Raw genomic sequence first — 54624 nt, forward strand, 5'->3', positions numbered from 1 at the left:
ACCGCGTCGACCTGGGCGATGCGCTCGTCGCGCAATGGGTCGGCGGCGTCGATCACGTGCAGCAGCAGATCGGCATCGCGCGCCTCCGACAGCGTCGAACGGAACGCGGCGACCAGCTCGTGCGGCAGATCGCGCACGAAACCCACCGTGTCGGACAGCACCAGCGGCCCGCAGTCCAGCCCCTCGACCCGGCGCACGGTCGGGTCGAGGGTGGCGAACAGCTGGTCGGCGGCATAGACGCCGGCACCGGTCAGGGCGTTGAACAGGGTCGACTTGCCGGCGTTGGTGTAGCCGACCAAGGCCACCCGCGGCACCTCGTTGCGCAACCGCGCACGGCGCATCTGGGCGCGTTGCACCTCGACCTTGTCGAGCTGGCGCTGCAGCGACTCCACACGCCGCTGCAACAGGCGGCGATCCATTTCGAGCTGGGTCTCGCCCGGGCCGCGCAGGCCGATGGCGCCGCCGCGCTGGCGCTCCAGGTGGGTCCAGCCGCGCACCAGCCGGGTCGCCAGGTGCTTGAGCTGGGCCAGCTCGACCTGCAGCTTGCCTTCGTGCGAGCGCGCGCGCAGGGCGAAGATGTCGAGGATCAGGCCGGTACGGTCGATCACGCGCCGTTGCAGGGCGCGCTCGAGATTGCGCACCTGCACCGGGCTCAGTTGATGATTGACCAGCACCAGGTCGGCGCCGGTCGTGTCGCAGAGCATCCTGGCTTCCTCGACCTTGCCGCTGCCGAGGTAGTAACCGGGATTGGGCCGGTCGATGCGCGCGGTGAGCGTGGCGGCGATGGTGGCGCCCGCCGAGCGGGCCAGCTCGGCGAACTCCTCCAGCGGATCATCGTCCGGCGACCCGCCCCCGCGCGCGGGCGGCAGGGGCTGGATCAGCAGGGCGTGCTCGCCCCGTTTGGATCGCTCGAACACCGGGGCGTCACGCCTCCGCGCCGTCGCCTTCGTCGGCGCTGCCGGACGGTGCCGATCCGCCGCCCGGACCGAGGCGGACGTTGCGCGCCGGCACCACGGTGGAAATCGCGTGCTTGTAGACCATCTGGCTCACCGTGTTGCGCAGCAGGACCACGAACTGGTCGAAGCTCTCGATGGTGCCCTGCAGCTTGATGCCGTTGACCAGGTAGATCGAGACCGGCACGCGCTCACGACGCAGGGCGTTGAGAAAAGGATCCTGCAGGGACTGTCCCTTGGACATGGTGGACTCCGGTTGTTGTTGTGGCGCGCCAGACCGGCGCGTTCCCCGGCCAATGGGTCCTGGCCGGCAAGCGGGGGCGTGCGCCCCCGCCCCGCATGGTACACCCGGCCGGCGGTCAGCGGCCGAGGAAGCGCCGCCGGGCGACGTCGAGTTCGGCGCGGTCGGCCAGCGGATCCAGCCAGCGCGCGTCCAGCTCGCCGCGCAGCCAGGTGAGCTGGCGCTTGGCGAGCTGGCGGGTGGCGGCGATGGCCCGGGCGCGGAAGGTGGCGGCATCGGTTTCGCCGGCCAGATGCGCCCAGGCCTGACGGTAGCCGACCGCCCGCAACGCCGGCAGGTCCGGGTGCAGACGCGGATCGGCGCGCAGCCGGCGCACCTCGTCGAGGAAGCCCGCCGCCAGCATCGCATCGAAGCGCTCGGCGATGCGGGCATGCAGCACGGCCCGCTCGCGTGGGGCGAGCACCAGTCTGAGCACGCGGAACGGGAACGGCCGCCGCTGCGTGGCCCGCTGCCAGTCGCTGATCGGCCGGCCGCTGAGCCGCCACACTTCCAGCGCACGCATGATCCGCTGCGGATCGGTGGCGTGGATGCGCGCGGCGGCCTCCGGGTCGACCTTCGCCAGCTCGGCATGCAGCGCCGGCCAGCCGCGTTCGGCGGCCTCGGCGGCGATCGCTTCGCGCACCGCCGGATCGGCTTCCGGCATCTCCGACAGCCCGTGCAGCAGGGCATGGAAGTACAGCCCGGTGCCGCCAACCAGCAGCGGCACCCGGCCCTGCGCGGCGAGCTCGCGCATCGCCGCCAGTGCGTCGCGGGCGAACTCGGCCGCCGAGTAGCTCTGGTGCGGCTCGCGGATGTCGATCAGGCGGTGCGGCGCGCGCGCCAGCAACGCGGCGTCGGGCTTGGCGGTACCGATGTCCATGCCGCGGTACACCAGCGCCGAATCGACGCTGACGATTTCCGTGCCGAGCAACTCGGTCCAGTCCGCCGCCAGCGCGGTCTTGCCCGAGGCGGTCGGCCCCATCAGGGCAATGGCCAGCGGGCGGCGGTCCGCGCGGGAATCGGTCACGGCCGGATCAACCGCGCGCGGCCTGCAGCTCGGCCTGCACCTGGTCGAAGGTGGCCTGGATGGTCGCCGAGGGCGCGCGGTCGGCGCGGCTGACCAGCCAGATCGCCAGCGAAGCGAGCAGCACGCCAGGCACCATCTCGTACAGTCCGAACCAGCCGAACTGCTTCCACACGATCACCGTCGCCGCACCGACCAGCATGCCGGCCAGCGCGCCGTTGCGGGTCATGCGCTTCCACATGAGCGAGATCACCACCACCGGGCCGAAGGCGGCGCCGAAGCCGGCCCAGGCATAGCTGACCAGCCCGAGCACGCGGCTGTCCGGGTCGGCGGCCAGGCCGATCGCCAGCAGCGCCACGCCGAGCACGGTCAAGCGCCCCACCCACACCAGCTCGCGCTGGCTGGCGCGCGGGCGGATGAAGGGCTTGTAGAAATCCTCGGTCAGCGCGCTGGAGCACACCAGCAGCTGGGCGCTGAGCGTGCTCATGATCGCGGCCAGGATGGCCGAGAGCAGGATGCCGGCCAGCCACGGATTGAACAGCACGCCGACCAGCGCGATGAACACGCGCTCGGGGTTGGCCAGCACCGCGTCGGCCTGCGCCGGGTGCCCCAGGAACCAGGCAATGCCGAACAGGCCCACGCCCATCGCGCCGAGCAGGCACAGGATCATCCAGGTCATGGCGATCCGCCGCGCGGCCGGGATCGCCCGCACCGACTCGGCCGCCATGAAGCGCGCCAGGATGTGCGGCTGGCCGAAGTAGCCCAGCCCCCAGGCCATCAGCGAGACGATCCCGACCAGCGAAGTGCCGCGGAAGAAATCGAGATAGGCCGGATCGGCCGCCTCGATCGCCGCCAGGCTGGTGGTGAGGCCGCCGCCGGCATGGATCACCGCGATCGGCGTGACGATCAGCGCCAGGAACATCAGGCTGGCCTGCACGGTGTCGGTCCAGCTCACCGCCAGGAAGCCGCCGACGAAGGTGTAGGTCACCGTCGCCGCCGCGCCGACCCACAGGGCGGTCGCGTAGGGCACGCCGAACACGCTCTCGAACAGGCGCGCGCCGGCGACGATGCCGGACGAGGCGTAGACCGCGAAGAACACCAGGATCACCACGGCCGACAGCACGCGCAGGACTCGGCTGTCGTCCTCGAAACGGTAGGTGAAGTAGTCCGGCAGCGTCAGCGAATTGTGGGTGCGCTCGGTATACACCCGCAGCCGGCCGGCGACCAGCGTCCAGTTCAGCCAGGCGCCGAGGGTCAGTCCGATGGCGATCCAGCTCTCGGCCAGTCCGCTGGCGAACAGCGCGCCGGGCAACCCGAGCAGCAGCCAGCCGCTCATGTCCGAGGCGCCGGCGGCCAGCGCGGTGACGAAGCTGCCCAGGCGACGGCCGCCGAGGATGTAGTCGTCGAAGCTGCGGGTGAAACGGTAGGCGACGAAGCCGATGCCGATCATCACCACGATGTAGACGGCGAAGGTGATGTACAGCGGCGAGAAGGCGGTCATGCGCGGGGTCCCCGTTGGCGGCGCGGCGCGGCGCAGCGGCCAAGCTTAACCGGCCCGCTTGCGCCGGCCTACTGCCGGAGTACGCTGGTGCGCATCCCGCTCCGGAGGTTGCCCGATGCCGCGCTGGAAGTCGCTGGGTTTCCTGCTGGTTTTCGTCGTGCCGGCACTGATGCCGGCCGCGGCCTGGCTGGGCGTGGCCACGGGCGCGCCGGACGCCGCCGCCTGGTTCCCGCTGCTGTTCCTGTTCGTGCTGCTGCCGCTGGCCGACTACGCCATCGGTCACGACCCGCGCAATCCCGACGCCGCGCAGATGGCGGCATTGGAGAATTCCCTCTGGTTTCGCGCCCTGCCCCTGCTCGCGCTGCCGGTGCAGGCATGGCTGCTCGCCTGGTCGGGCCGGCACTTCGTCGAGGCCGATTACGGGCCGATCGGCGCCGCCGGCTGGCTGCTGTCGCAGGGCGTGGTCGGCGGCGTGCTGCTCACCACCGTCGGCTACCACGGCTTCAAGATCGAGCACGTGCGCGGCCACCATGTCCATGTCGCGACGCCCGCGGACGCGTCCAGCGCCCGGCTCGGCCAGAGCCTGTGGCATTTCCTGCCGCGCGCGCTCTGGCGCAACACCGTCAACGCCTGGCGGCTGGAGGCCGCGCGCCTGCGTCGTCGCGGCCTGCCGTGGTGGCACTGGCGCAACGAACTGATCGGCTGGACGGCACTGTGGCTGGCGCTGACTGGCACGTTCGCGTGGTCGCTCGGCGGCGCGGGCCTGCTGTTCTTCCTTGCTCAGGGCCTCTTCGCCGCCTGCTCGCTGGAGGTCATCAACTACGTCGAGCACTACGGACTGGAGCGGCGACGTCTGCCGGACGGCCGCTACGAGCGGCCCACCCGCCTGCACAGCTGGAATTCGGACTACGCGCTCAGCAACCTGCTGCTGTTCCAGCTGCAGCGCCACTCCGACCACCACGAGACGCCGCGCCGGCGCTACCCGGCGCTGCTGCACCACCCCGAGAGCCCGCAGTTGCCCGGCGGCTATGCGGCGATGTTCGTGCTGGCGCTGCTGCCGCCGCTGTGGTTCCGGGTGATCGACCCGCGCGTGCGCACATTCCGCGACACGCCGGCCTCCGTGTAGGGACGACGCTGTCGTCCACCGCCGGCGGCGATGGGGGTCGCAGCCGGAACGCGAAGAAGACACCGTGACCGCGGCTTGCGTCGCGCTCGCGGGCAAGGGCCAACCGAACCGCCGGACGTGCGGCTCATGCCGCCCCGGCACACCTGGCGTTTTCCACAGCCGATGTGGACAAGCGCCGGGGAAAGCCTGTGGACAGTCCGCGCAACCGCTTTGGCGGCGGGCACTTGCATCACACTGACGATTCCGTGACCAGCACAGGAGTGTCCGCTCAGTCGTCGTCCGGCCAGCGCGGCATCGCCGGCGCGGCGGGTCGGGCTTTCGGCACCGGCTGCGCGGCCACGGCATTCCACACCTTGAGCGCATCGACCGTCGGCGCGACGTCGTGCACGCGCACCAGCCGCGCGCCGCGCTGTACGGCGATCAGCGCAGCGGCCACCGAACCGGCGACGCGGTCGTCCACCTCGCGGCCGGTCAGCGCGCCGATCATCCGCTTGCGCGACAGGCCGGCCAGCACGGTGCAGCCCAGTTCGGCGAAACGCCCGAGCTGCGCCAGCAGCGCCAGGTTGTGCTCCAGCGTCTTGCCGAAACCGAAGCCGGGGTCGAGGACGAGGCGATTCTTCGGAATGCCCGCCATCTCGCAGGCGAACACGCGCTGGGCGAGGAAGCCGTGCACCTCGGCGACGACGTCCTCGTAGTGCGGCGCATCCTGCATGCCACGCGGCTCGCCCTGCATGTGCATCAGCACCACCGGCACCCCGAGTCCGGCCGCGGCGTCGAGCGCGCCGTCGCGGCGCAGCGCACGGACGTCGTTGATCATGCCGGCGCCGGCGGCGATCGCGGCGCGCATCACTTCCGGCTTGGAGGTGTCGACCGAGATCGGCACGGCGGTCTGCTTCGCCAGCCGCTCGATCACGGGAATCACCCGCCGCAGCTCTTCCGCCACCGGCACCTCGTCCGCGCCCGGGCGTGTGGATTCGCCGCCGACGTCGAGCAGGTCCGCGCCCTCCTCCACCAGCCGCAGGCCGTGAGCGACAGCGGCCTCCACGCTGGCGTGCGCGCCGCCGTCGGAAAACGAATCGGGGGTGACATTGACGATGCCCATCACGCGCGGCAGGTCGAGCTTCAGCACGCGGCCGGCACAGTCGAGGACGGGGAGACCGGGATCGTCGAACATGATCGGGACTCGGGACTCGGGACTCGGGACTCGGGACTCGGGACTCGGGCAAGCCTGACGGCATCGTCATTCCCGCGCAAGCGGGAATCCCGTGCCGTTTCGTGTCTGCAAGCAAGCGTGTGTCCGTGGCCGCACCTGACACTCCTCGCCTTTGCCTTTCCCGATCCCCGCCCCACAACGCGCGAGCCCCTCCGGAGAGGGGCTCGTCTGTCGTGGGCTCACGCCTGCGGCGCCGGCCCACCGATGGCGTCGGGGGCGGGCGTGTCGTCGCCCGGCGGCGCACGACCGGTCTTGCCCCAGTCGGCCGGCGGCGGCGGGCGGCGGCCTTCCATGATGGCGTCGATCTGCTGCGCGTCGATGGTCTCGTAGGTCAGCAGGGCCTCGGCCATGAGGTGGAGCTTGTCGATGTTCTCGGTGAGGATCTGCTTGGTCCGCGCGTAGGCCTTGTCGAGGATGCTGCGGACGACCTCGTCGATCTTGCGCGCGGTCTCGTCCGAGACGTTCTTGTGCTGCGTCACCGAGCGGCCGAGGAAGACCTCGTCCTCCTGCTCGCCGTAGGCCACCGGCCCCATCTCGTCGGACAGGCCCCACTTGGTGACCATGTTGCGGGCCAGCTTGGTGGCACGCTCGATGTCGTTGGAGGCACCGGTGGTGACCTTGTGCTCGCCGAAGATCAGCTCCTCGGCCACGCGGCCGCCATACAGCGAGCACAGCTGCGATTCGATCGCGGTCTTGTTCAAGCTGTACTTGTCGCCCTCGGGCAGGTACATGGTCACGCCAAGGGCACGGCCGCGCGGGATGATGGTGACCTTGTAGACCGGGTCGTGCTCCGGCACCAGGCGGCCGACGATGGCATGACCGGCCTCGTGGTAGGCGGTGAGCTTCTTCTCCTCCTCGCTCATCGCCATCGAGCGCCGCTCGGCGCCCATCAGGATCTTGTCGCGGGCGCGGTCGAAGTGCTCCATGCGCACTTCCTTGGCGTTCTCGCGGGCGGCGAACAGCGCCGCCTCGTTGACCAGATTGGCCAGGTCGGCGCCGGAGAAGCCCGGGGTGCCGCGGGCGATCACCATCGGATCGACGTCCTCGGCCAGCGGCACGCGGCGCATGTGCACCTTCAGGATCTGCTCGCGGCCCTTGACGTCGGGCAGACCGACCACGACCTGGCGGTCGAAGCGGCCCGGACGCAGCAGGGCCGGGTCGAGCACGTCGGGGCGGTTGGTGGCGGCGATGACGATCACGCCCTCGGTGCCCTCGAAGCCGTCCATCTCGACCAGCAACTGGTTGAGGGTCTGCTCGCGCTCGTCGTGGCCGCCGCCCAGGCCCGCGCCGCGGTGGCGGCCGACCGCGTCGATCTCGTCGATGAAGATGATGCAGGGCGCGTGCTTCTTGGCCTGCTCGAACATGTCGCGGACGCGGCTGGCGCCGACACCGACGAACATCTCGACGAAGTCCGAGCCGGAGATGCTGAAGAACGGCACCTTGGCCTCGCCGGCGATGGCGCGGGCCAGCAGGGTCTTGCCGGTGCCGGGCGGGCCGACCATCAGCACGCCGCGCGGGATCTTGCCGCCCAGCCGCTGGAACTTGCCCGGATCGCGCAGGAATTCGACCAGCTCGCCGACCTCCTCCTTGGCCTCGTCGCAACCGGCCACGTCGGAGAAATTGACCTTGACCTGGTCCTCGCTCTGCATCTTGGCGCGCGAACGGCCGAAGCTCATCGCCCCCTTGCCGCCGCCGCCGGACTGCAGCTGCCGCATGAAGAAGATGAAGATGCCGATGAAGATCAGGTACGGCAGCAGGTTGATCAGGATGTAGGTCAGCGAGGGGCCGCTCGGCGGCGGCGCCTGCTCGATCGCCACGCGGTGCTCGAGCAGGTCGTTGACCAGATCCTTGTCACCCGGGTTGTAGGTGATGAAGCGGGTACCGTCCTTGCGCTCGCCGCGGATGGTCACCCGGTCCTCGTCGATGTGGACCTTGGCCACGGAATTGCTGCGGACCAGATGGATGAACTGATCGTAGGCCAGGGCCTGCGTACCGGCACCACGCGGCGAAAAGCTCTGGAACACCGCCATCAGCACGACGGCGACGATCACCCAGAGCAGCAGATTCTTGGCCAGATCGTTCATTCGTATCCCTTGCAGTTGCGTGCCGGCCACGCCGGCACCTTCACCCTACCGCGCGCGCTTGCCGGTCGCCAGCGCGTAGACCTCGGGCGAGCGGCTGCGCGAAGCCTTGGGCTTGCGGATCGCCACCTTGTCGTAGCGCTTGCGCAGCTCGCGGACGTAGTCGTCGAAGCCCGCGCCCATGAAAAGTTTGACCAGAAAGGCCCCGCCCGGTTTCAGGTGGGCATCGGCGAAATCCCGGGCCAGTTCGACCAGATACATCGAGGCGGGCTGATCGACCGCGCTCACCCCGGTCATATTGGGGGCCATGTCGGAGAGCACAAGGTCCACCGGCTCGCCAGCCAGGGCGGCCTCCAGCCGCGACAGTGCCTCGGCCTCCCTGAAGTCGCCGTGAAGGAACTCCACCCCGGCGATCGGCGGCATGTCCAGGATGTCCAGCGCGATCACCCGGCCGCGGTCGCCCAGCGCCCGGCGCACCATCTGCGACCAACCGCCCGGGGCGGCGCCCAGGTCCACCACCACCATGCCCGGCCGGAGCAGGCGGTCGCGCTCCAGCAGCTCCTCCAGCTTGAAGGCCGCGCGCGAGCGCAGGCCCTCGGCCTGGGCCTTCTTCACGTACGGGTCGCTGAAATGCTCGCGGAGCCAGCGGTGGCTGCTCTTGCTGCGGGCCATGGGCACGGGGTCGGGATCGGGCGCCCATGATACCCTTTGCGGCCCGCTCCCCGCTCCCCCGGACGTCATGGCCATTGCCCTCTCCGCCGCCCAGAAGCGCTACCTGCGCGGCCTCGCCCACCCGCTCAAGCCGGTCATCCTGGTCGGCGCCAAGGGCATCACCGACGGGCTGCTGGCCGAACTGGACGGCGCGCTGGAACACCACGAGCTGCTGAAGGTGAAGTTCGCCGCCGAGGACCGCGAAACCCGTGACGCCTGGATCGCCGAGCTCGCCGACCGCGCCGGCGCCGCGCTGGTGCAGCGGATCGGCAACACCGCCGTGCTCTATCGCCGCAGCAAGGACAAGCCGCAGGTCGTCCTGCCGCGCTGAACCCGCACCCATGCAGCTCAGCCAGGAACTGCCCGACTTCCGCTACGTGCCGCGCGCCGTGCGCGCGGACCATGTGCTGGTCAACGACCGCGAGCTGCGCCGCAGCTTCATCCTGACCCCACACAGGCTGGTCGAGGAGTGGGCGCACGCCGGCGAACTGCAGGCCGCCGACATGGACGCCATCCTGGCGCTGGACCCGGAAGTGGTGCTGCTCGGCACCGGCGGACGCCAGCGCTTCCCGGCTCCGGCCGTGATGGCCGCCTGCCTGACCCGCGGCATCGGCATCGAGGTGATGGACAGCGCCGCCGCCGCCCGCACTTTCAACGTGCTGGCCGCCGAGGGGCGGCGCGTGGTAGCGGCGTTCGTGCTGCCTGGTTGAGCCCGCGCGCCTCAGCGCGGCGGCAGCAGCGTCAGTGGATCGACCGGGCGGCCGTTGCGGCGGATCTCGAAATGCAGCATGTCGCGACTGGCGCCGGTGCGGCCCATCTCGGCGATCTGCTGGCCGGCGCGCACCGCCTGGCCCTCCTCGACCAGCCGGCGGCGGTTGTGGCCGTAGGCCGACAACCACTCGTCGGTGTGCTTGACGATGATCAGCTCGCCATAGCCGACCAGACCGGCGCCGGAATACACCACCACACCGTCCGCGGCCGCCAGCACCGGCTGTCCGCCGTTGCCGGCGATGTCGATGCCCTGCCTGGTCGGATCGCCGGCGACGAAGCGGCCGACGATTTGCCCCTGCGCCGGCCACTGCCAGCGCACCGGGCCGCCGGCGACCGGCGGTGCAGACGTGGGCGCCGGTGTTTGTGACGGCGACGGCGCGACGGCCGGTGCCGGTTGCTGCGGCGGAGGCGCTGCCGGTCGCGCCGGCTCGCTGGCGGGCGGCCTTGCGGGCGCCGGCCGCGCGGCCGGCGGCGGTGTGGCGGCGATGCGGCCGGCGGGCGCGAGACGGATGCGCTGGCCGGGATAGATCGTGTAGGGCGGGCCGATACCGTTCCAGGCGGCGACGTCGCGGTAGTCCAGACCATGGCGGAACGCGATGCCGTACAGGGTGTCGCCGCGCACGACCACGTACTCGTGCGCGCCGGTCACCGGGCGCGCCGGGGTCGCATGGCGCGGCGGCTCGTACACGCGCTCGCGCCGGACCACGGTGGAACGCCCGCAGGCCGCGAGCAGTGTCACCAGCACCAGCAGCCAGAGCACGTGACCGGACTTCATCCGCGCAGCTCCCACCAGATCAGGCCGGCGATGACGAGCACCGCCACCGCCCAGCCCAGCCATTCGACATAGCGGCGGATCAGCCGCTCCAGCGGCTCGCCGCCGAACGCGACCAGCCCGGCGACCAGAAAGAAGCGGCCGCCGCGACCGATCAGCGAACCCAGCACGAACGGCAGCAGGCCCATGCCGGCGGCGCCGGAGGCGAGGGTGAACACCTTGTACGGGATCGGCGTGAAACCGGCGACGAACACGATCCAGAAACCGTAGCGCTCGAACAGCGCCTGCACCTGGAAGAAGCGCTGGCTCCAGCTGAGCCGCTCGATCCACGGCCAGACCGCGTCCAGCGCGTAGCTGCCCAGCGCGTAGCCGAGCAGGCCGCCGACCACCGAGGCGATCGTGCAGATGAGCGCCAGACGCCACCAGCGCTTCGGCTGCGCCAGCGTCATCGGCGCCAGCATCACGTCCGGCGGCACCGGGAACACCACCGACTCGGCGGCGCTCATCGCCGCCAGATAACCCGGCGCACGGTGGTGCGCGGCCCAGCGCAGACAGCGGTCGTAGATCGGCCCGAAGATCCGCATCAGCCGACGCCCGGCACCAACGGCACGAACGACACCGCGCCGAGGCTTTCCTGCTCGACGCCCTCGGCGGTCTTGCGCAGGCGGATCAGTTGCTGCCCGGAGGAGCCGCCGACCGGGGCGACCAGCACGCCGCCCACCGCGAGCTGCTCGACCAGCGCCGGGTCGATCAGGGTACCGGCGGCGGTGACGATGATGGCGTCGAACGGCGCCGCATCCGGCCAGCCGCTGCGGCCGTCGTCGTGGCGGGTGCGCAGGTTCTCGAAGCCGAGCTTGCGGAAGCGCCGTCGCGCCTGGCGCAGCAGCTCGTCGATGCGCTCGACGCTGTACACCTCCGGCACCAGCACGGCCAGCACCGCGGCCTGGTAGCCGGAGCCGGTGCCGACCTCGAGCACGCGCCGGGGGATGCCGTCCTCCAGCAGGGCTTCGGTCATCCGCGCCACCACCCACGGCTGCGAGATGGTCTGGCCACAACCGATCGGCAGCGCGGTGTCCTCGTAGGCACGCGAAGCCAGCGCCTCGTCGATGAACAGATGTCGCGGCACGGTGCGCATCGCGGTCAGCACGCGCTCGTCGCGGATGCCGCCCTCGCTGCGCAGGCGCTCGACCATGCGGTCACGCGCGCGCTGCGAGGTCATGCCCAGGCCGCTGGCCTCAGGGCGGGTGCGGAACCTTGGAGTCATGCGTCGCTTGCCAGAGCCTGGGTGAGCCCGCCGACCCAGCTCGCGACCTTCTCCAGCGCCTGGTAGCGCGTCAGATCGACATGGATCGGGGTGATCGAGATGTGCCCCGTGCGCACGGCGTGGAAGTCGGTGCCGGGACCGGCATCCTGCTCGGCGCCGGCCGGGCCGATCCAGTACACCGGCCGGCCGCGCGGATCGGTCATCGGCACGCAGGCTTCCGAGCGGTGGCGGTTGCCCAGACGGGTGACCTCGAAGCCGCGCAGCGTATCCCACGGCCGGTCGGGCACGTTGACGTTGAGGATGGTGTCGGCCGGCAGCGGATCGACCAGCAGCCGCGCCATGATCTCGCGCGCGGCGCGCGCGGCGGTGTCGAAATGCCGGCCGTTGTGGTCGTCGGTGGCCAGCGACATGGCGATGGCCGGCAGCCCGAGGAAGCGCCCCTCCATCGCCGCCGCGACCGTGCCCGAATAGATCACGTCGTCGCCCATGTTGGCGAAGTTGTTGATGCCCGACACCACGATGTCCGGCTCGCGGTCGAGCAGACCGGTGAGGGCGAGATGGACGCAGTCGGTCGGCGTGCCGGCCACGCTCCAGACATTGTCGCCGACCTGCTTGACGCGGATCGGCCGGTCGAGCGTGAGCGAGTTGCTGGCGCCGGAACGGTCGCGGTCGGGGGCGACCACCAGCACTTCGTGCCCGGCGGCGCGCAGCCCCTCGGCCAGCACCCGGATGCCCGGGGCATCGACGCCGTCGTCGTTGCTTACGAGTACGCGCATGGATCCTTCCGTCGATCGGGCATCGAATGATACCGGATGGTGCCGACGCCCGCCGCGTCCCGGAACGGCGCTGACAGCCGGTCGAGAAACGCGCTCCCTGCGCGTTTTTCGTGGCGCACGCCCAGCGCATGTCCGGACTCGCTTGCGACAGATCAATCACTTGCCGTGATCGATCTGCGCGGCGAGCCATCCCTGGCTCGCCTGGCAGGCTGTTTTCCAACGGCCTGCTAAGCTGGCCGCATGCGACGCAAGCCAACCCGGGTCGATGCGGACGATGCCGCGCTGTTCCGCGACGCGGTGGGTCCGGTGCGGCGCATCGAAATCGCCGAAGGATCCGCCGCCAGCCGGCGCAAACCCGAGGCCACGCCTCGCCAGCGCGAGTCGGACGAGATCCAGGCGCTGCGTGCCTCGCGACAGGCGCCTTTCGAGGGGCTGGACGCGAACCTGGCCGAACCACTGGCCTACCGCCGGCCGGAAGTGCCCGAGCGCGTGCTCAAGCGGCTCAAGCGCGGCCTGTACGCCGTGCAGGACGAGATCGACCTGCACCGGATGAACGCGGCGCTGGCGGAAACGGTGTTGCGCGAATTCCTGCGCGAGTCGCGCGCGCGCGGCCGTCACTGCGTGCGGGTGGTGCACGGCAAGGGCCTGCACTCCAAGGCCGACGGACCGGTGCTCAAGGGGCTGGTCGACCGGCTACTGTCGCAACGCGCCGACGTGCTGGCCTACGCCTCGGCGCCACCGGCGCAGGGCGGCACCGGCGCGGTGCTGGTGCTGCTGGCCCGTTACCGCCCGGGTGAGCGCGGCGGCCGATTCAGTAAGGCCGATCTTCATCCGAGCGACGCTGAGGCGGATTGACCCAGTACACCTGCACGCCCCGGCGCCGCGCGATCCGCTCGACCGCGGCGATGTACTCCGCATCCTGGCGGAGGCTGGCCGTCTGCTGCTCGGTCGCCCTGAGCTCGCCACGGCCGGCACAGGCCGCCAGTGATGCGAGTGCAGCCACCATCAGCAAGTTGCGCATGACACATCCTCCCCGGGCCCCACGGGCCCGGCTGACGTCCGGCGCCGGCCGCCCGGCCGGTACCGGGCACCAGTGCCAGTGTACGCCTCTCCGCGCCCGCAGGATGGCCCGCCCGCAGCGTCGACGCACACGGCCGCGCAGGCTGCGCTGCCTGCCGGCTGCCGAGACCCCGTGCTCCGGCAGGCCGGGACTGGCTCGCCTCGCGGGCCGGTCGCCGCTGGCCATGGATTTCGCCGCAGCCGGGTGAAGCCCGGGCGCGGTCGAGTGCGGCCCGGCGCCGCCGGGCCCCTCTGCCCCGGACCTGCCGGCGAGCCGTCAGGCGAGGTCCGGCACGGCCGAGGCGACCTCGCCCAGCTGTGCCAACACCGCGGTCGCGTATGCACCCGCCGGGAGGACGAAACGCAGGCGCAGCATGTCTTCCGCCGGCCATTCCCAGGCGAACCCGGCCGGGCGCAGGCGCAGCGCGCGACGCTCCTGGCGCAGCCCGGCCGCCTCCAGCCCGGCCCGGAGGTCGGCGAACGGCGCCAACGCGGCCTCCTCGACGGCGCGCGCCGCGCCCCGGCTGCGCAGCTCGCCACGCCCCCACAGCGGCCCGCTGGGGTGGATGTCGAAGTCGCGCAGCCGTGCCGCCAGCGTCTCGTCCATCGGCTCGGGACCGAACACGCTGCGGCTGCCGTCGAGCATCCACACCTCGCCGTCGAGCCCGGTGCGCCAGGAGCCGTCGTTCACGCGGGCGTCGAGCACGGCGTTGAACAGCGCCGCGCGTGCGGCCGAGAGCAGCAGCGCGCGCTGCTCGCGCTTGACCCGACGACCGGCGAACATGCGCCGCGCGTTCTCGACGTTGTCGCCGTCGCGGCCGAACCGTTGCTCGCCGAAATGATTGGGCACACCCTCGGCGGCGATCCGCGTCAGCCGCGCCTCGATCGCATCGCGCTCGCCGCGCACCTCGCGCAGCACCAGCACGAAACGGTTGCCCGCCAGCGCGCCGCGCGGCAGCTTGCGGTGGTGCCAGTCGGCGCGGAGCACGCGCAGGTCGTCCGACTGCAGCCCCGCCAGGTCCGGCGCGACGCGCCTGGGCAGATGCACGCTGAACCGCTGCACGGTCACCGCGTGGCGATCCTTCAGGCCGGCGTAGCCGATGCCCATTTCCGGAACACCCGCCCAGGCGGCGATGCGTTTGGCGGCAAAGGCGGTGTTCATGCCGCGCTTCTCGACCGTCAGCAGCAGATGCTCACCCTCCCCGGCCGGCGCGAAGCCGTCGAGCTCCTCGACGCGGAAATCCTCCGGCACGGTCCGGATCCGCGCCGCCAGCACCGGCGGACCGAACGCTTCGCCGCTCACGCGCGCACCAGCAGGGCCACGGCGAGCGCGGCGATGCCCTCGCCGCGACCGGTGAAGCCGAGCGTCTCGCTGGTGGTGGCCTTGATGCTGATCTGGCCGACGCCGACGCCGAGGTCGGCGGCGAGATGCACGCGCATTTCCTCGGCATGCGGAGCGACCTTGGGCCGCTCGCAGATCACCGTGATGTCGGCATTGCCGAGCGCGTAGCCGTGTTCGTGCATCAGCCGCGCACACTGGCGCAGGAAGCAGCGGCTGTCGGCATCCTTCCAGCGCGGATCGGAGGGTGGGAAATGCTTGCCGATGTCGCCCAGCGCCAGCGCGCCCAGGATCGCGTCGCACAGCGCATGGATCGCCACATCGCCGTCGGAATGCGCCAGCACCCCGCGCGTGTGCGGGATCCGCACGCCGCCCAGCATCACGTGATCGCCGTCGCCGAAGGCGTGGACGTCGAAGCCTTGGCCGATGCGGATGGGTTGGGTCATGGGGGAAGTTTAGTCGGGAACCGGGAAGAACGTTCCGGAACCATCCCTCCGGCGCAAGCGAAAGCCGCCGGACGCCTGTGTTTTTCCGGCTACCGGCTACTGGTTGGCGGGCACCGGTTACCGACTCCCTACCCCCGCGACAGCACGAACTCCGCCAGCGCCAGATCGGCCGGGGTGGTCACCTTGATATTGTCCTCGCTGCCTTCGACCAGCAGCGGACGCAGGCCGAGCCGCTCCATCGCCATCGACTCGTCGGTGACGGCGACGCCGGCCGACAGCGCGGCTTCCAGCGCGCGGGTGAGGCCGCCACGGCGGAACATCTGCGGGGTCAGCGCCCGCCAGAGGCCGTCGCGCGGCTCGGTGCCGAGCACGGCCAGCTCGTCGTCGCCGCGCTTCAAGGTGTCCCGCACCGGTGCCGCCAGCAGCGCCCCGACCGGATGCCGCTGGCCCTGTTCGATCAGCGCCTCCAGGTCGGCGGCGCGCAGGCAGGGACGGGCGGCGTCGTGCACCAGCACGAACTCGTCGTCGCTCACCGAGGACGGCAGCGCGCGCAGGCCGGCCAGCACCGAGTCGGCGCGCTCGGCGCCGCCGACACAGGTCAGCACCGGCTTGCCGCAGCGCTCGCGCCAACCCGGCCAGTGCGGATCCTGCGCGGCCAGCACCACCACGATGCCGTCGATGGCCGGATGGCCGGCCAGCCGGTCGAGCGTGTGTCCGATCAGCGGCTGCCCATCGAGCAGCAGGTACTGTTTGGGAAAGGCGCCGCCGAAACGGCGCCCCGAACCGGCGGCAGGCACGACGACCCAGCTCATCGCTTCTCCCTCCCCTTGTCCAGCACGTCGGCGGACGGCTCCACGACACGGTAGAACACCTCGCCCGGCCTGATCATCCCCAGCTCCGAGCGGGCCCGCTCCTCGACCGCATCCTCGCCTTCCTTGAGATCCTCGACCTCGGCGGCGAGGGCATCGTTACGCCGCCTGAGCTGCTCGTTCTCGGCCTGCTGCGCCTGTACCGCCTGTTCCAGCCGCCGAACCTCGTGCCTGCCTCCGTGGCCGCCCCAGAGCTTGACCTGCAGGAACACGAGCAGGCCAAGCAGGGCGAGGGCCAGCAGTCTGAGCACGTGGGTGGTGCCTCGTGGGCGGTGGTGTCAGCGTTTGAGGTTGGGGAAGGCGTCGCGGCCAGCATAGCGCGCCCGCGCGCCCAGCGCTTCCTCGATGCGGAGCAGCTGGTTGTACTTGGCGACGCGGTCGGTACGGCACAGCGAGCCGGTCTTGATCTGGGTGGCGGTGGTGGCCACGGCGATGTCGGCGATGGTGGTGTCCTCGGTTTCGCCGCTGCGATGCGAGATCACCGCGGCATAGCGCGCGGCGTCGGCCATGGCGATGGCCTCCAGGGTTTCGGTCAGGGTGCCGATCTGGTTGACCTTGATCAGGATGGCGTTGCCGATCCCCTTGTCGATGCCCTCGCGGAAGATCTTCGGGTTGGTGACGAACAGGTCGTCGCCGACCAGCTGCACGGTCTTGCCGAGCCTGTCGGTGAGCTGCTTCCAGCCGTCCCAGTCGTGTTCGGCCATGCCGTCCTCGACGGTGAGGATCGGGTACTTGCCGCACCAGTCGGCGAGGAAGTCGACGAACTGCTCGCTGGACAGGCGCTTGCCCTCGCCGACCAGGTTGTACTTGCCGTTGTCGTAGAACTCCGAGCTGGCCACGTCCAGACCCAGCAGCATGTCCTCGCCGGCGGTGTAGCCGGCCTTGCCGATGGCCTCCAGGATGGTCTCGACCGCCTCCTCGTTGGAGCGCAGGTCGGGCGCGAAGCCACCCTCGTCGCCCACGGCCGTGCTCAGGCCGCGCGACTTGAGCACCGCCTTGAGCGCGTGGAACACCTCGGTGCCGGCGCGCAGTGCCTCGGAGAAGCTGTCGAAGCCGACCGGCAGCACCATGAACTCCTGCATGTCGACGTTGTTGTCGGCATGCGCGCCGCCGTTGACGATGTTCATCATCGGCACCGGCAGCGACACCTCGCGCCCCTGGGCCAGGTGCGCCCACAGCGGCAGGCCGCGGGCCGCGGCCACCGCATGCGCGCTGGCCAGCGACACGCCGAGCAGCGCGTTGGCGCCGAGGCGGCCCTTGTTGTCGGTGCCGTCGAGCGCGATCAGCTTCGCGTCCAGTCCGGCCTGGTCGGCGGCGTCGAAGCCGGCCAGCGCCGCGGCGATCGTTTCGTTGACGTTGGCGACCGCGCGACGCACGCCCTTGCCGAGGTAGCGGGTCTTGTCGCCGTCGCGCAGCTCCACCGCCTCCTTGGTGCCGGTGGATGCGCCGGACGGCACCGCCGCGCGGCCCATGTGGCCGCTGCTCAGCGTGACTTCGGCTTCGAGGGTGGGATTGCCGCGCGAGTCGAGGATTTCGCGGGCGTGGACACTTTTAATTGTTGCAACATTCATTGGTCGGCTCCTCGACTTATTACCTTAGAAACTGTTTTCAATACACAATCGTGAAGCGCATCAAGCTGCGCCTGCGAGAACACTGCATCAGCACTCAATTCATCCCGTGCAACGACCGCAGATTCAATCAATTTCCGATACACATCCACCAGTCTGCCTCGCCTTTGCTCAAGCGTAGAAACGCTCTCTTGGAAAAGCTCATCGGCAGCTCTTTTACCGACTGAGGCTAGTGGTTCTCCGGATTCAAAACGAGCCTGCTCGTCGGCAGTAAGCCGATGAAAAAGGCGCACCCTGTCCATGACGCCGAGGTTATCAAGATTAGCAAGCTGCTGTTCAATCGGCCAAAGAGGCGATTCCAACCAAGTACCGACGCTGACGATTGCAGACAAGTAATCTCCAACCGCGCGAAGGTATATGACAGACGCTGCCACATGCTCAGCATTCCTATCCATAGCCATATCCTGGATAGAGATAACTGAGGCATCAATGCTGGCAACCACCTTCGCGGACCTCTTAGTGGCCGCCAAATAGCCTCCAGCCTCACACCACCCTAGGAGTGCCTGTTCCGCATAAACTACTTGAGATCTCACAGCCCGCGATATTTCAGCGCGCTCTTGAGACACCTTGCGATGGGATATCGTTGCCACACCGACCAGTATCAATGCCAGCGCTGCAAGGAAAATAGCGACAGCCTTGGAAATACGCATCACTGCATCTCAATGAATGCGCCGGCTTTCACCACGCGGTCGAGCTCGACCAGCGTCTCCAGCAGCGCCGCCATCCTGCCCAGCGGCCAGGCGTTGGGGCCGTCGGAGAGGGCCTTGTCGGGGGCGGGGTGGGTCTCGGCGAACAGGCCGGCGATGCCGGCGGCGACCGCGGCGCGCGCCAGCACCGGCACGAACTCGCGCTGGCCGCCGGAGCTGGCGCCCTGCCCGCCCGGCAACTGCACCGAGTGGGTGGCGTCGAACACCACCGGGCAGCCGGTCTCGCGCATCACCGCCAACGAGCGCATGTCGGAGACGAGGTTGTTGTAGCCGAAACTGACGCCGCGCTCGCAGACCATGATCCGTTCGTTGCCGACGGCCCTGGCCTTGGCGACGACATGCTTCATGTCCCACGGCGCGAGGAACTGGCCCTTCTTGATGTTCACCGGCAGGCCGGCGCGGGCCACGTTCTGGATGAAGTCGGTCTGCCGGCACAGGAAGGCCGGGGTCTGCAGCACGTCGACCACGGCGGCGACCTCGTGCATCGGCGTGTACTCGTGCACGTCGGTGAGCACCGGCACGCCGATCTGGCGCTTGACCTCGGCCAGCACCTTCAGCCCCTCCTCCAGCCCCGGGCCGCGGAAGCTGTCGCCCGAGCTGCGGTTGGCCTTGTCGAAGCTCGACTTGAAGATGAACGGGATGCCGAGCTTGCCGGTGATCTCCTTGAGCGCGCCGGCGGTGTCGAGTTGCAACTGCATCGACTCGACCACGCAGGGGCCGGCGATCAGGAAGAATGGCTGGTCGAGGCCGACCTCGAAACCACAAAGCTTCATGGGGCGAATTCCGATTGGGGCACGGGTCCACGCGGATGGACGCGGATGAGTTCCGCATCGCGCTCTCGATCCGCGCCGATCCGCATTGACCCGCGGTGGGCCATGCTGCCCGTCATGCCTGGGCCTCTTTCAGCAGCCGCCCGCCGGCCTTGTGCTCGCGTGCGGCGCGGATGAAGCCGATGAACAGCGGATGGCCGTCGCGCGGTGTGGACAGGAACTCCGGGTGCGCCTGGCAGGCGACGAACCACGGGTGATCCGGCAGTTCGATCATCTCCACCAGCAGGTCGTCCATCGACTTGGCCGAGATCACCAGCCCGGCCTCTTCCAGCTGCGAGCGGTAGCGGTTGTTGAACTCGTAACGGTGCCGATGGCGCTCGGCGACGACGTCCTTGCCGTACATCTCGCGGGCCTTGGTGCCGGCCTTGAGGCGGCACTCCTGCAGGCCGAGGCGCATGGTGCCGCCGAGGTCGGAATCCTCGCTGCGGCGCTCGATCTCGCCGGTGGCGGTGCGCCACTCGGTCACCAGGCCGATCACCGGGTGCGCGGCATGGCGGTCGTTCTCGGTGCTGTTGGCGCCTTCCAGCCCGGCCACGTGGCGGGCGAAATCGACCACCGCGGCCTGCATGCCGTAGCAGATGCCGAAATAGGGGATGCGGTTCTCGCGCGCGTACTTCGCCGTGAGCACCTTGCCCTCGAAACCGCGATCGCCGAAGCCGCCGGGGACGAGGATGGCATCGACGCCATCGAGGATGCCGGTGCCCTGCTTCTCGACCTGCTCGGACTCGACCCAGCGCAGATTGACCCGGGTCCGCTGGCGCAGGCCGCCGTGCTTGAGCGCCTCGGTCAGCGACTTGTAGGCATCGGCATGGTCGACGTACTTGCCGACCACCGCCACGGTCACCTCGTCGACCGAGTGCTCCATGGCATCGACCACCGCCTGCCACTCGGACAGGTCGGCCGGATTGGCCTGCAGCCGCAGCCGCTCGACCACGATCTCGTCCAGCCCCTGCGCGTGCAGCCAGAGCGGGATCTTGTAGATGTTGTCCAGGTCCACCGCCGAGACCACGGCCTTCTCCGGCACGTTGGTGAACAGCGCGATCTTGCGCCGCTCGCTGGCCGGCAGCGGCTGCTCGGAGCGGCAGATGAGGATGTCGGGCTGGATGCCGATCGAGCGCAGCTCCTTCACCGAATGCTGGGTCGGCTTGGTCTTGAGCTCGCCGGCGGCGGCGATGTACGGCACCAGCGTCAGGTGCATGAAGATGGCCCGGTCCGGCCCGCGCTCGATGCGGATCTGGCGGATCGCCTCCAGGAACGGCAGCGACTCGATGTCGCCCACGGTACCGCCGATCTCCACCAGCGCCACGTCGAAGCCGGCGGTGGCCTCGTCGATGCAGCGCTTGATCTCGTCGGTGATGTGGGGGATCACCTGCACGGTGGCGCCGAGGTAGTCGCCGCGGCGCTCCTTGCGGATCACGTTCTCGTAGATCCGGCCGGTGGTGATGGAGTTCTTGCGGGTCAGCCGGGTGCGGACGAAGCGCTCGTAGTGGCCCAGGTCCAGATCGGTCTCGGCGCCGTCGTCGGTGACATACACCTCGCCGTGCTGGAAGGGGCTCATCGTGCCCGGATCCACGTTGATGTAGGGATCCAGCTTCATCATGGTGACCTTGAGGCCGCGCGCCTCGAGGATGGCCGCCAGCGAGGCCGCCGCGATGCCCTTGCCGAGCGAGGACACCACGCCGCCGGTAACGAAGATCAGGGGAGTCATGGGATCTGGGGTTCCGGAAAACCCCATTCTACCGGCTCCCCCCGATCACGGCGAAGCCACGGCGGCGGCGCGGCCGCTGTCGCGGCCGGCGCGCCGCCGGCCGGTCCCGATTCAGTCGCCGCCTTCGGACTTCTTGTGCTTGGTGCGGAGACTGAGTCCGGGGTCGTTCTCGCCCTTGGGCGCGCGGTTGACGCCGGGTTCGTTCACACCGATCGGGGCCGCGGCCGCCTGCGCCGCTGCGCTCCCGTCCGTCGCCACCGATCCGCCGTCGCCTTCCGACTCCCCGTTGCCCGGGCCGCCGCCGCGCAGGCGCGCCACACCGCCCTTGCCGACCACGTAACCGCGATTGTTGCCTTGGGCCTTGGCAGCCACCTCGTCCTGCCCCGCCCCGCCCTGGTCCGCCGGGTCCGGGCCGCCATCACGCAGGCGCGCCACGCCACCCTTGCCGACCACGTAACCGCGATTGTTGCCTTGGGCCTTCGGGGCCGATTCCTGCTCCGGCTGCGGCCTGGCTTCCGTCCCGGCGGCAGCAGCGGTAGCCGGCACCTGCCGGGGAACCTCGCTGGCGCCGGCCGTCATGACCGCCAGCAGGGCGGCGACGGCGATCATCCGGGAAACCTGCGAACGCTTCATGGCTCCTCCTCCCGCCCATGGCGGCTCGATGTCGCGCCTGCATACCCTGGCCCGGGCGAATCCCGCCTGAACCGTGCGCGACCGCCCATGCCCACCGGAACGGCGGCGAGCCGCGGCCGGATAGCGGCGCGCTTGCCTGCCGCCCCCCCGAGCCGCCATCCTGCCCGCCTTCGCCGCCCCGCCTGGGGCCAGCTTGACCCGAGGTTCCGCAAGTGAGTTCCCGCTACAACGCCGCCGACATCGAAGTCCTCTCCGGCCTGGATCCGGTCAAGCGCCGGCCCGGCATGTACACCGACACCACCCGCCCCAACCACCTGGCGCAGGAGGTGATCGACAACGCGGTGGACGAGGCGCTGGCCGGGCACGCCAAGACCATCGAGGTCACGCTGTACGCCGACGGCAGTTGCGAGGTGAACGATGACGGCCGCGGCATGCCGGTGGACATCCACCCCGAGGAGGGTATCCCCGGCGTCGAGCTGATCCTGACCCGGCTGCACGCGGGCGGAAAGTTCAGCAACAAGAACTACACCTTCTCCGGCGGCCTGCACGGCGTCGGCGTGAGCGTGGTCAACGCGCTGTCCAAGCGGGTCGATGTGTACATCCGGCGCGACGGCAGCGAGTACCACATGGCCTTCCGCGACGGCTACACCGACTCGGCGCTGAAGACCGTCGGCAGCGTCGGCAAGCGCAACACCGGCACCCGCGTGCGCTTCTGGCCGGACCCGAAGTACTTCGACACCCCGAAATTCGCGCTGCGCCCGCTCAAGCACCTGCTGCGCGCCAAGGCGGTGCTCTGCCCGGGGCTCACGGTGAAGCTGTTCGACGAGGCCTCGGGCGAGCGCAGCGAGTGGTTCTACGAGGACGGCCTGCGCGACTACCTGCGCACCCAGCTGGCCGACCGCGACTACCTGCCGCCCGAGCTGTTCGTGGGTGCGCTGAGCAAGGACACCGAGACCGCCGACTGGGCCATGTGCTGGCTGCCGGAGGGCGAGCTGGTGCAGGAGAGCTACGTCAACCTGATCCCGACCGCGCAGGGCGGCACCCACGTCAACGGGCTGCGCTCGGGCGTGACCGACGCACTGCGGGAATTCTGCGACTTCCGCAACCTGCTGCCGCGCGGCGTCAAGCTGGCGCCGGAGGACGTCTGGGACCGCGTGTCCTACATCCTCAGCGTGAAGATGACCGACCCGCAGTTCAGCGGCCAGACCAAGGAGCGCCTGAGCTCGCGCCAGGCCGCGGCCTTCGTCGAGGGCGCCGTGCACGATGCCTTCTCGCTGTGGCTCAACCAGCACGTCGAGCTGGGCGAGAGGATCGCCCAGCTCGCCATCGAGCGCGCCAGCGCCCGCCTGAAGAGCGAGAAGCAGGTCGTCCGCAAGAAGATCACCCAGGGGCCGGCCCTGCCCGGCAAGCTCGCCGACTGCATCTCGCAGGATCTCTCGCGCACCGAGCTGTTCCTGGTCGAGGGCGACTCCGCCGGCGGCAGCGCCAAGCAGGCGCGCGACAAGGACTTCCAGGCGATCCTGCCGCTGCGCGGCAAGATCCTGAACACCTGGGAGGTCGAATCCGGCGCGGTGCTGGCCTCGCAGGAGGTCCACGACCTGGCCGTCGCCATCGGCTGCGACCCGGGCAGGGACGACCTGTCCGGCCTGCGCTACGGCAAGATCATCATCCTGGCCGACGCCGACTCCGACGGCCTGCACATCGCCACCCTGCTGTCGGCGCTGTTCCTCAGGCACTTCCCGGCGCTGGTGCGCGCCGGCCATGTGTTCGTGGCCATGCCGCCGCTGTTCCGCATCGATGTCGGCAAGCAGGTGTTCTACGCCCTGGACGAGGAGGAAAAGCGCCTGCTGCTGGAGAAGATCGAGCGCGAGAAGATCCGTGGCGCGGTCAGCGTCACCCGCTTCAAGGGCCTGGGCGAGATGAACCCGCAGCAATTGCGCGAATCGGCGATCCATCCCGACACCCGCCGGCTGGTCCAGCTCACCGTCGATGACGACGTCCAGACGAACGCGCTGATGGACATGCTGCTGTCGAAAAAGCGCGCCTCCGACCGCAAGGCCTGGCTGGAAACCAAGGGCGACCTGGCCACGCTCGATGTCTGACGCTGGCTGTCCGAGCGCCGGCACCGGACGGCGCGTGCCGCAGCCTCGGCGGCGATCTCCGCCGAGGCCAGGCCCTCATCGGCCAGCCGCAGCACCTGCCGTGCGCGGTCGGTGAGCGGGTCGTCCCCGCCCCAGGCCGCCACCGCCCGCGCCGCGAAACGGTCGCCCGCACCGGCCCAAAGGCCTGCGGTGTGGCGGCGGAGCGGGATGCGGTGACGGGATTCATGGGCACCTCCTGGGTGCCGCTTACTGTGGTCCTCCCGCCCCGCCGGCGGCAGTGGCCGCCGTCAGTCCTGTCGGCTGACAGATGTCAGGACGGGGGTTCTGCCCCCCCGGGCTCGCGTGCTAAGATCGACGCAAGTGATTGATTTTCAATCCACTTGGACCTGCGCGGGCAAATCCGCGCCTTTTTGTTTCCGGGGCGGGAGGACGCGATGACCCTGATCGACAAGCTCAACGAACTGCGCGACTACGGCGGCGCCCGCCGCACCGTCGGCCTGGACGACGCCACCGTCGAACGCTTCGCGGCGACGCATGCCGACCTGCGCGAGGCCATCGACGCGGCCCATGCGCAGTTCCAGGCGCTCAAGGGCGGCGAGTTCGAGGACCTCCTGCGCGCCGACGAGGCCGAGCAGATCCGTGCCGTGCAGGCCGGCTACGTCAACTTCTACCCGGACGACGCGGTGAACCCCTACGTGGCGCTGACCGCGCGCGGGCCGTGGATCGTCACCCTCAAGGGCGCGGTGATCCACGACAGCGGCGGCTACGGCATGCTCGGCGGCGGCCATACGCCGGCCGCCGTGCTGGAGGCGATGAGCCGGCCACAGGCGATGGCCAACATCATGACCCCGAATCTCGCCCAGCTGCGGCTGGAGCGCGCGCTGCGCCGGGAGATCGGCCACACCCGCGGCGGATGCCCGTACGCGAAGTTCCTGTGCCTGAACTCCGGCTCGGAGTCGGTCACCCTGGCCGCGCGCATCGCCGACGTCAACGCCAAGCTGATGACCGACGCCGGCGGGCGCCATGCCGGCCGCACCATCAAGCGCATCGCGGTCAAGGGCGCCTTCCACGGCCGCACCGAGCGGCCGGCGCTGTACTCCGACTCCAGCCGCAAGACCTACCTGCAGCACCTGGCCAGCTTCCGCGGCGAGGACAGCCTGATCGCCATCGAGCCCTACAGCGTCGAGCAGCTCCGGCAGACCTTCGCCGAGGCCGAAACCAAGGGCTGGTTCATCGAGGCGGTGTTCCTGGAGCCGGTGATGGGCGAAGGCGACCCCGGCCGCGCGCTGCCGCCGGCCTTCTACGCCGCCGCCCGCGAACTCACCGCCGCCCACGGCAGCCTGCTGCTGGTGGACTCGATCCAGGCCGGCCTGCGCGCGCACGGCGTGCTGTCGATCGTCGACTACCCGGGCTTCGAGGGTCAGACCGCGCCGGACATGGAAACCTACTCCAAGGCACTCAACGCCGGCCAGTACCCGCTGAGCGTGCTGGCGGTGAACGAGCGCGCCGCCGGCCTCTACCGCAAGGGCGTGTACGGCAACACCATGACCACCAACCCGCGCGCGATGGAGGTCGCCGTGGCCGTGCTGGAAAGCCTCACCCCCGACCTGCGCGCCAACATCCGTGCCAAGGGCCGGCTGTTCCTCGACCGCCTGGAGGCGCTCAGGGCAGAGCTCGGCGGCCTGATCACCAAGGTGCAGGGCACCGGCCTGCTGTTCTCCTGCGAGCTGTCGCCGGCCTTCAAGTGCTACGGCGCCGGCTCCACCGAGGAGTACCTGCGCGAACGCGGCATCGGCGTGATCCACGGCGGCACCAACTCGCTGCGCTTCACCCCGCACTTCGGCATCGGCGAGGACGAGGTCGAGCTGGTGATCGCCCACGTCCGCCAGGCTCTGCTCGAGGGTCCGCGCAAGGCGCGGGCGGAGGCCGCCTGAAGGGCGGCTCCGCCGGTGGCGCCGGCGGAGCCCTGCCCCGCAGCACACCGCACGACCGGCGGACGCGCGGGCCTGTGGCCGGCCCACGCCACGGCCCACGTTTGCGGAAGGGATCGACTGACTCTGCCCGATCTCCGGGCCGCAGATGCATCCGCCTTCCTCCCGCGCCCCGCTCGCCGCCCTGCTGCTCGTATTCACCGCCGCCCCGCTGCCGGCAGGCACCAGCGCCGAGACCCCGCCCGCCGCGCCGCCGCTACCCGAACGGCTGGCCGACACCGGCCTGTACGTCCCCGGTTCGCTGAGCCGGATCCATCCCGACAACCAGCCGTTCACGCCGCAGTACCCGCTGTGGACCGACGGCGCGGGCAAGCGGCGCTGGCTGTACCTGCCGCCCGGCACGCATATCGATGCCTCCGATCCGGACGCCTGGGACTTCCCGCCCGGCACCCGGCTGTGGAAGGAGTTCTCGCACGGCCGCCCGATCGAGACGCGCCTGATCGAACGCCTGCCCGATGGCGCTTGGCGCTTCGCCACCTACGTGTGGAATGAAGACGGCAGCGAGGCCGTGCTCGCCCCCGAGCGCGGCATCGCCGCCCTGCCGGCGCCCGAGGCGCCGGGCGGCCGCTACCGCATTCCCTCGCGCGACGACTGCCGTGCCTGCCACGAGGGCGGCAAGGTGCCGGTGCTGGGCTTCAGCGCCCTGCAGCTCTCGCCCGACCGCGACCCGCTGGCGCCCAATGCCGAACCGCTGCGTCCGGGCGACGCCGATCTGCCCGGCCTGGTCGCGCGCGGCCAGCTGGTCAACCTGCCGCCGCAGCTGCTCGCCGAGCCGCCGCGGATCCGGGCCGGCTCGCCCAGCGAGCGCGCCACGCTCGGCTACCTGCACGCCAACTGCGGCCACTGCCACAACCGCGCCAGCGCCGATGATCCGGCGGTGCCGGTCGATCTGTCGCTGTCGCGCCAGGTCGGCGCCGACCGCGACGATGCGCAGGCGCTGAAGGCCCTGATCGAGACCCGCCTGCGCTACCGCGGGCATGGTTCGTCCGCCGACCTGCCGCTGATCGCGCCGGGCGATGCGGAAGCCAGCGTGCTGTTGCAGCGCATGCGCACCCGCAACCCGATGGCCCGCATGCCGCCATTGGGCACGCGCATCCCCGACCCCGAGGCGCTCGAGCTGATCGGGCGCTGGATCGGGCACGACCTGCACCCCAGCCCAGGAGCCACACGATGAAACCCGCCGTTTTCCTCCTCCGCGCCACCGCCCTGCTGCTGTCGCTGGGCTGCGCCCTGCCGGCCCTCGCCGAGGACGCCCGCGTCGAGCGCGGCAAATACCTGGTCAACGTCGGCGCCTGCCACGACTGCCACACGCCGTGGAAGGATGGCCCGAACGGCCCCGAGCCCGACATGAGCCGCATGCTTTCCGGCCATCCCGAATCGCTGACGCTGCCGCCACCACCGAAGCTGCCCGAGGGCCCCTGGATCGCGGCCTGGGCCACCAGCAATACCGCCATCGCCGGTCCCTGGGGCATCAGCTACACCGCCAACCTCACGCCCGATGCGGACACCGGCCTGGGCAAGTGGACGGTGGAGAACTTCAAGGACACCATCCGCAACGGCCGCCGCATGGGCCGTGGCCGCGAACTGCTGCCGCCGATGCCCTGGCCGGCCTTTCGCAACATGACCGACGAGGACCTGGAGGCGATCTTCGCCTACCTGCAGAGCATTCCGGCGATCCGCAACCAGGTGCCCGAGCCGGTACCGCCGGCGGGCGCCGGGCAGTAATTCCGTCAAGACCGCGCGGCGCGCCCCACAACACGGGCGCGCCGCTTTCCGCGCACGTACACTTGGCCCGCCTCCCACCGGTCGCGTGCCCATGTCCCTGCGCCGCAAGCTCGCCGAGCACGGCTTCGAATCCAACGACGATTACGAACACGCGCTGCGCTGCCTGTTCGCGCAGGACGACGGTGGTCTGCGCGTGCTGCACGTCGACGGCGAGGCCGGCCGCCGCAAGACCGCCTTCGCGCATGCGCTGGGCCGCGCACTCGACTACCCGCACGTGCTCTACCACGACTTCAGCGATGCCGAGCCGGCGCCCATCGCGCTGCCGGTCGTGCTGGAAGACGGCACCCCCGGTCCGGCCGAGCCGCCGCTGTCGGCCTTCGAGCGCACGATGACCGAGGCCTGCGCCTATTCGGAAGCCGAGCCGGTGATGCTGATCCTCGACCAGTTGCAGGCCGCGCCCTTCGCCGAACACGTGCGGCTGTACCGCTTCGCCTGCGAGCGCGAGTGGCGCAACGCCGCCGGCGCGGTGATGGCCAATCCGCGCCATTTCCTGCTGGTGCTGATCTCCGAGCAGCCGCTGTACCACTCGCTGGCCAAGCGCGCCTTCCGCGTCTGGACCGACGCCCTGCGCGCCTGGCAGGACTACCGTCCGGAGGACTACGGTCTCGGCCGCCAGGCGCAGCCGCTGTTCGACGCGCTCGGCCGCGCGTTTCAAGCACTGGGCGCCGCGCCCACGCCGAGCGAATTCGGCCGTCTCCTCGACGACCTGCTGCACCGTGTCGGCAGCGAGGAGCAGCTGCGGCAGTCGCTGTTCGGACGGATGGAATCGATCGACCGCGCCCGCCTGTACGGCCCCGAGCTGCTGGCCCCGCTGCGCGCGGTGCTGGCCGAGAGCGAGCGCCTGCTCGGCGCCGAGCACGTCGAGCTGCGCGGCGAGGGCTGACCGCCGCGGCCGTGTCAGGCGGCGAAGCGCACCAGCAGCAGCACCGCCATCGCCATCATCACGCCCCAGGTGCCGACGATGCCGAGCAGTCGCCCGACCGACTTGCCGTAGTGGCGCGACAGGCCCCAGGCATGCAGCAGGCGCGACACGATCAGCGCCGCGCCACACAGGTGGACGATCCATCCGGCATGGCCGGTGAGCTCCAGCAGGGCCAACTGCAGCAGGGCCAGCGGCAGGTACTCGACCGCGTTGCCATGCACGCGCATGCGCTGTTCCAGCATGCGGTCCCCGCCGGCGCCCAGCGCGATCTGTCGCGCCAGCCGCACCACGGCGACGCGGTAGCCGAGAAAGACCACGAGCAGGGCCGCGAGCGCGGCGTAGAGTCCGGTGATGACTGGCATGGGGCGATCCCTCGATTCGGCCGGGTCAGATCAGCCCCTGCTTCCACGGACCGGTGATGGCCACACTGAAACCGGGGCGGTAGACGTTCGCGAACAGCCACTTGCCGTCCGGCGAGAAGCAGCAGCCGGCCCATTCCTGGCCGCGGTAGTCGCCGCTGAAGCCCATCGCACCATCGAGCACCACGTCGTTGCGCGCGAAGACGAACAGTTCGCCGCCGGCGGTCAGGCCGTACAGATGCTGGCGCGGGCCCTTGGAATCCTGGCAGATCACCAGCCCGCCGCGCGGGCTGAGCACGATGTTGTCCGGGTAGTCGAGCACGGCCGGATCGGACGGTTCGAAGATCAGCACCAGTTCGGCGCGTTCCGGGTAATAGGCCCAGACCTGGCCGCAGGCGGCATCGCCACCATTGGTGGAGACGAAGTACACGACCTCGTCGCCGGCAATGCAGCCCTCCAGCCGCGAGAACTTCGACGCGCCGCCGGCATAGCCCTGCGCCTGCAGGCCGATCGGCCGGCCATCGCTGTCGAAGCCACGGTCGGGATCCTCGATCTCCACCCACTCGACCTTCAGCCGGCGGCCGACGAGCTGGCCGGTGCGCAGGTCGGGCTCACCGACCGCCTTGAGCATCTGCAGCCGGCCACCACGCAGGAAGTCGTCGCGCACTTTCGGAATGAAGCGGTAGAACCCGGAAGCGCCGCCGGACTCCTGATCCTCGGTGAGATAGACCTCGCCGGTGCGCGGATACACCGTCGCCGCCTCGTGGCGCATGCGGCCCATGCCGACGATCGGCTCGGCGCGCGACAGGCCCTCGGCCGGCACCTCGAAGACATAGCCGTGGGCGCGCGCGAGGGTATGCTCGCCACCGCCGAGCCGCACCGGCCCCGGATCGGAAACGAACTCCTCGCAGCTCAGCCAGCTGCCCCAGGGCGTGACGCCGCCGGCGCAGTTCTGCAATGTGCCAGACAGCGACGGACGCATGTCGAGCAGACGGCCGGCGCCGGCATCGAAGCGCAGCGTGACGGTGCCGCCGGCGCAGCGCGTGTCGTAAGTCGCCGAGGCCGGTGCGAAGCTGCCGGCGCCGGTGACGATTTCGTGGTTGCGCACCAGGGTGAGGACCTCACCCTCGGCACGCACCAGACCCATGCCGTCGTGGGCATCCGGACAGACCGCGCCGCCCGCCATCTCCTCGCCGGCCCAGCCGAAGCTGAGGTAGCTGAAGCCTTCCGGCAACCGCAGCAAGGGCAGGCCGGTGGTCAGGTCGCGCACCGGCCGCAGGCGGCCATAGCCGGGATGGCTCGGCCCGCTGTGCGGCCCACCTGCCTTCGCCAGCAGTTGCCCCAGCGGCGACAACGCCAGCGCGGTGGCGGCGCCGGCCTTCAGGAAGCGCCGGCGCGCACGGGTGAGTTCGTGGTCGGTCAGGCTCATCGCAGTCAGGGCGGTCAATGAAAATCAGCGTCTGCGGCGCAACAGCTGCGCCAGCAGCACCAGCAGCACCAGCACGAGGATGCCGGCCGCCCACGGCAGCCAGCCCGATCCCATCCGTGGCGGCAGATCCAGTCCGGGCAGCTCCTCGCCCACGGCGTCATCGCCCACGCCTCGCAGCAGCGCACTGCCCTCGCCTGCGGCGACCCAGCGCCCATCGCGCTCGACCGCCTGGCCATGCACCGGGCCTTCCGGCAGCACCGACCAGCGCAGCCGCAGATCACCGATCTCCGGCGCGGCCGGCACGGCGCTGCTGGTCAGGCCCGCGCCGTCGGGCTGGAACACCACGGCGAGATTCGGCGGCAAGGCCGCGGCATCCACCGCCAGCGGCTGCCAGCCGTCCAGCGCGGCGAACAGCGCCGGATCGACGGCGCGACCGGCGAGCACCGCGTGCTCGCTCAGCCAGCGCTCGCTGCGGAATGCCGGCCAGGGCGGGTTGGCGTGCGCTGGGTCATGTCCGGCGCCGTCGACCGGGCCATCGATCCAGTCCGCGGCATAACCGCCCTCGGGCCGTCGCCGCCACTGCAACATCTCGACCTTGCGCTCCAGCCCCAGTGCCCGCGCCCGCACCCCGAACAGCGGATCGACCAGCTCGGCACCGGCACGCAGTTCGCCGGCCACCGGCGCAGGCGCCGCCTGCGCCAAGGCCGCACAGGCGAACAGGGCCGACAGCAGGAACGGCAGGCCGCGACGCATGGCGCTCAGTCGAGCAGCGCGATCACGTCGGCGACGATCTGGAATTCGCGCCTCGGCACCGGCTCGGACCCGCCGGCATCCTCGGCCAGGTGCCTGGCCATCTCCGGCTCCAGCTCGACCTCGGCCAGCACGCCGTACACCACCGCGCGACCCTGCGCGTCCTTGGGCACGAAGTAGGCATGGTCCTTGGTCTTGACCCGGGCATGGCGGCCGTCGTCCTCCAGGATCAGCCAGCAGCCCTTGTTCTGGCAGACCTGCACGATGCGGCCGACGAACTTGCCCGGCTGACCGGCCAGCGCGTCGATCTCGGCCAGGGCCGCGCCGATCGGGCGCGCCTCGCCTTCCGGCATGGCCCCGCCGTAGAGGCGCGGCGCGGCGGCAACGGCCGGGGCGATGACCAGAGCGAGCAACAGGGCGAAGGTCTTGCGCATGGTATGGGCCTCGAAGTCGATGTCGGTCGTGGGCGAATCAGGCTGCGGCAAAGCATCACATCTGCGTCATCCCGGCGGTAGCCGGGATCACGGGCCATGGACGCGCCTTCCGCGTCCCGGATCCCGAGCCCCGGCCCTCAGGCATGCAGGGCCCGCGCATGCAGCTCGGCCACCTCGTGGTCGGTACCGTAGCGCCCCTTGTCGTCGCGCACCACCCGCGCCAGCGCGCACTCCGGATCGTGGGTGAAATACAGGCGCACGCCGCGGGCCAGCTTGTCGTCGAGGAATCTGCGCTTCTCGTCGATCAGCAGCTCGGGATAACGGTCGTATCCCATCGTGACAGGCAGATGAACCCAGGGCCGGCCGGGAATCAGGTCGGCGCAGAACACCAGCCCGCCGTGGCCGACGCCGGCCGGATCCTCGTGGCCGACGATCTCGGCCAGCATCAGGCCCGGCGTATGGCCGTCGCTGTAGTGGAAGCGCACCGCCTCGCCCAGCGTTTCGCAGTGCTCGCCGCGCACCAGCTCCAGCCGGCCGCTTTGCTCCAGCAGCGGCACCAGCTCGGGAATGAAACTGGCGCGGTCGCGCGGATGCGGGTGCTTGGCCCGCTCCCAGGCGGCCGCGCTGACGATGAACCTCGCCTTCGGGAACAGCAGCCGCGGCGGCTGCCCTTCCTGCCACGGCGCCAGCAGGCCGCCGGCGTGGTCGAAGTGCAGGTGGCTGAGCACCACCGCGTCGATGTCCTCGTGCGAGAAGCCGGCAGCGGCCAGCGAATCGAGCAGCACGTGGCGGTCCTCGACCACGCCGTAGCGCTCGCGCAGCTTCGGCTCGAAGAAGGCGCCGATGCCGGTCTCGAACAGCACCGTCCTGCCGTTGAGCGGGCTGGCCAGCAGCGCGCGGCAGGCCAGCGGGATGCGGTTGAGTTCGTCCGGCGCGATCCATTTGGCCCACATCGCGCGCGGGACGTTGCCGAACATCGCGCCGCCGTCCAGGCGCTGCGAGTTGCCGAGAATGGACCACAGTTTCATCGCGTCACCTCGAATGGGTTGCCGGCCGCGGCGTCCAGTCGCCGTCGCCGAGAAAACGGCGCATCAGCGCGCCCAGGTCCTCGCCATAGACTTCGCGCGCCGCGGCGTTGCCGGCGTCGGCCGGATCGGCGGCACGGGCGAACTCGCGGAAGCGCGGGTAGTCGCCGCCGAGGAAAGCCACCACATGACTCGCCAGGGCATAGCTTAACTCGCTGCCCTGGTCCGGACGGGCGAAGGACGCGCCCGACCAGAACGGCTCCAGGCCCTCGCGTCGCCAGTACTCGATCAGTCGCCCGATCAGCTCCGGCTCGGGCGGATACAGCGAGCGGCCGGTGATCGCCTGCTCCATGTTGCTGGCGATGCCCTCGTCCAGCCACAGCGGCAGGCGCAGGTCGCGCAGCATGGCGTGGGTGAGCTCGTGAGCGGTCACCGCCTCCACGTCCTCCAGCGCGCGGTGCGGCACGATCAGATGCCCGTAGCCGTCATCGACGAACATGCCGGCACTCTGCGCGTAGGCGCCGCCGTGGCGCGGGTAGAAGTGCGCGACGTAGGCGTAATAGTCGTCGAGGTCCTCGATCAGCAGCAGCACGTGCGGGCCGTAGCCATCGTCGTCGGCCAGCCCGTCCAGCGCCCGGGCGATGCGCCGGCGGTCACGGCGCAGCGTCTGCAACAGCAATTCGACGTAGCGGTCGCATTCGTGGCTGAGCAGCAGCCAGTCGCCGCCGCCGTGCACGCGGTAACCGCCGCCGAGCGCGTCGCGCAGGCCATCCACCCATTGCCGGGCGAGGGCGCCGTAGACGCGGTGCAGATCGCCGTCCGGCAGACCGGCGGGCAGGGCGGCGTCGGTCGCGCTCCAGTCCGGGCGCGGGAAGCGGTCGCCGGCGGGCGCTTTCCAGACCAGGTGCGGTTCGGTGTGCATCGTCACGGCTTTGCAGGCGCGGCGCGAGCCGCGACCGGGAAGGTCATGGGATCGCAGGTCGCGGCTCATGCCGCTCCTGCGCAGGGCATTCGCCGCGCATCAGCGGAAGATCGCCTCGTCGCCGGTGGCGCCCTTGCCGACGCCCTTCCAGCGTGGATCGCTGCCGGCCTGCACCGCGCCGGTGGTGCGGTCCCACACCACCACCTGCATGTTGCCCCAGCTGCGCTCGCCGGCCGACACCCGGTGCCCCTTGGCTTCCAGCGCAGCGATCTCCTCCGGCGTGAAGGCGTCCGGCTCGGCGGAGATCACGTCCGGCAGATACTGGTGGTGGAAGCGCGGCAGATCGGTCGCCGCCTGTGCGCTCTGGCCGTCCATCAGTTCGAGCAGACCCAGCAGCACCATGGTGATGATGCGGCTGCCGCCCGGCGTGCCGATCGCCGCCACCCGCCCCTCGCCGACCAGGAAGCTCGGCGTCATCGACGACAGCGGGCGCTTGCCCGGCTCGATCGCGTTGGCGTCGTCGCCGACCAGACCGAAGGCATTGGGCAGGCCCGGCTTGATCGAGAAGTCGTCCATCTCGTTGTTGAGCAGGAAGCCGGTGCCGGCCACCGCGAAGGCGTTGCCGTAGGGCAGGTTCACCGTCTGGGTGACGGCGGCGAGGTTGCCCTCGGTATCGACGATGGAGAAGTGCGTGGTGTCCTCGCGTTCGGCCGGCGCGCCGATGCCGGGCAGCAGCTCGCTGGGGGTGGCCCGTTCCAGGCTGATGCCGGCGCGCAGGCCGGCGGCGTAAGCCGGGTGCATGAGCAGATCGATCGGCATCCGCACGAAGTCCGGGTCGCCCAGGTAGATCGCGCGATCGCGGTAGGCGCGGCGCATCGCCTCGACCAGCAGGTGCACGCGCTGCACGCGCGCCAGCGCCGGGTAGTCGTAGCCGGACAGGATGTTGAGCATCTGCGCCAGCGCGACGCCGCCGGAGGACGGCGGCGGCGCGGTGACGATCTCGTGGCCGCGGTGGCGCAGCCGCAGCGGCGCGCGCTCGACCACGCGGTACTCGGCCAGATCCTGCTCGCTCCAGATGCCACCGCCTTCGCGCACGCCGGCGACCAGCTTCGCCGCCAGTTCGCCGCGGTAGAAGCCGTCGAAGCCCTCGCGGGCCAGGCGCTCCAGCGTGGCGGCGTAGTCGGGATTGCGCATCAGGGTGCCGACCTCGGGGACCCGGCCATCGACCAGGAACAGTCCCGCCGCGGCCCGGTTGCGCTCGATCACCCCCTTGCGGAACCCCATCATCGCGGCGTTTTTCGGGCCGAAGCGCCAGCCCTCGCGCGCCAGCCGGATCGCCGGGGCGAGCGAGCGCTCCAGCGGCAGGCGGCCGTAGTTGTGCGCCAGGTGCACCAACCCGGCCGGCAGGCCGGGAATCGCGGCGGCCAGCGCGCCGTTCACCGCCTTGTCGCGGTCCGGCTCGCCGTGCTCGTCGAGATACATGTCGCGGGTCGCCGCCAGCGGCGCGCGCTCGCGGGCATCGATGAACACCTGGCGGTTCTCCTTCGCCAGATGCAGCAGGAAGAAACCGCCGCCACCCAGGCCGGAGCTTTCCGGTTCGACCAGGCCGAGCGTGGCGCTCACCGCCACCGCCGCGTCGAAGGCGTTGCCGCCGGCGGCGAGGATCTCCAGTCCGGCATCGGTGGCGTAGGCGTTGGCGCTGGCCACCGCCGGCCGCTTGGGCAGGACGGCGTCCGCCGCCGGCAGACCCGCGGGCAGGAACAGCAGCAGCACGGCCAATGCCGCGAATCGGCGCAGGCTCATTCTTCGGCTCCGGTCAGCAGGCGGAACTTGATCTCGAGCGCCTCGCGCGTCTCGGGATGCGCGGGATCGGGCACGATGCACTCGACCGGACACACGACCACGCATTGCGGCTCGTCGTGGTGGCCGACGCATTCGGTGCAGCGGCGCGGATCGATCTCGTAGATCGTCTCGCCCTGCGAGATCGCGCTGTTGGGACAGACCGGCGCGCAGACGTCGCAGTTCACGCACAGGTCGTTGATCAGCAGGGCCATGGCTGGCTCGCGGACGCGGCCGGGGGCGCGAGGCCCCCGGCCGGCGGTTCGACGTCCCGCATGGAGGGGACGCGCGGCGCGGGGCCGCTTACTTCATTTCGACGAAAATGAACTGGGCGCCGGTCGGCTCGACCACCGCCTTCACGCGCTCGACGTCTTCCGGCTTGCCGACGAAGATCACCCGCACGCCCCGCAGCGAGCCGGCCTGGGCGTACTCGAAGGCGGCCTCGATCAGGTTGGCCAGCCGGTCGGACTCCGGCGAGGCGAACAGCAGCTGGTTGCCGGCGGTGATGCCGCGGGCGATCGCGCCGCCGACGTTGTCGACCTGGCGCTGGAACAGCGCGTCGTAGTCCTCGGTGTCCGAGCCGGGCAGGAAATAGGTGAAGGTCTGCAGCACGTCCTCGTTCGAGTTGCGGCGCACGACCTGGGTCAGGTAGTCGCGCCAGGCGCGGCTGTCGCTGCCGGTGGGCGCGACCAGCTCGACCTGCTCCTCGACTTGCACCTGCTCTTCCTTCTTGCAGGCCGCGAGACTGAGCACGGCCAGGGCCAGGATCAGGAAACGGAAAGTACGGGTCATCGTTGCACCTTGTCGTGTGTGGTGGAGTTACTCGCCGCGCCGCCATTTTGCCGTAAGCGCGGCCTGGACGGCCGGATGCACGAAACCCGAGACGTCACCGCCGAGGCGGGCGATCTCGCGCACCAGCGAGGAGGAAATGAAGCTGTATTGCTCGGCCGGGGTCAGGAACAGCGTCTCGACCTCGGGAATGAGGTGGCGGTTCATGCTGGCGAGCTGGAACTCGTATTCGAAGTCGGACACCGCACGCAGGCCGCGCAGCAGCACCCCGCCGCCCAGCTCGCGGACGAAGCTGGCCAACAGGGTGTCGAAGCCGCGCACCTCGACGTTCGGGAACTGCGCCAGCGCCTGCCGCGCCAGTTCCACCCGCTCTTCCAGCGAGAATGCCGGGGCCTTGCCGGCGCTCCGGGCCACGCCCACGACGATCCGGTCGAACAGCGGCGAAGCCCGGCTGACCAGGTCGATGTGGCCGTTGGTGATCGGGTCGAAGGTACCGGGATAGACCGCGATACGGTGACGGGCCGGGCTCATGCCGTGGGAGCGTCCTTGGGGTCGTGGGCGGGCGTGAGTGTAGCAGGGGCGCCGTCGGGCAAACGGTAGAGCGCGTAGCGTACCTCGCGGGTGCGTCCCTCGCGCAGCAGCAGCCAGCCCGGAGGCGCCGAGGGCACATCATCGGCGGGCGATTCGACGTAGACCCGCGCCCCCGGCGCCAGCCACGGCACCAGTCCGTCCAGTGCCTGCGTCCACAGGCCGGCGGCGAACGGCGGGTCCAGGAAGACCAGATCGAAGCGCGCCGGCGACGGCCGCCGCAGCCAGGCCAGCGCGTCGGCGCACTCGACCGTGACGTTGCCGGCCTTCAGCCGGGCGGCCGTCTCGCGCAGGGACGCGGCCAGCTCCGGGTCGCGCTCGACCATCACCACTTCGGCCGCGCCGCGCGAACCGGCCTCGAAGCCGAGCGCGCCGGTGCCGGCGAACAGGTCGAGCACGCGCGCGCCGGGCAGCACCGGCTGCAGCCAGTTGAACAGGGTCTCGCGTACCCGGTCGGCGGTCGGGCGCAGGCCCGGGCGGTCGGGCACCGGCAGGCGCGTGTTGCGCCAGCGGCCGGCGATGATCCGCACCTTGCCGGGCGGCTGGCGTCCGCTGGCTTTCATCGAGAGGCGTGGGGGACGGGTGCTACCATCTCGCCATTGTCCGCGATTCCCCCTGCGATGTTCAGTTTCTGGAAGAAGAAATCCCCCGCCGGCGAGCAGCGCGAACATCCCGCGCCGGCGGCAGAAGCGCCGCCACGCCCCGGTTTCAGCCCCGAGGAGCTGGCCGCGGCCGCCGGCGGCGGCGAATCGGCGTTGGTCGAGACGGCCACCGAACTGTCGCGCAGCGAAAGCCCGGTGGACGCGCTCGTCGAGGAAGCCGAGATCGCCGCCGAACTGGCCGCCGAGGCCGCCCGCCCGGCGCCGGCCGCCCCCGGCAAGGCCGGCTGGCGCGAACGCCTGCGCAACAGCGGTTTCGCCAAGGGCCTGGCCGGCCTGTTCAGCCGCAACCCGCGGCTGGACGACGGCCTGCTCGACGAGATCGAGACCGCGCTGCTGCTGGCCGATGTCGGCGTCGCCGCCACCTCGGAGCTGATCGAAGACCTGCGCGCGCGCATGAAGCGGCGCGAATTCGCCGACGCCAGGGCCCTGCTGGCCGCGCTGCGCGCCGACCTGCTCGCCCTGCTGGCGCCGGTGGCCCAGCCGCTGCGGATCGACCGCGACGCACGGCCGTTCGTGATCCTCACCGTCGGCGTCAACGGCGTCGGCAAGACCACCACCATCGGCAAGCTCGCCCGCCGCTTCCAGAACGAGGGCCGCACGCTGATGCTGGCCGCCGGCGACACCTTCCGCGCCGCCGCGGTCGAGCAGCTTCGGATCTGGGGCGAGCGCAACAAGGTACCGGTGGTCGCGCAGGGGCAGAACGCCGACGCCGCGTCGGTCGCGTTCGACGCGCTGCAGGCGGCGAAGGCGCGCGGCATCGAGGTGCTGATCGCCGACACCGCCGGCCGCCTGCACACCCAGACCGGCCTGATGGCCGAGCTGGGCAAGATCCGCCGCGTGCTCGGCAAGCTCGACGAAAGCGCCCCGCACGAGGTGCTGATGGTGATCGACGGCACCACCGGCCAGAACGCGCTCAGTCAGTTGCGCCAGTTCAACCAGGCGGTGAACGTCACCGGCCTGGTGGTCACCAAGCTCGACGGCACCGCCAAGGGCGGCGTGCTGTTCGCGCTGGCGCGCGAGTTCGGCATCCCGATCCGCTTCGTCGGCCTCGGCGAGCGCCTGGACGACCTGCGCGTGTTCGACCCGGAAGCCTTCGTCGACGCGCTGCTGCCCGAGAACCTCGGCAACGGCTGAGCATGCGCCAGCCCACCCGCCGCCCCTGCCGTCACTGCCGCGAAAGCGGGCATCCAGCGCCCTCGCCACGCGCGGCGAGCCACCCGGCACGCGCTCTCGCCGAAGCGGCACAGGCCGCGGCCGCAACCGCCTGAGCCGCCCGTGGCGCTGTCCCGACGCGCCCGCATCTGGCTGATCGTGCTGGCGACACTCGCCGCCCTGCTGCTCGCGGCCGCATGGCTGGTCGGCCGCCTGCTGCAAACCGAGCGACTGACCGCGCTGATCCTCGACCGCGCCGGGCGCGAGCTCGGGCTCGAACTGAGCGTCAGTGAGCCGGGCGACTACGCGCTGCGCCCCGAGCCACGACTGGTTCTGATCGGCCTGGTCGTGCGCCTTCCCGGCGACGACGCGCCCCTGCTGCGCGCCGCCCGTGCCGAACTGTCGCTGCCCTGGGACACGCTCACCGGCGGCGAGGCGGTGGTGACGCGGATCGGACTCGACGCGCCCGCGCTCGACCTGCCCGCCCTGCGGCGCTGGCTCGACACCCGCCCGGCCAGCGACGAACCGCTGCGCCTGCCACGACTCACCGACGGCCTGCGCATCGACGACGGCCGCATCGACGCCGGCGGCTGGTCGCTGGAGCGGATCGCGCTGTCGCTGCCGCGGCTCGTATCGGGCGAACCGGCCTCCCTCGCGCTCGCCGCGCGCCACCGCAGCGGCGACCTCGACCTGCCCATCGACCTGTCGCTGCGGGCGACACCGCGCGAAACCGCCGCCGGCCTCGCCCTCGACGACCTCGTCCTACACAGCGCCAGCCCCTCGCCGCTGCCCGCCTTCGATGCGCGCGGCCGTTTCGAGTACGGCGACCGCATCAGACTCGACCTCGCCGGCGAGCTCGCGCGCTGGCCCGAGGACTGGCCTACCCTGCCCGCACCGTTCGACGCCCGCGACTTGCCGCTGCCGTTCACCCTCGCCTATGCCGGCGACGCCGCGCTCTCCGCGCCACTGGCGCTGACGCTGGCGCGCGACGGCCTGCGCTTCGACGCCCGCCTCGCCGTACCGGCCCTGCTCGACTGGCTCGACAGCGAGGCCGGCTCGCCGCTGCCGCCGCTGACCGGCACGCTGCAAGCGCCGCAACTCGTGGTCGAAGACATCCGCCTGGAAGGCGTGCGCGTCGAGATCGTTGAGGACGCACCGGCCGAGGACACCACGCAGTGAGCGCCTTCGCCGAGCGCCTGCTGGCCTGGTTCGACGCCAGCGGCCGCCACGACCTGCCCTGGCAGCATCCGCGCACGCCTTACCGCGTCTGGGTGGCAGAAATCATGCTGCAGCAGACCCAGGTGCAGACGGCGATCCCCTACTACACGCGCTTTCTCGACGCGCTGCCGAGCCTGCCCGACCTCGCCGCCGCCGAGCTCGACCGCGTGCTGGCGCTGTGGTCGGGCCTGGGCTATTACGCCCGCGCCCGCAACCTGCACCGGGCCGCGCGCATCTGCGTCGAACGCCACGGCGGCGAGCTGCCGCGCGACATCGACGCCCTGCAGGCGCTGCCCGGCATCGGCCGCAGCACCGCCGGCGCCATCCTCGCCCAGGCGCACGGGCTGCGCTTTGCGATCCTCGACGGCAACGTCAAGCGCAGCCTCGCCCGCTACCACGGCATCCGCGGCTGGCCCGGCAGCGGCCCGGTGGAGAAGCGCCTGTGGGAACTGTCCGAATCGCACCTGCCGCAGACGCGGCTGGCCGACTACACCCAGGCGGTGATGGACTTCGGCGCCACCGTCTGCACCCGCAGCGACCCGGCCTGCGTGCTGTGTCCGTTGCAGGACGACTGCGTCGCCCGCCGCGAGGGCCTGGTCGACCGACTCCCCGAACCCAAACCCGGCAAGCCGCTCCCCGAGCGACGCACGATCATGCTGGTGCTGCGCGACGGCGACGGCCGGCTGCTGCTGACGCGGCGACCGCCGACCGGCATCTGGGCCTGCCTGTGGTCGCTGCCCGAAGTCGCCGACCACGACCAGGCGCGCCACTGGCTGGCGCGCCATTGCGACGCCGACTACGACCACGCCGAACCGCTGCCGGTGTTCGAGCACGTGTTCAGCCACTTCCGCCTGCACATCGAGCCCATGCTGCTGCACGTGACGCAGACGCGCACGGCCGTGGGCGATAATCCCGACCTGCGCTGGCAGCCGCTCGCCGCCCTCGACGACCTCGGCCTGCCCGCCCCCGTCCGCAAACTGCTGGGAAGCCTCGCCTGATGCCGCGCACCGTCCACTGTCTCAAGCACCGGATCGACACCGAAGGCCTCGACTTCGTCCCCTGGCCCGGCGCCCTGGGCAAGCGGATCTACGAACACATCGGCAAGGCCGCCTGGGCCGAGTGGCTGGCCCACCAGACCATGCTGATCAACGAGAACCGGCTATCGCCGCTGGATCCGAAACACCGCGCCTTCCTCGAACAGGAAATGGAGAAGTTCCTGTTCGAGGGCAACGCCGAGAAGCCCCCCGGCTACGTGCCGCCCGAGGGCTGAGCGGGTCCGCACTCGGCTTTTCAGCTTTCGCCGGCCCGCTCGACCGCCTCGACCTCGCGCCGCTCCTTCGCAGCGGCGCGCAGCTTCTTCACGTCGACCGGCCGGATCGTCTCGATCCGGCACGGAATCTCGCGCCGCCCGGTGTAGACGTTGTCGAAGCGCGCATACACACGCTGCAGACTGGAGCTGATCCCGATCACCGGGGTGTACGGCAAATCGTGACACGGACCGCTCAGATCGAGCAGCCAGGCCTCGCCCGGCCGCGTGTAGATCGCCACCGCCTCGTTGCCCAGCGGCTCCCAGGACCACAGCTGGAAGTAGCGGAAATTCGGAACCGGTTCGCCGGCCACCGCACGGTACTCCTCCAGCCGCTCCGCCATCCGGTCGCGCGGCGCAGTGCTCGCGCAGGCCGCCAGCAGCAGCCCGCAGGCACAGACCACGACGGTTCGCAATTGCATGCCCATGACTGCCTCCTCGTCGCCGGCTCGTCCGCCGGCCGTATTCGGGTTCCGATCCATCGTCGTATGGACGGCGCGCGGCCCCTCGCCGTTTCGCCGCGCCGCACGCCCGTTCAGCCTGCAGCCGGCCACCCCGGCCCGCCAAGCGGCTTGTCACGGCCAGACGGCATCGCTAACATGTGCGGCTTCGCGGCAATGCCGCGACCGCTACCGGCCAGGTAGCTCAGTTGGTAGAGCAGGGGATTGAAAATCCCCGTGTCGGGGGTTCGATTCCCTCCCTGGCCACCAATACACAAAGGTCAACAGTTCGCTGTTGGCCTTTTTTCTTGCGCGCTCCCGCGTGTTCGCGGGGACTCCTGCGGATTCCTGCGGACTTCCTTCCTCCGGTCGTCTCGCCCATCTCGGCCCCATTTCGCTCTCTCCTGGCCATTCTTCTCTCCAGCCTCGCTCGCCGGCTAAGGGCCGAAGTCCGCAGAGGCCGCAACGTGGACCTATACAGATCAATGGGTTACGTGCTGACGAATCAAACGGTTGGATTGCGGCATCGGCAGGCAAAGGAAACCATGGCCGTTGTGTTTTGTCGGTACTTCTTGACAGCTACCGACGTTTCGCAACATTATGACGACATGGACAGTTCGCACCAGAGCATTCTGGATCTTGCCGCCCAGCGCGGCCTTATTCGCCCACGCGATCTCAATGAGCGTGGGCTGCCCACGATCGCCCTCACGCGGCTGGTGCGGCAAGGGCTGCTCCAGCGCGTGGGACGGGGCCTGTACGCAATTCCGGACCGGGCCGTCTCGGAACACGGCGTACTCTCCGAGGTGGCACGCAAGCACCCGCAAGCCATCGTCTGCCTGCTGTCGGCACTGCGCCTACATGAACTCACCACACAGTCGCCGTTCGAGGTCTGGCTGGCAATTCCCAACAAGGCACGCGCGCCAAAGATGGACTATCCCCCGCTGCGCATCGTGCGCTTCTCTGGCGCCGCGCTGACGGAGGGGGTCGAGGAGCACCTCATCGATGGTGTGCCGGTGCGCGTGACCAACGTCGCCCGCACGGTGGCTGACTGCTTCAAGTACCGCAACAAGATCGGCCTGGATGTCGCGCTGGAGGCGCTGCGTGAGGCCTGGAAAGGAAAACGCGTGGGCATGGACGAGCTGTGGCGGTCTGCCCAGCTGTGCCGGGTGGCCAATGTCATGCGTCCCTACTTGGAGAGCCTGACGTGAGCAGCCGCAACACCGCCGCCTCGGTACGCACCCGCCTGCTCAACCGCGCCCGCGAGACCCGGCAGGACTTCAATCTGATCTTGACCCGCTATGCGCTTGAGCGCCTGCTTTACCGGCTCAGCATTTCCCCCCCCACGTCGACCAGTTCCTGCTGAAAGGCGCGCTGCTGTTCGACTTGTGGTTCGATATCCCACATCGCCCGACACGCGATGCCGATCTGCTGGGCGTAGGCATCGCCGAGACCCCGCATGTCGAGGCGGCGTTTCGGGACATCTGTACGGTGGAACTGGACGACGGCATACGCTTCCAGCCTGACTCGGTACACGCGGAGGAGATCCGCAAGGAAGCCAACTACTCCGGTGTCCGGGTCACCCTGATCGGCCTGTTGGACGGTGCCCGATGCCACGTGCAGGTCGACGTGGGTTTCGGCGACGCCGTGACGCCCGGCCCCGAGGCCGTCGACTACCCGGTGATGCTGCCGGACATGCCAGCCCCGAAGCTGCGCGCCTACCCCCGGTACACGGTTGTCGCCGAGAAGCTGGAGGCACTGGTGTCGCTCGGCATCGCCAACAGCCGCATGAAGGATTACTTCGATCTCTGGATCTTGTCGCGCCACAGCGAATTCGACGGCGCGCTCCTGTGCAAGGCGATCCACGCCACCTTCGAGCGCCGCAGGACACCGCTGCCGGATGGCGTCCCTTTCGGATTGAGCAACGAATTCGCACAGGATCGGCAGAAGCAGACCCAGTGGCAGGCATTCTTGAGGAAGAATGCCTTGGACGAGCTTCAGCTTTCCGAGGTCGTTGCCGGTCTGCGTGCCTTCCTGTCATTCCCGCTGGACGCGCTCCAGCAAGGTGCTGCATTTCCGCAAACATGGCTTGCCGGAAATGGGTGGACGTCGAGTAGCGAGGAATCCAGCCGATGACCTGGAATCCCGATATGCTCTTGGAGGATTTTCACCGTGTCGCCGGCATGGCTGGCGTCTCGTTGGCGCATGACGCCATCGCGATCGATCGACGCCCAGCGCCGCATGTGCCGCCCAAGTCACTGCCGCTCGGCAAGATGGCCGTCTACGTCTTCTCATTCGGGCGGCATGTGCTGAAGGTCGGGAAGGTCGGCCCCAACAGCGCTGCTCGCTACACGGCTCAACACTACAACGCCGGCAGCGCGAAGAGCACTCTGGCAGCCTCCTTGATCAAACACGGCGAGCGCATCGGCGTCGCCGGCCTGAACGAAACGAACGTCCCCGGCTGGATCAGGGATCACACCGGTCGGGTGAACTTCATCCTCGATGCGTCGCTCGGTGTCCACGTCCTCAACCTCCTCGAGGCATTTCTGCAGTGCCGCCTCCGGCCTGAGTTCGAAGGATTTGCCAGCCAACGGATCGATCGCGAGGGCGGACAGGCATGAAAGAGGACATCCTCGAACAAATGGTGGACGAATACCTGCAGCACAAAGGGTACTTCACCAGGCACAACATCAAGTTCCGACCCGCCGGCGATCACGCGGAGTACGACACCCGCCAGGATGCCGTGCATAGCGACATCGACGTGATCGGCATCCACCCGCGACTCGACGGCGCGCGCCGGGTGATGGTGGTGAGCTGCAAGAGCTGGCAGGGTGGCTTTCGTCCCGAATACTGGATCGATGCGATCGCCAAGAACAAAGTGGTCTCGGGGCGTGAGGCCTGGCGCGGATTCCGCGAGCTGACCAAGGAGAAATGGGCAACCGCTTTCATGGCGACGGTCGCCGAACTGACGGGATCGTCCTCGTTCACCTACATCACGGCCGTCACGAAAGTCGTGGGCAGCCGAGCGGCGTGGCAGGACAACGCGGCGTTCCGTGAGCATCTCGGCGGCAACCCCATCGAGATCTTGACCTTCGGCGACATGCTGAAGGAACTCTTCCCGTTCATCGATACCACTCCGGCATCATCCGAAGTCGGACGGGTTCTGCAACTGATCAAGGCCTCCGGCTGGTCTCTCGACAAGTAATCCAAACCCAAAGGGTTTACAGCCGGCGGCAATCAGCGATCGATGATGGCCCGCTGCTCCTCCCACAACAATGGCGTCCCCGATGCCAGATCGAACAGGGTCACCTCCGGCGGCAGGGTCTCGTCAAGGATGGCGGCGACGATGTCCGGCGCCAGTGTGGTGAGGCTCACCATCCGGCTCACGTAGGCCCGATCCATCCCCTCGCGCTCGGCCACTTCGGATAGCGTGCGGGCCTCGCCGGACTCCACCATCGCCAGCCAACGGTGGCCGCGGGCGAGCGCGAGCTGGATCGGCGTCGGCGTGTCGTCCCACGGGCGTGGTTGCATGGCGCTGCCGTCCGGCAGGGCCACGGCCTTGCGGCTGCCACGGCGCTTGATCCGGATCGGCACGGTGACGGTGAGGCTGCCGTCGCTCGCGGTGATCACCTTGGCCTGGCCAGTCTTGTCGATCAATATCTCGTTCATGCCACGGCCTCCTCAAGGGTTTCCGGGGTGGGCTCGGGGCGCAGCTCCAGGGCGAGCACCTCGATGCCGTTGGGCCGTGGCGTGGCTCCCGCGCCGGGTCTCGCGAGCACGCGCGAAACGGGGGGGCCGACCAGTCAGGCACCGGAATGCGCAGTTGGAGCAAGTGCTGGGTGGTGGGGAGTCGAACGCTCCTTCAAGCAGACCCGGAAAGAGCCATTTTCAGGCACGCCGCCCTACGCCGTATGGCACACCGTGGTGTTTCGACCCGCCGCCTTGGCCCGGTACAGCGCTTCGTCGGCGTGCTGCAACACTTCGTACAAATCCGCTTCGGGGCTGGTTGCCGTGGCCACACCGATGCTGACCGTCACGCTCAGCCCGGCCAGCCGGTTGCGCGCGATTTCTTGGTGAATCCTCTCGGCAATGGCTTGTGCCTGGCGTGCATCGGTGGCAGGAAGTACCAGCGCAAATTCCTCGCCTCCGTAGCGGACGACGTAATCGCCTTGACGGGCGCAGCGCTTCAAGCGTTGTGCCAGCGCGACCAGCACTTCGTCACCCCGTGCGTGCCCGTAGCGATCGTTGATGGCCTTGAAATGATCGACGTCGATCATCAGCACCGAGCATGGCTTGTCGAGGTCGGGCCGTGCGCTCAGCGCGTGGGACAGCGCCTGCAGACTGCGCCGATTGCCGACCCCGGTGAGGGCGTCGGTGGCCGACAGCTCGGCCAGTTGGCGCGCCTCCTGCTCAGTCTGCCGGATCTGTTGCTGCAATTGCGCGTTGAGTGTGCGCAGGCGGGCATGCGCTTCGCGCAGTTGCTCGGCCTGCGCTTGTGCACGCTGCTGTGCCTGCAAAAGCGCTGCCTCGTAGGCTTGACGATCCTCTGCAGCAAACAGCAACCACAGATAGCGCGAATCAGGGCCAGCTTGTAGACGGCTGGCGCTGACATAGGCGCCGACCCGGCAACCGGCGACGTGCCAATAGGCAAAAATCTCCGTGACCGCCCCGTCATGGCGCAGCGTCGGCCAGACGTGGGTTTCAAAGAATATCCGGCTCGCCGGTGTGAGCCACTGGGACATCGACAGGGCATCGCCCGCAGACGGGTGACACCCTTTGAGCTGCGCCCACAGCGACAAACGCTGGTTGCAGTCCCGGATCGCGCCACTGTCGTCGCTCACCCAGCAAGGGGCGGGGATCTGGTCGAGATTGAGGGGCAGTATGTCGGCCAAGTGATCGCTCTCAGGTAGGCAACACGCGGCGGATGGCCTCGATGACCAGTTCGGGGTGGCTCATGTGGGCGCAGTGGCCTGTCACGTCGAGCACCTGCAGGGTGCTGTGGGGCAGATGCGCGTGCATGTACTCTCCCACCGACAGCGGTGCCAGCGCATCCCGTGCATGCTGCAGGATCAGGCACGGCGTGGGAACACGCGGCAGATCGGCCCGGTTGTCGGCGAAGAAGGTGGCTTCGGCAAACGTCCTGGCCATCACCGGGTCGGTGGAACAAAAGCTCTCCCGCAGCCGGGAGCGAGTCTGTTCGCTCGCGCCAGCCACCACCGGGGCCAGAAAGTCTGCCCAGCCCATGTAGTTGCGGTCCAGCAGCTCCAGCAGCTCGAGCAGGTCCTTGCGCTCGAAGCCGCCGATGTATGGCGGGTCGTTGACGAAACACGGATTCGGACCCACCAGCACGAGATGCCGAAACCACTGTGGGCGCTCGATGGCCGCCAGCATCGCAATGGAGCAGCTCACCGAGTGCGCAACCACCACCACGTCCTGCGTCAAACCGGTGGCCTCGCAGACTTCGAGCAAGTCCTGCGCGTAACCCTCCAGCGTGCGGTACCGCTGCACGGAGAAGGCCGCCGGATCCGATCGCCCCGAGCCCACATAGTCGAACAGCACCTGCCGGTGCCGTCCTTCGAAGGCAGGAACGATGTCGGCCCACATATCCTGGTTGCAGCCAAAACCGTGGGCATAGAGCAATGGCACGTCTGTCGTGCCCGGTTTGTCGACGACGTGATTGCGCCGCAAGATGTCGATCATGGGGGAATCTCCCGGCGAATACGCCTCGATCTGGCATCGATAGTACAGTGGTGCCGCCCGTCTGCCCCCCCCCCCCCGATTTCCGGGCGCAGCCGGGCGCGGAATCCACGCCGCCACGAGCCACACTGGGCACAACGCGTCGCGGGGCCCCGACGCACCTGCGACCGGCTGCGCTGGCCATACCGCTTCCGGCAGCCAGTGCTCGCTGTGCACGCATCGTCCACTCGGCGCAATCCTGCGGCGCAGGGCTACACCCCAGACTTGCCCTTTCGTTGCCCGTCGCGCGGGCCGCTGGCCGCCACCGGCAACTCCTGGCGTTCCTTGTAAGGAGTTGCCCGATCGGCATTGTTTTTCCAAGGGTATTGCCGTCGGGCCTCAAAGGTTCTAGGCTCCACCTCAAGCGAACGCAGCCAGGCCGGCTCGAATGACAGTGAAGGTCCCCGGATCGACCGACACCCACGACGCCCAGCGCGACGGAGCCCCCGGCTCCCCTCTCGAAACCCCGGCCACCGCTTCCACCCCCTCCGCCAGCCAGCCCGCGCCGCGCTGCGCCATGGCCGACTGGATCGGCGAACTGATCCCCGACGCGACGGTGACGTCTCCGGCCGAACCCTCCGCCGAGGCCGTCTGGCCCGAGCATCCCTTCGACAGCACCGGCCTCGGACTCTGGGAGGCTCACCTGCCGACCCGCAGCGTGCGCTACTCGCGCGCGCTGCTCGAAGCGCTGGGCTATGCCCGGGGACAGCTCGACCCACGCCTGGACGCCTGGCGCGCGCTGATCCATCCGCAGGACGCGCTGCGCGTCGACGCGGCGATGACGCGCCACCTCACCGGCCAGAGCAGCCAGTTCCGCATCGAGTGCCGGTTGCGCCATGCCCAGGGCCACTACGTGTGGATGCTGGTGCTGGGCGAGATCAGCGAGCGCGATGCCGAGGGACGCCCGCTGCGCATGCTGTGCTCGCACACCGACCTGAGCGAGCGGCGCGCGCTCGAGACCGCGCTCGGGGAGAGCGAGCAGAAGTTCCGGCTGCTGTTCGAGACCTCGCCGATCGGCCTGGCCCTGCTCGACCTCACAGGCCGCTGGCTCGACGCCAACCCGGCGCTGTGCTCGCTGCTGGGCTACGCGCGCGACGAGCTGCTGCAGCGCAGCTTCCAGGAAATCACCCACCAGGACGACCTCACCGCCGACCTGGACCAGGCCGGGCGCCTGCTCGCCGGCGAGATCGAGGGCTACTGCATCGAGAAGCGCCAGCTGCGCTGCGACGGCAGCGTGCTGCGGGTGTCGTTCTGCAACCACCTGCTGCGTGATGCCGACGGCAATCCGCGCGGCTTTCTCGCCCAGTTCCAGCAGTTGGCCGGCGAGGATGTCGTCAGCCCGAGCGATGCCGGCGTCGAAGTCGAAGAGCTCACGCCCGAACAGGCGCAGGCCCTCGCCGTGGAGCCCAGTACGCAGGCACGCCACCTCGACGCATCGTCCGGCGTCATCGGCCTGCATGCCCTGTCCCCGCGCAGCCAGCTGTGCGACGCGCTGGAGGCGGAAATCAACCTGGCCAGCCGCCACGGCCGCAACCTCGCCCTGTTGCTGCTGGAGATCGAGCCGCGCGGCCGCGACGAGCACGCCGTGCAGGCGCTCGAATCCGAGCTCGACCACCGCTTGCGCACCGTGGTCCGCCGCAGCGACCTGATGATGCGCTGCGCCCCCCACACCCTGGCCTTCGTGCTCAAGCAGCTGGAGAGCCCCGAGCAGGCGCTGCGGGTGATCGAGCAACTGCTCGCCGAAGTGCGCCAGGTCGGCGAGCAGTCGTCCTCGGCCAGTGTCGATGCCTGCCTCGGCGCCAGCCTGTACCCGCAGGATGGCGACTCCGCCGCCACGCTGCTGTCCGGCGCCGAACGCGCGCTGGGCCAGGCGCGCGACGCCGGCCGCAACACCTTCCGCTTCGCCGACGGCGCCTTCGATGCGCTGATGGCCGACCGCAGCGCCGCGCTCAAACTGCTGCGCGCCGCGCTGGAGCGTCGCGAGGTGCGCAACAGCTACCGCCCGGTCGTCGCGCTGGACGACGGCGCGCCGCGCATCCTCGAAGTGGTGCCGGTCTTCCTCGGCGAGGACAGCCCACCGGTCACGCTCGCCGAGCTGCTGCCCGGCACGCCCCAGGGCGAGCTGCTGCAGCAGGTGCAGCGGCGCGTCTCCGAGCAGGTCGACCAGGACCTCGAAGAGCTGCTCGCCCGCTTCGGCCCCGGCATCCCGGTCGCCTTCCGCCTGCACCCGTTGCTGCTGCGCGAGGCCAACATCGACCGCACCCTGCGCCCGATCATCGCCCTGCGCCGCGAAACCGGCGCCAGCGTCGCGGTGCTGGTCGAGGAATACCTGCTCGCCAGCGTCGGCAACAACGTCTACCTGCACCTGCGCGAACTGCGCGAGCACGGCGTGGACTTCGTGATCGACGGTTTCGGCGGCAGCGTATCCAACTTCCACCGCATGGCCGAACTCGCCCCGCGCTGGGTGGTGATCGAGCCGCGCCTGGCCGCGCGCCACACCGACCCGTCCGACCTGCGCATGCTGCGCGCGCTGATCCGCATCGCCCGCTGCGTCGACGCCCAGGTCGCCTGGCCGGCCGGCGTGAGCCTGCCGCCGCTGCGCAACCACCGCATCGATGTCGATGCGACGATCGTCGCCGAAACCTGGCGCCCCTACGACATCGACTTGCCGCGCAGCGGCGCGCTCGGCTGAGCCTGGCGCGCACCGGCACAAGCGCAACGGCCCGGGACCACTCCCGGGCCGTTGTTTCTTTTTCGCCAACCCAACCGTTCAGGGGCGCGGGTTGCGGTACTGCTCGGCGAAACGGCCCGCGGCGACCGCATACGCGGCGCGGGTCACGCCCACCGTCGGATCGAAGTACGCCACCAGCTTGGGCTGCAGGTCGAACGGCCCCTGCTCCAGCGCGAAGCGGGCATTGATCACGCCGGCATCGAGCGCGAGCTGGACGTACCCGCGCAGCGCGGCCGGGATCTTGTCGGCATCCTTCAGCGGCACCCGCTTGCCGTCGTAGAACGCGCTCAATTCGCCGCTGAACGCACGCGCCTGGTCCTGCAATGCCAGGCTCTGCACGAGCGCGTAGGCAAGGTCGAGACGGGTCACGCCGTGGTTCGGCCGGAACGCGCCGTTGATCAGCTGCATCGGGCCGTCCTGGTCCTGACCGAGGTTGCGCAGCACCGCGCCGCGCGCCACCGCCGCTTCGGCGAAGGGATAGGCGAAGCTGTTCGGCGACAGGTCCGGGAAGCTCGGCACGCCGGCCAGCGGCAAGCGCTGACGCAGGTTCGCGCCCATCGTCAGGTATTGCGCCAGCTCGCTGCGCCTGAGCGTCTGGTCCGGGCGGAACTTGCGGTCGGAGTAGCCATCGACCAGGCGGCGGCTGACGCCGAGCTCGATCGCGCCACGCGCCGGATGCGTCGCGGCGACATCGTCCAGACCGCTGAAGCCGGCGCTGTCGAGGAAGCTCAGGGTGCCTTCGATCGTGCCAGGCGCGCCGTAGCCGTTGGTGACCCGGAGCGGGTCGAGCGCGACACCGGAGACCGAACCGAAGCCGCGCACGGTCAGCGTCCAGGTGCCGGGCTTGGCCGGCGCGCTGGCGACCACGGTGTCGCCGAGCAGGGGCAGCGCGATGGACGAGCCATAGCGCTCGCCATCCGGGTCGATCAGCACCACGGCGACGGTGTTGGCGTCGACCACCGCGCGCGCGGTGATCCACGCCGTCTGCGGCCCGACCTCGAAGCTCATCGAGCCGGTCGGCCCGACCGGCGAGAAGTCGATCGCGAACGGCATGCTCGCACCGGGCTTGAGCAGCGCGTTGCTATTGAAGCTACGCAGGGCATTCACGGTCCTGCCGTGGTCGCTGCGCAGCCCGGCCGCCTCGGCCACCGCCGCATAGGCGTCGACGTGACCGGCCCCCACCTCCCAGCTCGCATGCGCGGTCATGTTGGTGGCGGTCCGGCGCAGGATGTCCTTGATCTGGTCGGAAGTCAGCGCCGGGTTCGCCTCCAGCATGAGCGCGACGATGCCGGCGACATGCGGTGTCGCCATCGAAGTGCCGGAGATCATGGTGTAGAACGGCAGGTGCTCGGGCGCCAGCTCGAGATCGTCGGTCAGGCCGTTGGCGGTGAGGTTGGTGCTGGCCCGGGTCGAGACCACGTCCACGCCGGTGGCGACGATGGTCGGCTCGTTGACGTAGGTCCACTCGCGGCCGTCGTGCATGGTGAAGGTGCCCGATTCGCCGCGCTTGCCGCGCGAGGAGAAATCGACCAGCCGGCCATCCTTGGTGCCGGCACCGACCGAGATCACCCACGGCGCCTGTGCATAAGGATTGTGGGTGTCCTCACCGGGGCCGTCGTTGCCGGCGGCGAACACCGCGGTGATGCCGCGCTTGTAGGCGGCGTAGGAGGCGATGTTGACCGGGTTGGCCGGGTCGAAGCGGCCCGAGCTGCCCCAGGAATTGGAGATCACCCGAATCGGCGCGTCGAAGCTGAACTGGTGAGTGATCGCGTAATCGAAGCCGCCGATCGCATCCAGAATGAACAGTCCGCCGCCCGAACCGTAGCCGACGATGTCGGCGCCCGGCGCCACACCGCGGTACAGGCCGCCGCTGCGCGCGCCGGTGCCGCCGAAGCTGCCGGCGCAGTGGGTGCCGTGACCGGAGTTGGTGTCGGTGTTGTACTGCCCCTCCAGATAGGTCACCGGCCCGAAGGCGAACAGCGCACGCAGGTTGGTCAGGCCCTGCACGTTCTCCACCACGTGACTGCCGTAGCTGAGGTCGGCATGGGTGGCGTCGATGCCGGAGTCGTTGATGACCGCGGTGACGCCGGCGCCGGTGTAGGGAATCGCCCGGCCGAAATCCTGCGGAGCGGCCTGCAGCCGCTCCACGCCGGAGATCTGTCGCGCCTCGGCGTTGAAGTAGCGCAGCGGGTGGTTGAGGTAGATCGAGGTCACGTCGTCGCGCGCGGCCAGCGCCTGCACCTGCGCCGGCGTCGCCAGCGCGCCGGCGATCGGCAGCGAATGGAACTGCACGCCCTGGCGGATGCCCAGCGTCTCCAGCGCCTGCCGCTGCGCCGCGGTCAGCGGGCCGTCCTGCGCGAAGGCGATCACCACTTCCAGCGGCTCGCTCGGCAGCACCGCGCCCAGTTTTTCGACCAGCGCGGGGTCCAACCGGGCCTCGGCAAGGGCCAGGCCGCTGGCCAGCATGCCCACGGCGATTGCAGAAAACCTCATGGAAAGCATCGACCTGCACTTCATTTCTGGGCTCCGTGGATGGCGTGGATGCGGCTGCCAGCATCCGCGGCGACCGCCGCGGCGCCCATCCGGGCAAGCCCCCAGGCCGCCTGGGGGAAATCCCCTATGGACTGATTGCACATCGCTCCCATAGGCTTCCTTCACCCTCGATTCACCGTGCCGGGCCGAGGCTGGTCGACGGTGAACGCGGTCCTCCCACGCCGGACCGTCTGGAGACGTCCCATGCGCATGCCGTTCCGTCTCGCCCCCGCCCTCGCCCTGCTGCTCGGCATGGCGACCACCGCCGCCGCGCAGAGCCTGCCGGTCAGCGTCAATGTCTCCGGCAACGTCGCCACCGCACGCGTCGGCCTGAGCACCGCTCCGCTGGCCGATCTGACTCTGAGCTTCGACGACGCCAGCAACCTCAGTGCCAGCAGCCTGGGCATCAGCGCCGAGCTGGTCAGCCTCACGGATCCGACCCTGCTCGCCCGCCTGCCCGACGCCAGCCTGACCACGATCCCCGCCGACTTCCCGGTGCTGATCACCATCGAGCCACCCGCGCTCGCCGGCCTGAGCTTCCGCCGCACCGTCAACGTCGAGATCCACACCCATCTGCTGGCCTACACCGCCGGCACGCCCTACCGCGTGTTCAAGGCGCCGCTGGGCGGGGCCTTCCGCGAGATCACCCGCGAGGTGCTGCCGGGCAGCGTGCGTGCCCGTACCAGCACCGGCTCGTTCTCGCAGTTTCTGATCCTGGCCGACCTGCGCTCCAGCCGCGATGCGATCGCCGAGAAGTTCGGCTGGCTGCGCGGCCAGACCGCCGCCCTGTCCGGGACCACACGCGCTGCGCTGGAGTCGCGCATCGACGCCGCCGAAGCCGCCGTCGCCGGCGATGACTTCGCCGAGGCGATCGCCCAGCTCGACGCCTTCAGCGCCGAGGTCGCCGCCCAGGCCGGAACCGCCATCCCGCAGCAGTGGCGCGCCCTGCGCGATCAGCACAACGTCGCCGGCGAGCTGCTCTCGGGTGCGGCGACGCTGAAGTTCAGCATCGGATTCCTGCGCGACTACGGCTATTGATTCCGTCCGCTGAAGTCCGGCGGCGGCCCTGCGCCGCCGCCGACCGCGCGCGCTAAGATGCAGGCATGAATGCGCGCCTGCTCGCCTACCTGCCGGACCGCCCCGCAGTCGCGCGCCTCCTCGACGCGGCGCGGCCGACCCTGATCGGCCGCGCACCAGGCTGCGATCTGCACCTGGAGCACCCGTCGGTCTCCCGCCGCCATGCCGAGCTGCGCTGCGACAGCGGTGGCTGGCGGCTGCGCGACCTCGACAGCAAGAACGGCAGCTTCCTCGACGGGCGCCGGGTCGAGGAGACGGCGATTCCCGGCCACGCCTGGCTGCGCTTCGGCGACGTGCTGTGCGAATTCGAGCCGCTGAGCGAGATCGAGGCCGCCCAGGCGGCGCGCCGGCAAGCGCAGCGGCGCGAGGATTCGATCGTCTTCGCCACCCGGCTGCAGGCGCAGACCGCCTTCCCCGACCTGTTGCAGGACACGCTGCGCGCGGTCTGCGAGCTGGCCGACTGCGAGCGCGGCTTCCTGCTGCTGGCCGAAGACGGCGGCTTGCGCGTGCGCGCCACCCATGCCCTGGACCCGGCCCGGCTCGCCGGTCGCGAGTTCTCCGGCAGCATCGGTGTGGTCGAGCGGGCGATCGCCGAACGCCGCCCGGTCGTGCTCAACGAAGTCGGCGCCGACCCGCAATTCGCCGGCCGCGCCTCGGTGATCGCTGGCGGCCTGCAGGCCCTGCTCTGCCTGCCGCTGCTCGACGGCGAACGGGTGCTCGGCGCGGTCTACGCCGACAGCCGCCGTCCCGGCGCCGCCATCACCGAGCTCGACATGGAACTGCTGCAGGCCGTCTGTGAGCGCGCCGCGCTGTGGATCGCCGCCCACCGCGACGCCCGCGCCCTCGCCAACCTCGTCGCCCCGCCGCGCTGGGACGACATCCTCGCCGCCCACGCCGGACACCGGGGATGACCGAACCCGAGAAGCCCACCCCGCCCGCCACCGTCACCGGCCTGTTCGCCGCCGCGGATGTCGCCCCCGGCACGGTGCTGGCCGGACGCTTCCGCATCGAGGCCATGCTCGGCCTCGGCGGCATGGGCATGGTCTATCGCGCCACCGACCTCGATCTCGGCATCACGGTGGCGGTGAAACTGCTGCGGCCGGAGCTGGCCACGCGCCCCGAGGCCTTCGAGCGCTTCCGCCAGGAG

At 70.1% G+C, this 54624-nt stretch carries 58 protein-coding genes, 1 tRNA gene and 1 pseudogene (2 of these 60 cut by a window edge); 23 read left to right on the forward strand and 37 right to left on the reverse strand.

The window, feature by feature from the left end; genetic code table 11:
- From hflX to putP, 4 genes are all read right to left on the reverse strand, one after another.
- On the reverse strand, positions 1–917 hold the 5' portion of the coding sequence (gene hflX, locus HNQ58_RS07655; protein WP_183948319.1) for a ribosome rescue GTPase HflX. The gene continues 415 nt to the left of window position 1, outside the view; 917 of the gene's 1332 nt are visible here — the first part of the coding sequence; the start codon lies at positions 915–917; the stop codon falls past the left edge of the window.
- Between the two features lie 7 nt (positions 918–924).
- On the reverse strand, positions 925–1197 hold the full coding sequence (hfq, locus tag HNQ58_RS07660; protein WP_183948320.1) for an RNA chaperone Hfq: 273 nt from the start codon (positions 1195–1197) through the stop codon (positions 925–927).
- Between the two features lie 115 nt (positions 1198–1312).
- Entirely contained in the window at positions 1313–2215 is a 903-nt protein-coding gene (gene miaA, locus HNQ58_RS07665) for a tRNA (adenosine(37)-N6)-dimethylallyltransferase MiaA (protein ID WP_183948379.1), read from the reverse strand.
- Positions 2216–2267: 52 nt separating this feature from the next.
- Entirely contained in the window at positions 2268–3758 is a 1491-nt protein-coding gene (gene putP, locus HNQ58_RS07670) for a sodium/proline symporter PutP (RefSeq protein ID WP_183948321.1), read from the reverse strand.
- A 115-nt stretch (positions 3759–3873) separates the two neighbouring features.
- Between putP and HNQ58_RS07675 the strand changes: the two genes are divergently transcribed.
- The gene (locus tag HNQ58_RS07675) at positions 3874–4884 is read left to right on the forward strand and encodes an alkane 1-monooxygenase (protein ID WP_183948322.1); all 1011 of its coding nucleotides are present in this window, start codon (positions 3874–3876) and stop codon (positions 4882–4884) included.
- Between the two features lie 268 nt (positions 4885–5152).
- On the opposite strand, the gene folP is transcribed toward HNQ58_RS07675, so the two are convergent.
- From folP to rlmE, 3 genes are all read right to left on the reverse strand, one after another.
- Complete coding sequence (folP, locus tag HNQ58_RS07680) at positions 5153–6058, reverse strand: dihydropteroate synthase (protein ID WP_183948323.1); 906 nt, start codon at positions 6056–6058, stop codon at positions 5153–5155.
- A 218-nt stretch (positions 6059–6276) separates the two neighbouring features.
- A complete protein-coding gene (gene ftsH / locus HNQ58_RS07685) occupies positions 6277–8181 on the reverse strand; it encodes an ATP-dependent zinc metalloprotease FtsH (protein ID WP_183948324.1) in 1905 nt (634 codons plus the stop codon).
- A 45-nt stretch (positions 8182–8226) separates the two neighbouring features.
- The gene (rlmE, locus tag HNQ58_RS07690) at positions 8227–8850 is read right to left on the reverse strand and encodes a 23S rRNA (uridine(2552)-2'-O)-methyltransferase RlmE (protein ID WP_183948325.1); all 624 of its coding nucleotides are present in this window, start codon (positions 8848–8850) and stop codon (positions 8227–8229) included.
- Between the two features lie 67 nt (positions 8851–8917).
- Here rlmE and yhbY point away from each other — a divergent pair, with 67 nt between their 5' ends.
- Entirely contained in the window at positions 8918–9220 is a 303-nt protein-coding gene (gene yhbY / locus HNQ58_RS07695; protein ID WP_183948326.1) for a ribosome assembly RNA-binding protein YhbY, read from the forward strand.
- Between the two features lie 10 nt (positions 9221–9230).
- Complete coding sequence (locus HNQ58_RS07700; RefSeq protein WP_183948327.1) at positions 9231–9599, forward strand: Mth938-like domain-containing protein; 369 nt, start codon at positions 9231–9233, stop codon at positions 9597–9599.
- Between the two features lie 11 nt (positions 9600–9610).
- Here HNQ58_RS07700 and HNQ58_RS07705 read toward each other — a convergent pair whose 3' ends face one another.
- Genes HNQ58_RS07705 through surE form a run of 4 tightly spaced genes read right to left on the reverse strand, consistent with a single transcriptional unit; the run spans position 9611 to position 12472 of the window.
- The gene (locus tag HNQ58_RS07705) at positions 9611–10435 is read right to left on the reverse strand and encodes a peptidoglycan DD-metalloendopeptidase family protein (RefSeq protein ID WP_183948328.1); all 825 of its coding nucleotides are present in this window, start codon (positions 10433–10435) and stop codon (positions 9611–9613) included.
- Complete coding sequence (locus tag HNQ58_RS07710; RefSeq protein WP_183948329.1) at positions 10432–11016, reverse strand: YqaA family protein; 585 nt, start codon at positions 11014–11016, stop codon at positions 10432–10434. Before HNQ58_RS07710 ends, HNQ58_RS07705 begins: the two co-directional genes overlap by 4 nt.
- Positions 11016–11696 (reverse strand): protein-L-isoaspartate(D-aspartate) O-methyltransferase, encoded by a 681-nt coding sequence (locus tag HNQ58_RS07715; protein ID WP_183948330.1) that lies wholly within the window; start codon positions 11694–11696, stop codon positions 11016–11018. The genes HNQ58_RS07710 and HNQ58_RS07715 overlap by 1 nt, the downstream gene beginning before the upstream one ends.
- Entirely contained in the window at positions 11693–12472 is a 780-nt protein-coding gene (gene surE / locus HNQ58_RS07720; RefSeq protein WP_183948331.1) for a 5'/3'-nucleotidase SurE, read from the reverse strand. The genes HNQ58_RS07715 and surE overlap by 4 nt, the downstream gene beginning before the upstream one ends.
- 240 nt (positions 12473–12712) lie before the next feature.
- Here surE and HNQ58_RS07725 point away from each other — a divergent pair, with 240 nt between their 5' ends.
- Positions 12713–13327, forward strand: a complete 615-nt coding sequence (locus tag HNQ58_RS07725; RefSeq protein WP_183948332.1) for a Smr/MutS family protein — start codon at positions 12713–12715, stop codon at positions 13325–13327.
- On the opposite strand, the gene HNQ58_RS07730 is transcribed toward HNQ58_RS07725, so the two are convergent.
- From HNQ58_RS07730 to HNQ58_RS07775, 10 genes are all read right to left on the reverse strand, one after another.
- The gene (locus HNQ58_RS07730) at positions 13284–13493 is read right to left on the reverse strand and encodes a hypothetical protein (protein ID WP_183948333.1); all 210 of its coding nucleotides are present in this window, start codon (positions 13491–13493) and stop codon (positions 13284–13286) included. The two genes, HNQ58_RS07725 and HNQ58_RS07730, sit on opposite strands and share 44 nt — an antisense overlap.
- A gap of 315 nt (positions 13494–13808) precedes the next feature.
- A complete protein-coding gene (truD, locus tag HNQ58_RS07735) occupies positions 13809–14834 on the reverse strand; it encodes a tRNA pseudouridine(13) synthase TruD (protein ID WP_183948334.1) in 1026 nt (341 codons plus the stop codon).
- A complete protein-coding gene (gene ispF, locus HNQ58_RS07740; protein WP_183948335.1) occupies positions 14831–15316 on the reverse strand; it encodes a 2-C-methyl-D-erythritol 2,4-cyclodiphosphate synthase in 486 nt (161 codons plus the stop codon). Before ispF ends, truD begins: the two co-directional genes overlap by 4 nt.
- A 128-nt stretch (positions 15317–15444) precedes the next feature.
- On the reverse strand, positions 15445–16128 hold the full coding sequence (ispD, locus tag HNQ58_RS07745) for a 2-C-methyl-D-erythritol 4-phosphate cytidylyltransferase (RefSeq protein ID WP_183948336.1): 684 nt from the start codon (positions 16126–16128) through the stop codon (positions 15445–15447).
- On the reverse strand, positions 16125–16436 hold the full coding sequence (gene ftsB / locus HNQ58_RS07750) for a cell division protein FtsB (protein WP_183948337.1): 312 nt from the start codon (positions 16434–16436) through the stop codon (positions 16125–16127). Before ftsB ends, ispD begins: the two co-directional genes overlap by 4 nt.
- A gap of 27 nt (positions 16437–16463) precedes the next feature.
- Positions 16464–17756 carry a phosphopyruvate hydratase gene (eno, locus tag HNQ58_RS07755; RefSeq protein WP_183948338.1) on the reverse strand — a complete coding sequence of 431 codons (1293 nt, stop codon included), beginning with the start codon at positions 17754–17756 and terminating at the stop codon, positions 16464–16466.
- Positions 17753–18463 (reverse strand): hypothetical protein, encoded by a 711-nt coding sequence (locus tag HNQ58_RS07760; protein WP_183948339.1) that lies wholly within the window; start codon positions 18461–18463, stop codon positions 17753–17755. Before HNQ58_RS07760 ends, eno begins: the two co-directional genes overlap by 4 nt.
- A complete protein-coding gene (kdsA, locus tag HNQ58_RS07765; protein WP_183948340.1) occupies positions 18463–19293 on the reverse strand; it encodes a 3-deoxy-8-phosphooctulonate synthase in 831 nt (276 codons plus the stop codon). The genes HNQ58_RS07760 and kdsA overlap by 1 nt, the downstream gene beginning before the upstream one ends.
- A gap of 112 nt (positions 19294–19405) precedes the next feature.
- Positions 19406–21058, reverse strand: a complete 1653-nt coding sequence (gene pyrG / locus HNQ58_RS07770; RefSeq protein ID WP_183948341.1) for a CTP synthase — start codon at positions 21056–21058, stop codon at positions 19406–19408.
- A gap of 111 nt (positions 21059–21169) precedes the next feature.
- Positions 21170–21691 (reverse strand): hypothetical protein, encoded by a 522-nt coding sequence (locus HNQ58_RS07775; RefSeq protein ID WP_183948342.1) that lies wholly within the window; start codon positions 21689–21691, stop codon positions 21170–21172.
- Positions 21692–21903: 212 nt separating this feature from the next.
- Here HNQ58_RS07775 and parE point away from each other — a divergent pair, with 212 nt between their 5' ends.
- The 5 genes from parE (at position 21904) to HNQ58_RS07800 (ending at position 28452) form a co-directional block, all read left to right on the forward strand.
- The gene (gene parE, locus HNQ58_RS07780; protein ID WP_183948343.1) at positions 21904–23793 is read left to right on the forward strand and encodes a DNA topoisomerase IV subunit B; all 1890 of its coding nucleotides are present in this window, start codon (positions 21904–21906) and stop codon (positions 23791–23793) included.
- Between the two features lie 434 nt (positions 23794–24227).
- Positions 24228–25727 (forward strand): aminotransferase class III-fold pyridoxal phosphate-dependent enzyme, encoded by a 1500-nt coding sequence (locus tag HNQ58_RS07785; protein WP_183948344.1) that lies wholly within the window; start codon positions 24228–24230, stop codon positions 25725–25727.
- A gap of 145 nt (positions 25728–25872) precedes the next feature.
- A complete protein-coding gene (locus tag HNQ58_RS07790; protein WP_183948345.1) occupies positions 25873–26958 on the forward strand; it encodes a hypothetical protein in 1086 nt (361 codons plus the stop codon).
- Positions 26955–27509, forward strand: a complete 555-nt coding sequence (locus HNQ58_RS07795) for a c-type cytochrome (protein ID WP_183948346.1) — start codon at positions 26955–26957, stop codon at positions 27507–27509. Before HNQ58_RS07790 ends, HNQ58_RS07795 begins: the two co-directional genes overlap by 4 nt.
- Positions 27510–27600: 91 nt before the next feature.
- Positions 27601–28452: a hypothetical protein gene (locus HNQ58_RS07800; protein WP_221301205.1), complete on the forward strand. Its 852-nt coding sequence runs from the start codon at positions 27601–27603 to the stop codon at positions 28450–28452.
- A gap of 14 nt (positions 28453–28466) precedes the next feature.
- Here the strand turns inward: HNQ58_RS07800 and HNQ58_RS07805 are convergent, their stop codons facing one another.
- From HNQ58_RS07805 to rsmD, 11 genes are all read right to left on the reverse strand, one after another.
- Positions 28467–28853, reverse strand: a complete 387-nt coding sequence (locus HNQ58_RS07805; RefSeq protein WP_183948348.1) for an MAPEG family protein — start codon at positions 28851–28853, stop codon at positions 28467–28469.
- A 25-nt stretch (positions 28854–28878) separates the two neighbouring features.
- Positions 28879–30297 carry an alkaline phosphatase PhoX gene (locus HNQ58_RS07810; protein ID WP_183948349.1) on the reverse strand — a complete coding sequence of 473 codons (1419 nt, stop codon included), beginning with the start codon at positions 30295–30297 and terminating at the stop codon, positions 28879–28881.
- Positions 30298–30303: 6 nt separating this feature from the next.
- A complete protein-coding gene (locus HNQ58_RS07815; RefSeq protein ID WP_183948350.1) occupies positions 30304–31032 on the reverse strand; it encodes a hypothetical protein in 729 nt (242 codons plus the stop codon).
- A gap of 5 nt (positions 31033–31037) precedes the next feature.
- On the reverse strand, positions 31038–31463 hold the full coding sequence (locus HNQ58_RS07820) for a DUF4920 domain-containing protein (protein ID WP_183948351.1): 426 nt from the start codon (positions 31461–31463) through the stop codon (positions 31038–31040).
- Between the two features lie 137 nt (positions 31464–31600).
- Positions 31601–32491: an MBL fold metallo-hydrolase gene (locus tag HNQ58_RS07825; protein WP_183948352.1), complete on the reverse strand. Its 891-nt coding sequence runs from the start codon at positions 32489–32491 to the stop codon at positions 31601–31603.
- 4 nt (positions 32492–32495) lie between these two features.
- A complete protein-coding gene (locus HNQ58_RS07830; RefSeq protein ID WP_183948353.1) occupies positions 32496–33479 on the reverse strand; it encodes a hypothetical protein in 984 nt (327 codons plus the stop codon).
- A 30-nt stretch (positions 33480–33509) separates the two neighbouring features.
- The gene (ggt, locus tag HNQ58_RS07835) at positions 33510–35213 is read right to left on the reverse strand and encodes a gamma-glutamyltransferase (RefSeq protein WP_183948354.1); all 1704 of its coding nucleotides are present in this window, start codon (positions 35211–35213) and stop codon (positions 33510–33512) included.
- On the reverse strand, positions 35210–35464 hold the full coding sequence (locus HNQ58_RS07840; RefSeq protein WP_183948355.1) for a YfhL family 4Fe-4S dicluster ferredoxin: 255 nt from the start codon (positions 35462–35464) through the stop codon (positions 35210–35212). Before HNQ58_RS07840 ends, ggt begins: the two co-directional genes overlap by 4 nt.
- Before the next feature lie 88 nt (positions 35465–35552).
- A complete protein-coding gene (locus HNQ58_RS07845) occupies positions 35553–36041 on the reverse strand; it encodes a hypothetical protein (protein WP_183948356.1) in 489 nt (162 codons plus the stop codon).
- Positions 36042–36068: 27 nt separating this feature from the next.
- Positions 36069–36569 (reverse strand): pantetheine-phosphate adenylyltransferase, encoded by a 501-nt coding sequence (gene coaD, locus HNQ58_RS07850; protein ID WP_183948357.1) that lies wholly within the window; start codon positions 36567–36569, stop codon positions 36069–36071.
- The gene (gene rsmD / locus HNQ58_RS07855; protein WP_183948358.1) at positions 36566–37189 is read right to left on the reverse strand and encodes a 16S rRNA (guanine(966)-N(2))-methyltransferase RsmD; all 624 of its coding nucleotides are present in this window, start codon (positions 37187–37189) and stop codon (positions 36566–36568) included. The genes coaD and rsmD overlap by 4 nt, the downstream gene beginning before the upstream one ends.
- A gap of 297 nt (positions 37190–37486) precedes the next feature.
- Between rsmD and ftsY the strand changes: the two are divergent.
- From ftsY to HNQ58_RS07875, 4 genes and pseudogenes are all read left to right on the forward strand, one after another.
- Positions 37487–38422: pseudogene (ftsY, locus tag HNQ58_RS07860) on the forward strand (signal recognition particle-docking protein FtsY); the annotation flags it as partial.
- 141 nt (positions 38423–38563) lie between these two features.
- Complete coding sequence (locus HNQ58_RS07865; protein WP_183948360.1) at positions 38564–39619, forward strand: AsmA family protein; 1056 nt, start codon at positions 38564–38566, stop codon at positions 39617–39619.
- On the forward strand, positions 39616–40656 hold the full coding sequence (mutY, locus tag HNQ58_RS07870) for an A/G-specific adenine glycosylase (protein WP_183948361.1): 1041 nt from the start codon (positions 39616–39618) through the stop codon (positions 40654–40656). The genes HNQ58_RS07865 and mutY overlap by 4 nt, the downstream gene beginning before the upstream one ends.
- On the forward strand, positions 40656–40928 hold the full coding sequence (locus HNQ58_RS07875; RefSeq protein ID WP_183948362.1) for an oxidative damage protection protein: 273 nt from the start codon (positions 40656–40658) through the stop codon (positions 40926–40928). The genes mutY and HNQ58_RS07875 overlap by 1 nt, the downstream gene beginning before the upstream one ends.
- A 20-nt stretch (positions 40929–40948) precedes the next feature.
- On the opposite strand, the gene HNQ58_RS07880 is transcribed toward HNQ58_RS07875, so the two are convergent.
- On the reverse strand, positions 40949–41386 hold the full coding sequence (locus HNQ58_RS07880) for a DUF6491 family protein (RefSeq protein ID WP_246417158.1): 438 nt from the start codon (positions 41384–41386) through the stop codon (positions 40949–40951).
- A 212-nt stretch (positions 41387–41598) separates the two neighbouring features.
- Here HNQ58_RS07880 and HNQ58_RS07885 point away from each other — a divergent pair.
- The 6 genes from HNQ58_RS07885 to HNQ58_RS07905 all read left to right on the forward strand — a co-directional run bounded on the left by HNQ58_RS07885 (position 41599) and on the right by HNQ58_RS07905 (position 44606).
- Positions 41599–41674 (forward strand) — tRNA-Phe (locus tag HNQ58_RS07885).
- Between the two features lie 215 nt (positions 41675–41889).
- Complete coding sequence (locus tag HNQ58_RS07890; protein WP_183948363.1) at positions 41890–42612, forward strand: type IV toxin-antitoxin system AbiEi family antitoxin domain-containing protein; 723 nt, start codon at positions 41890–41892, stop codon at positions 42610–42612.
- Positions 42609–42767: a hypothetical protein gene (locus tag HNQ58_RS13410; RefSeq protein ID WP_246417166.1), complete on the forward strand. Its 159-nt coding sequence runs from the start codon at positions 42609–42611 to the stop codon at positions 42765–42767. Before HNQ58_RS07890 ends, HNQ58_RS13410 begins: the two co-directional genes overlap by 4 nt.
- Before the next feature lie 20 nt (positions 42768–42787).
- Positions 42788–43537, forward strand: a complete 750-nt coding sequence (locus tag HNQ58_RS07895) for a nucleotidyl transferase AbiEii/AbiGii toxin family protein (RefSeq protein ID WP_246417168.1) — start codon at positions 42788–42790, stop codon at positions 43535–43537.
- On the forward strand, positions 43534–44022 hold the full coding sequence (locus tag HNQ58_RS07900) for a hypothetical protein (protein WP_183948364.1): 489 nt from the start codon (positions 43534–43536) through the stop codon (positions 44020–44022). Before HNQ58_RS07895 ends, HNQ58_RS07900 begins: the two co-directional genes overlap by 4 nt.
- Complete coding sequence (locus HNQ58_RS07905) at positions 44019–44606, forward strand: NERD domain-containing protein (RefSeq protein WP_183948365.1); 588 nt, start codon at positions 44019–44021, stop codon at positions 44604–44606. Before HNQ58_RS07900 ends, HNQ58_RS07905 begins: the two co-directional genes overlap by 4 nt.
- Before the next feature lie 32 nt (positions 44607–44638).
- Here HNQ58_RS07905 and HNQ58_RS07910 read toward each other — a convergent pair whose 3' ends face one another.
- From HNQ58_RS07910 to HNQ58_RS07920, 3 genes are all read right to left on the reverse strand, one after another.
- Positions 44639–45070, reverse strand: a complete 432-nt coding sequence (locus HNQ58_RS07910) for a hypothetical protein (protein ID WP_183948366.1) — start codon at positions 45068–45070, stop codon at positions 44639–44641.
- Between the two features lie 233 nt (positions 45071–45303).
- The gene (locus HNQ58_RS07915) at positions 45304–46293 is read right to left on the reverse strand and encodes a GGDEF domain-containing protein (RefSeq protein WP_183948367.1); all 990 of its coding nucleotides are present in this window, start codon (positions 46291–46293) and stop codon (positions 45304–45306) included.
- A gap of 10 nt (positions 46294–46303) precedes the next feature.
- Positions 46304–47101 (reverse strand): alpha/beta fold hydrolase, encoded by a 798-nt coding sequence (locus HNQ58_RS07920; RefSeq protein ID WP_183948368.1) that lies wholly within the window; start codon positions 47099–47101, stop codon positions 46304–46306.
- A 553-nt stretch (positions 47102–47654) separates the two neighbouring features.
- Between HNQ58_RS07920 and HNQ58_RS07925 the strand changes: the two genes are divergently transcribed.
- Positions 47655–49829, forward strand: a complete 2175-nt coding sequence (locus HNQ58_RS07925; protein ID WP_183948369.1) for a sensor domain-containing protein — start codon at positions 47655–47657, stop codon at positions 49827–49829.
- 78 nt (positions 49830–49907) lie between these two features.
- Here the strand turns inward: HNQ58_RS07925 and HNQ58_RS07930 are convergent, their stop codons facing one another.
- Entirely contained in the window at positions 49908–52361 is a 2454-nt protein-coding gene (locus HNQ58_RS07930) for a S8 family serine peptidase (protein ID WP_246417170.1), read from the reverse strand.
- 243 nt (positions 52362–52604) lie between these two features.
- Here HNQ58_RS07930 and HNQ58_RS07935 point away from each other — a divergent pair, with 243 nt between their 5' ends.
- The 3 genes from HNQ58_RS07935 to HNQ58_RS07945 form a co-directional block, all read left to right on the forward strand.
- A complete protein-coding gene (locus tag HNQ58_RS07935) occupies positions 52605–53438 on the forward strand; it encodes a DUF6689 family protein (RefSeq protein WP_246417172.1) in 834 nt (277 codons plus the stop codon).
- Positions 53439–53503: 65 nt separating this feature from the next.
- Positions 53504–54388, forward strand: coding sequence for a GAF domain-containing protein (locus HNQ58_RS07940; protein ID WP_183948370.1), 885 nt, complete (start codon positions 53504–53506; stop codon positions 54386–54388).
- Positions 54385–54624: the 5' portion of a serine/threonine-protein kinase gene (locus HNQ58_RS07945; protein WP_183948371.1), read on the forward strand. Its footprint extends 3048 nt past the window's final position; the window shows 240 of its 3288 coding nt (coding positions 1–240); its start codon is at positions 54385–54387; the stop codon falls past the right edge of the window. Before HNQ58_RS07940 ends, HNQ58_RS07945 begins: the two co-directional genes overlap by 4 nt.

The sequence above is a fragment of the Rehaibacterium terrae genome (genome assembly GCF_014202935.1).
GTDB classification, from domain to species: domain Bacteria; phylum Pseudomonadota; class Gammaproteobacteria; order Xanthomonadales; family Xanthomonadaceae; genus Rehaibacterium; species Rehaibacterium terrae.

Bases quoted from the DNA above. Each gene is read 5' to 3' on its own strand.
- coaD (WP_183948357.1), bottom strand. From the start codon at position 36,569: ATGAGCCCGGCCCGTCACCGTATCGCGGTCTATCCCGGTACCTTCGAC.
- HNQ58_RS07875 (WP_183948362.1), top strand. From the start codon at position 40,656: ATGCCGCGCACCGTCCACTGTCTCAAGCACCGGATCGACACCGAAGGC.
- HNQ58_RS07760 (WP_183948339.1), bottom strand. From the start codon at position 18,463: ATGCGTATTTCCAAGGCTGTCGCTATTTTCCTTGCAGCGCTGGCATTG.
- HNQ58_RS07790 (WP_183948345.1), top strand. From the start codon at position 25,873: ATGCATCCGCCTTCCTCCCGCGCCCCGCTCGCCGCCCTGCTGCTCGTA.
- surE (WP_183948331.1), bottom strand. From the start codon at position 12,472: ATGCGCGTACTCGTAAGCAACGACGACGGCGTCGATGCCCCGGGCATC.
- rsmD (WP_183948358.1), bottom strand. From the start codon at position 37,189: ATGAAAGCCAGCGGACGCCAGCCGCCCGGCAAGGTGCGGATCATCGCC.
- kdsA (WP_183948340.1), bottom strand. From the start codon at position 19,293: ATGAAGCTTTGTGGTTTCGAGGTCGGCCTCGACCAGCCATTCTTCCTG.
- pyrG (WP_183948341.1), bottom strand. From the start codon at position 21,058: ATGACTCCCCTGATCTTCGTTACCGGCGGCGTGGTGTCCTCGCTCGGC.
- HNQ58_RS07925 (WP_183948369.1), top strand. From the start codon at position 47,655: ATGGCCGACTGGATCGGCGAACTGATCCCCGACGCGACGGTGACGTCT.
- HNQ58_RS07930 (WP_246417170.1), bottom strand. From the start codon at position 52,361: ATGAGGTTTTCTGCAATCGCCGTGGGCATGCTGGCCAGCGGCCTGGCC.
- HNQ58_RS07700 (WP_183948327.1), top strand. From the start codon at position 9,231: ATGCAGCTCAGCCAGGAACTGCCCGACTTCCGCTACGTGCCGCGCGCC.
- HNQ58_RS07705 (WP_183948328.1), bottom strand. From the start codon at position 10,435: ATGAAGTCCGGTCACGTGCTCTGGCTGCTGGTGCTGGTGACACTGCTC.
- HNQ58_RS07775 (WP_183948342.1), bottom strand. From the start codon at position 21,691: ATGAAGCGTTCGCAGGTTTCCCGGATGATCGCCGTCGCCGCCCTGCTG.
- HNQ58_RS07845 (WP_183948356.1), bottom strand. From the start codon at position 36,041: ATGACCCGTACTTTCCGTTTCCTGATCCTGGCCCTGGCCGTGCTCAGT.
- HNQ58_RS07710 (WP_183948329.1), bottom strand. From the start codon at position 11,016: ATGCGGATCTTCGGGCCGATCTACGACCGCTGTCTGCGCTGGGCCGCG.
- HNQ58_RS07880 (WP_246417158.1), bottom strand. From the start codon at position 41,386: ATGCAATTGCGAACCGTCGTGGTCTGTGCCTGCGGGCTGCTGCTGGCG.
- HNQ58_RS07715 (WP_183948330.1), bottom strand. From the start codon at position 11,696: ATGACTCCAAGGTTCCGCACCCGCCCTGAGGCCAGCGGCCTGGGCATG.
- HNQ58_RS07900 (WP_183948364.1), top strand. From the start codon at position 43,534: ATGACCTGGAATCCCGATATGCTCTTGGAGGATTTTCACCGTGTCGCC.
- HNQ58_RS07840 (WP_183948355.1), bottom strand. From the start codon at position 35,464: ATGGCCCTGCTGATCAACGACCTGTGCGTGAACTGCGACGTCTGCGCG.
- rlmE (WP_183948325.1), bottom strand. From the start codon at position 8,850: ATGGCCCGCAGCAAGAGCAGCCACCGCTGGCTCCGCGAGCATTTCAGC.
- HNQ58_RS07805 (WP_183948348.1), bottom strand. From the start codon at position 28,853: ATGCCAGTCATCACCGGACTCTACGCCGCGCTCGCGGCCCTGCTCGTG.
- HNQ58_RS07800 (WP_221301205.1), top strand. From the start codon at position 27,601: ATGTCCCTGCGCCGCAAGCTCGCCGAGCACGGCTTCGAATCCAACGAC.
- eno (WP_183948338.1), bottom strand. From the start codon at position 17,756: ATGAATGTTGCAACAATTAAAAGTGTCCACGCCCGCGAAATCCTCGAC.
- putP (WP_183948321.1), bottom strand. From the start codon at position 3,758: ATGACCGCCTTCTCGCCGCTGTACATCACCTTCGCCGTCTACATCGTG.
- ispF (WP_183948335.1), bottom strand. From the start codon at position 15,316: ATGACCCAACCCATCCGCATCGGCCAAGGCTTCGACGTCCACGCCTTC.
- HNQ58_RS07825 (WP_183948352.1), bottom strand. From the start codon at position 32,491: ATGAAACTGTGGTCCATTCTCGGCAACTCGCAGCGCCTGGACGGCGGC.
- miaA (WP_183948379.1), bottom strand. From the start codon at position 2,215: ATGGGGCCGACCGCCTCGGGCAAGACCGCGCTGGCGGCGGACTGGACC.
- folP (WP_183948323.1), bottom strand. From the start codon at position 6,058: ATGTTCGACGATCCCGGTCTCCCCGTCCTCGACTGTGCCGGCCGCGTG.
- HNQ58_RS07890 (WP_183948363.1), top strand. From the start codon at position 41,890: ATGGGTTACGTGCTGACGAATCAAACGGTTGGATTGCGGCATCGGCAG.
- ggt (WP_183948354.1), bottom strand. From the start codon at position 35,213: ATGAGCCTGCGCCGATTCGCGGCATTGGCCGTGCTGCTGCTGTTCCTG.
- ispD (WP_183948336.1), bottom strand. From the start codon at position 16,128: ATGAGCTGGGTCGTCGTGCCTGCCGCCGGTTCGGGGCGCCGTTTCGGC.
- HNQ58_RS07675 (WP_183948322.1), top strand. From the start codon at position 3,874: ATGCCGCGCTGGAAGTCGCTGGGTTTCCTGCTGGTTTTCGTCGTGCCG.
- HNQ58_RS07730 (WP_183948333.1), bottom strand. From the start codon at position 13,493: ATGCGCAACTTGCTGATGGTGGCTGCACTCGCATCACTGGCGGCCTGT.
- HNQ58_RS07905 (WP_183948365.1), top strand. From the start codon at position 44,019: ATGAAAGAGGACATCCTCGAACAAATGGTGGACGAATACCTGCAGCAC.
- yhbY (WP_183948326.1), top strand. From the start codon at position 8,918: ATGGCCATTGCCCTCTCCGCCGCCCAGAAGCGCTACCTGCGCGGCCTC.
- HNQ58_RS07725 (WP_183948332.1), top strand. From the start codon at position 12,713: ATGCGACGCAAGCCAACCCGGGTCGATGCGGACGATGCCGCGCTGTTC.
- HNQ58_RS07820 (WP_183948351.1), bottom strand. From the start codon at position 31,463: ATGCGCAAGACCTTCGCCCTGTTGCTCGCTCTGGTCATCGCCCCGGCC.
- HNQ58_RS07940 (WP_183948370.1), top strand. From the start codon at position 53,504: ATGAATGCGCGCCTGCTCGCCTACCTGCCGGACCGCCCCGCAGTCGCG.
- HNQ58_RS07785 (WP_183948344.1), top strand. From the start codon at position 24,228: ATGACCCTGATCGACAAGCTCAACGAACTGCGCGACTACGGCGGCGCC.
- HNQ58_RS07815 (WP_183948350.1), bottom strand. From the start codon at position 31,032: ATGCGTCGCGGCCTGCCGTTCCTGCTGTCGGCCCTGTTCGCCTGTGCG.
- HNQ58_RS07830 (WP_183948353.1), bottom strand. From the start codon at position 33,479: ATGAGCCGCGACCTGCGATCCCATGACCTTCCCGGTCGCGGCTCGCGC.
- hfq (WP_183948320.1), bottom strand. From the start codon at position 1,197: ATGTCCAAGGGACAGTCCCTGCAGGATCCTTTTCTCAACGCCCTGCGT.
- HNQ58_RS07935 (WP_246417172.1), top strand. From the start codon at position 52,605: ATGCGCATGCCGTTCCGTCTCGCCCCCGCCCTCGCCCTGCTGCTCGGC.
- ftsH (WP_183948324.1), bottom strand. From the start codon at position 8,181: ATGAACGATCTGGCCAAGAATCTGCTGCTCTGGGTGATCGTCGCCGTC.
- HNQ58_RS07910 (WP_183948366.1), bottom strand. From the start codon at position 45,070: ATGAACGAGATATTGATCGACAAGACTGGCCAGGCCAAGGTGATCACC.
- HNQ58_RS07795 (WP_183948346.1), top strand. From the start codon at position 26,955: ATGAAACCCGCCGTTTTCCTCCTCCGCGCCACCGCCCTGCTGCTGTCG.
- HNQ58_RS07920 (WP_183948368.1), bottom strand. From the start codon at position 47,101: ATGATCGACATCTTGCGGCGCAATCACGTCGTCGACAAACCGGGCACG.